Annotated in this window: 42 protein-coding genes, 1 tRNA gene and 1 pseudogene (1 of these 44 running past the window's edge); 18 read left to right on the forward strand and 26 right to left on the reverse strand. The window is 54.3% G+C overall.

The genetic code is table 11. The annotated features are described in order from the left end of the window. Positions 1-231 precede the first annotated feature (231 nt). Positions 232-525 (reverse strand): annotated as a pseudogene (locus H6750_09165) (type II toxin-antitoxin system RelE/ParE family toxin). Further along, positions 522-740, reverse strand: coding sequence for an addiction module protein (locus H6750_09170; GenBank protein ID MCB9774477.1), 219 nt, complete (start codon positions 738-740; stop codon positions 522-524). The pseudogene H6750_09165 and the gene H6750_09170 overlap by 4 nt, the downstream one beginning before the upstream one ends. 85 nt (positions 741-825) lie before the next feature. On the opposite strand from H6750_09170, the gene H6750_09175 reads away from it, so the two are divergent. Beyond that, positions 826-1,041 carry a hypothetical protein gene (locus H6750_09175; protein MCB9774478.1) on the forward strand — a complete coding sequence of 72 codons (216 nt, stop codon included), beginning with the start codon at positions 826-828 and terminating at the stop codon, positions 1,039-1,041. A 173-nt stretch (positions 1,042-1,214) separates the two neighbouring features. Here the strand turns inward: H6750_09175 and H6750_09180 are convergent, their stop codons facing one another. The 16 genes from H6750_09180 to H6750_09255 form a co-directional block, all read right to left on the reverse strand. Then, the gene (locus H6750_09180; protein ID MCB9774479.1) at positions 1,215-1,433 is read right to left on the reverse strand and encodes a DUF2283 domain-containing protein; all 219 of its coding nucleotides are present in this window, start codon (positions 1,431-1,433) and stop codon (positions 1,215-1,217) included. Between the two features lie 1,271 nt (positions 1,434-2,704). Further along, positions 2,705-2,977 (reverse strand): hypothetical protein, encoded by a 273-nt coding sequence (locus tag H6750_09185; protein ID MCB9774480.1) that lies wholly within the window; start codon positions 2,975-2,977, stop codon positions 2,705-2,707. 126 nt (positions 2,978-3,103) lie between these two features. Then, positions 3,104-3,298 (reverse strand): DUF2283 domain-containing protein, encoded by a 195-nt coding sequence (locus H6750_09190; protein ID MCB9774481.1) that lies wholly within the window; start codon positions 3,296-3,298, stop codon positions 3,104-3,106. Then, positions 3,295-3,552 (reverse strand): DUF4258 domain-containing protein, encoded by a 258-nt coding sequence (locus H6750_09195; protein ID MCB9774482.1) that lies wholly within the window; start codon positions 3,550-3,552, stop codon positions 3,295-3,297. The genes H6750_09190 and H6750_09195 overlap by 4 nt, the downstream gene beginning before the upstream one ends. Positions 3,553-3,829: 277 nt before the next feature. Beyond that, positions 3,830-4,099, reverse strand: a complete 270-nt coding sequence (locus tag H6750_09200) for a HEPN domain-containing protein (GenBank protein ID MCB9774483.1) — start codon at positions 4,097-4,099, stop codon at positions 3,830-3,832. Continuing rightward, the gene (locus tag H6750_09205; protein MCB9774484.1) at positions 4,086-4,403 is read right to left on the reverse strand and encodes a nucleotidyltransferase domain-containing protein; all 318 of its coding nucleotides are present in this window, start codon (positions 4,401-4,403) and stop codon (positions 4,086-4,088) included. Before H6750_09205 ends, H6750_09200 begins: the two co-directional genes overlap by 14 nt. A 1,026-nt stretch (positions 4,404-5,429) precedes the next feature. Then, entirely contained in the window at positions 5,430-5,642 is a 213-nt protein-coding gene (locus H6750_09210) for a type II toxin-antitoxin system HicA family toxin (GenBank protein MCB9774485.1), read from the reverse strand. Further along, positions 5,639-5,842, reverse strand: coding sequence for a type II toxin-antitoxin system HicB family antitoxin (locus H6750_09215; GenBank protein MCB9774486.1), 204 nt, complete (start codon positions 5,840-5,842; stop codon positions 5,639-5,641). The genes H6750_09210 and H6750_09215 overlap by 4 nt, the downstream gene beginning before the upstream one ends. A 710-nt stretch (positions 5,843-6,552) precedes the next feature. Then, positions 6,553-9,267, reverse strand: a complete 2,715-nt coding sequence (pepN, locus tag H6750_09220; GenBank protein ID MCB9774487.1) for an aminopeptidase N — start codon at positions 9,265-9,267, stop codon at positions 6,553-6,555. Positions 9,268-10,586: 1,319 nt separating this feature from the next. After that, positions 10,587-10,892, reverse strand: a complete 306-nt coding sequence (locus H6750_09225; protein ID MCB9774488.1) for a type II toxin-antitoxin system RelE/ParE family toxin — start codon at positions 10,890-10,892, stop codon at positions 10,587-10,589. Further along, positions 10,882-11,109, reverse strand: coding sequence for an addiction module protein (locus H6750_09230; protein ID MCB9774489.1), 228 nt, complete (start codon positions 11,107-11,109; stop codon positions 10,882-10,884). The genes H6750_09225 and H6750_09230 overlap by 11 nt, the downstream gene beginning before the upstream one ends. A gap of 1,184 nt (positions 11,110-12,293) precedes the next feature. Continuing rightward, positions 12,294-12,614 carry a HigA family addiction module antidote protein gene (locus tag H6750_09235; GenBank protein MCB9774490.1) on the reverse strand — a complete coding sequence of 107 codons (321 nt, stop codon included), beginning with the start codon at positions 12,612-12,614 and terminating at the stop codon, positions 12,294-12,296. Positions 12,615-12,626: 12 nt separating this feature from the next. Then, a complete protein-coding gene (locus H6750_09240) occupies positions 12,627-12,905 on the reverse strand; it encodes a type II toxin-antitoxin system RelE/ParE family toxin (GenBank protein MCB9774491.1) in 279 nt (92 codons plus the stop codon). A 604-nt stretch (positions 12,906-13,509) separates the two neighbouring features. Further along, positions 13,510-14,559: a trypsin-like peptidase domain-containing protein gene (locus H6750_09245; GenBank protein ID MCB9774492.1), complete on the reverse strand. Its 1,050-nt coding sequence runs from the start codon at positions 14,557-14,559 to the stop codon at positions 13,510-13,512. Positions 14,560-14,716: 157 nt separating this feature from the next. Continuing rightward, a complete protein-coding gene (locus H6750_09250) occupies positions 14,717-15,139 on the reverse strand; it encodes a YjbQ family protein (protein MCB9774493.1) in 423 nt (140 codons plus the stop codon). An 8-nt stretch (positions 15,140-15,147) separates the two neighbouring features. After that, the gene (locus H6750_09255) at positions 15,148-16,113 is read right to left on the reverse strand and encodes a hypothetical protein (protein MCB9774494.1); all 966 of its coding nucleotides are present in this window, start codon (positions 16,111-16,113) and stop codon (positions 15,148-15,150) included. A 413-nt stretch (positions 16,114-16,526) separates the two neighbouring features. On the opposite strand from H6750_09255, the gene H6750_09260 reads away from it, so the two are divergent. Together H6750_09260 and mtnA are read left to right on the forward strand one after the other, a co-directional pair. Continuing rightward, positions 16,527-19,892: an AsmA-like C-terminal domain-containing protein gene (locus tag H6750_09260; GenBank protein ID MCB9774495.1), complete on the forward strand. Its 3,366-nt coding sequence runs from the start codon at positions 16,527-16,529 to the stop codon at positions 19,890-19,892. A 106-nt stretch (positions 19,893-19,998) separates the two neighbouring features. Then, complete coding sequence (mtnA, locus tag H6750_09265; GenBank protein MCB9774496.1) at positions 19,999-21,039, forward strand: S-methyl-5-thioribose-1-phosphate isomerase; 1,041 nt, start codon at positions 19,999-20,001, stop codon at positions 21,037-21,039. Positions 21,040-21,051: 12 nt separating this feature from the next. Here mtnA and H6750_09270 read toward each other — a convergent pair whose 3' ends face one another. The 3 genes from H6750_09270 to H6750_09280 all read right to left on the reverse strand — a co-directional run bounded on the left by H6750_09270 (position 21,052) and on the right by H6750_09280 (position 25,369). Further along, positions 21,052-23,433: a PAS domain S-box protein gene (locus tag H6750_09270; GenBank protein ID MCB9774497.1), complete on the reverse strand. Its 2,382-nt coding sequence runs from the start codon at positions 23,431-23,433 to the stop codon at positions 21,052-21,054. A gap of 56 nt (positions 23,434-23,489) precedes the next feature. Then, a complete protein-coding gene (locus tag H6750_09275; protein MCB9774498.1) occupies positions 23,490-24,491 on the reverse strand; it encodes a response regulator in 1,002 nt (333 codons plus the stop codon). A gap of 227 nt (positions 24,492-24,718) precedes the next feature. Continuing rightward, positions 24,719-25,369: a hypothetical protein gene (locus tag H6750_09280; protein ID MCB9774499.1), complete on the reverse strand. Its 651-nt coding sequence runs from the start codon at positions 25,367-25,369 to the stop codon at positions 24,719-24,721. 303 nt (positions 25,370-25,672) lie between these two features. On the opposite strand from H6750_09280, the gene H6750_09285 reads away from it, so the two are divergent. The 4 genes from H6750_09285 to H6750_09300 all read left to right on the forward strand — a co-directional run bounded on the left by H6750_09285 (position 25,673) and on the right by H6750_09300 (position 28,996). Next, positions 25,673-26,050 carry a hypothetical protein gene (locus H6750_09285; GenBank protein ID MCB9774500.1) on the forward strand — a complete coding sequence of 126 codons (378 nt, stop codon included), beginning with the start codon at positions 25,673-25,675 and terminating at the stop codon, positions 26,048-26,050. 117 nt (positions 26,051-26,167) lie between these two features. After that, on the forward strand, positions 26,168-27,442 hold the full coding sequence (locus H6750_09290) for an FAD-dependent monooxygenase (GenBank protein ID MCB9774501.1): 1,275 nt from the start codon (positions 26,168-26,170) through the stop codon (positions 27,440-27,442). A gap of 58 nt (positions 27,443-27,500) precedes the next feature. Continuing rightward, positions 27,501-28,268, forward strand: coding sequence for a hypothetical protein (locus tag H6750_09295; protein ID MCB9774502.1), 768 nt, complete (start codon positions 27,501-27,503; stop codon positions 28,266-28,268). Next, complete coding sequence (locus H6750_09300) at positions 28,265-28,996, forward strand: TPM domain-containing protein (GenBank protein MCB9774503.1); 732 nt, start codon at positions 28,265-28,267, stop codon at positions 28,994-28,996. Before H6750_09295 ends, H6750_09300 begins: the two co-directional genes overlap by 4 nt. A 212-nt stretch (positions 28,997-29,208) precedes the next feature. On the opposite strand, the gene H6750_09305 is transcribed toward H6750_09300, so the two are convergent. After that, positions 29,209-29,886: a DUF3386 domain-containing protein gene (locus H6750_09305; GenBank protein MCB9774504.1), complete on the reverse strand. Its 678-nt coding sequence runs from the start codon at positions 29,884-29,886 to the stop codon at positions 29,209-29,211. 418 nt (positions 29,887-30,304) lie between these two features. Between H6750_09305 and H6750_09310 the strand changes: the two genes are divergently transcribed. From H6750_09310 to H6750_09330, 5 genes are all read left to right on the forward strand, one after another. Continuing rightward, the gene (locus H6750_09310) at positions 30,305-31,438 is read left to right on the forward strand and encodes a PASTA domain-containing protein (GenBank protein MCB9774505.1); all 1,134 of its coding nucleotides are present in this window, start codon (positions 30,305-30,307) and stop codon (positions 31,436-31,438) included. 81 nt (positions 31,439-31,519) lie between these two features. Next, the gene (locus H6750_09315; GenBank protein ID MCB9774506.1) at positions 31,520-34,963 is read left to right on the forward strand and encodes a PASTA domain-containing protein; all 3,444 of its coding nucleotides are present in this window, start codon (positions 31,520-31,522) and stop codon (positions 34,961-34,963) included. A 162-nt stretch (positions 34,964-35,125) separates the two neighbouring features. Continuing rightward, positions 35,126-38,902 (forward strand): PASTA domain-containing protein, encoded by a 3,777-nt coding sequence (locus tag H6750_09320; protein ID MCB9774507.1) that lies wholly within the window; start codon positions 35,126-35,128, stop codon positions 38,900-38,902. A gap of 298 nt (positions 38,903-39,200) precedes the next feature. After that, a complete protein-coding gene (locus tag H6750_09325) occupies positions 39,201-42,425 on the forward strand; it encodes a PASTA domain-containing protein (protein MCB9774508.1) in 3,225 nt (1,074 codons plus the stop codon). Positions 42,426-42,569: 144 nt separating this feature from the next. Further along, positions 42,570-45,089: a PASTA domain-containing protein gene (locus tag H6750_09330; GenBank protein MCB9774509.1), complete on the forward strand. Its 2,520-nt coding sequence runs from the start codon at positions 42,570-42,572 to the stop codon at positions 45,087-45,089. Positions 45,090-45,186: 97 nt separating this feature from the next. Here the strand turns inward: H6750_09330 and H6750_09335 are convergent, their stop codons facing one another. After that, positions 45,187-48,474, reverse strand: a complete 3,288-nt coding sequence (locus tag H6750_09335) for an SUMF1/EgtB/PvdO family nonheme iron enzyme (protein ID MCB9774510.1) — start codon at positions 48,472-48,474, stop codon at positions 45,187-45,189. 627 nt (positions 48,475-49,101) lie between these two features. On the opposite strand from H6750_09335, the gene H6750_09340 reads away from it, so the two are divergent. Next, a complete protein-coding gene (locus H6750_09340) occupies positions 49,102-50,376 on the forward strand; it encodes a hypothetical protein (GenBank protein ID MCB9774511.1) in 1,275 nt (424 codons plus the stop codon). Positions 50,377-50,452: 76 nt separating this feature from the next. Here the strand turns inward: H6750_09340 and H6750_09345 are convergent, their stop codons facing one another. The 3 genes from H6750_09345 to H6750_09355 all read right to left on the reverse strand — a co-directional run bounded on the left by H6750_09345 (position 50,453) and on the right by H6750_09355 (position 53,120). Then, positions 50,453-51,328 carry a formylglycine-generating enzyme family protein gene (locus tag H6750_09345; GenBank protein ID MCB9774512.1) on the reverse strand — a complete coding sequence of 292 codons (876 nt, stop codon included), beginning with the start codon at positions 51,326-51,328 and terminating at the stop codon, positions 50,453-50,455. A gap of 675 nt (positions 51,329-52,003) precedes the next feature. Next, positions 52,004-52,079 (reverse strand) — tRNA-Thr (locus tag H6750_09350). 87 nt (positions 52,080-52,166) lie between these two features. Continuing rightward, on the reverse strand, positions 52,167-53,120 hold the full coding sequence (locus tag H6750_09355) for an alcohol dehydrogenase catalytic domain-containing protein (GenBank protein ID MCB9774513.1): 954 nt from the start codon (positions 53,118-53,120) through the stop codon (positions 52,167-52,169). Between the two features lie 252 nt (positions 53,121-53,372). Here H6750_09355 and H6750_09360 point away from each other — a divergent pair, with 252 nt between their 5' ends. The 5 genes from H6750_09360 to H6750_09380 form a co-directional block, all read left to right on the forward strand. After that, entirely contained in the window at positions 53,373-53,726 is a 354-nt protein-coding gene (locus tag H6750_09360; protein MCB9774514.1) for a hypothetical protein, read from the forward strand. A gap of 506 nt (positions 53,727-54,232) precedes the next feature. Further along, positions 54,233-55,672 (forward strand): Do family serine endopeptidase, encoded by a 1,440-nt coding sequence (locus H6750_09365; GenBank protein MCB9774515.1) that lies wholly within the window; start codon positions 54,233-54,235, stop codon positions 55,670-55,672. Positions 55,673-55,734: 62 nt separating this feature from the next. Beyond that, a complete protein-coding gene (tatC, locus tag H6750_09370) occupies positions 55,735-56,694 on the forward strand; it encodes a twin-arginine translocase subunit TatC (protein ID MCB9774516.1) in 960 nt (319 codons plus the stop codon). A 21-nt stretch (positions 56,695-56,715) separates the two neighbouring features. Continuing rightward, entirely contained in the window at positions 56,716-57,198 is a 483-nt protein-coding gene (locus tag H6750_09375) for a MogA/MoaB family molybdenum cofactor biosynthesis protein (GenBank protein ID MCB9774517.1), read from the forward strand. A 66-nt stretch (positions 57,199-57,264) separates the two neighbouring features. Beyond that, positions 57,265-57,671, forward strand: the 5' end (the start) of a protein-coding gene (locus H6750_09380; protein MCB9774518.1) for an Mrp/NBP35 family ATP-binding protein. It continues 559 nt past the right edge of the window; only the first 407 of its 966 coding nucleotides appear in the window; the start codon lies at positions 57,265-57,267; its stop codon lies beyond the right edge, outside the window.

A 57,671-nucleotide genomic window follows, 5' to 3' on the forward strand; every position in this document is an offset into this window, starting at 1 on the left:
GCAGGCGTCGGAACAAGATGAAAGCGTATTGAGGCAAACCCACGGAGGGTGGTCCAACTTGCGGAGTTTATCCTGAGCCAGCGCCGAAATGCTCAAACACTGCCCGCTTTTTTACCGGTGCCGGTTGCACTGCTCGGCCATGCCACAAGGCCAGGGGAGGTCTCATGGAAGAATAGGTTACGAAGATGGATGCCCGCTGACGAAGGCGGGAAGGCGAGCCAATCCAGGGTGTTAGGCCAAGGCGGTTTTAATCTTTTGGGGATGTTGACGTAGGTCCAACACCCTTTGCACGATTACGGTGTTTGGATCAGCCATTTTGTCATAAATGGCGTATGGGAATCTTTTGGCCAACAAGCGGTGATATCCAAAAACCTTCTAGTGAATTCCGGCATACAATGCCAAGGAGTCGATGTCTGCAAATATGGCATCAAAGAAATACTCGCCGACTCCTTCTGCTTGGTTTTCATAAAACTGCCGACCTGAATGAAGGTCTTCCAGGGCAGAGCCCAATATCCTGATCTTCATTCAAATCGTTTCCGAAGTTCCTTTTTTGCTTCCTTCCAGTCATGAATGTTCTCCTGTCCCGCCTGGACCCTCTGTTCTGTTTCTTGTAATAACGACTCATGCCATGCCGGAGATTGAAGCGATTGGTCTTCGTTTGACAGGTCTTCCCAAAGGGCTTCCATGATTCGGAGCTTTTCCTCGCGAGACATTTGTTTGATCTCTAGAATGTCTTTCATCGTTTCCTCTCTCTAGCCTTTGGGACAATAAGCGGACGGTCTGGGCTTCATGGGTTTATTGTACTTGAAGGTTTCTCGAGTATCTATGAAGATTTTGTGGGAAATGTGGGTAAGGATTCGGGGACAAAATATTGAGGGGGCTGGATTAGGAAGCCGGGGTTTCGTCCCCGGACGACGAGCCACGTTTGTTTCGGCAAAAGTGGCCAAAACCATTGACGCCCCGTCTGGCCTCATTGAAGAGGAGGGACGCGAACTCTTTGAAGAGCGGCCCAACTCGCTCCGCTCAAACAAGGTTCGCTAGCTGCTGAGAGTGACCTTTCTTTGGGCTAGCCGGCAGGCGTCGGAACATAGGAGGAGAATTTTTCAGAGTTCTATATGAAAAAGGGAAGAGCGCAGCCATGATGGTGATATGGCTTGAAGGGCGAGGTACGGGAAAGTAGATTCCTGCCCCATTTGTGGAAGCCCAAGGGTCTGTTATTCGGCTACGGAATGAATGGAAGCTGGCAGTTTGTTTAAGGTTAATTCCTTGAGATGCACCTTGGAGCTCGCATTATCAATATCAATGCCTACCAGATTGCCTGCAGCGTCATAATCCAGGACAATTCCCTCCGAGACTTCCCGGCTTTCTACGCTGGGATGTTCGGTCAGATCGATGTAGAGTGAATCTGTGTCTGGGTAATAGTTCAATTTCATGGTCTGAATCCTCGATCAGGAAAGGCATTGTGAATGGTCACTTTATCGGCAAGTGTGATGACACGTAACATCCGGCCATCAAGTTCAGCTATCGGTCCCCAAAATCGAAAACGATTTCCTTCTTGAGGTTCGCTCTTGGATGGATTTTCTACCACTTGAATGCACCAGTCTTTTTTGAGATATGGGCGTTTACGTAATACTTCTTTCTCAAAATATTCTGTGAATGTGTAACTCTCCACGCTGCTAACATACTTGGTTTTTCAATGAATGGCTAGTCTTGAGGAGCTCAATTAAGAAAAGTTGTTGAGGGTGGATCTGGGCTGATGAGGGGCGAAAAGCGGGATTCCGGAAAACCATTTTTATTAAGAGAAGGTGGAAAAGGGTGCATGGCGTTGGAATGTCCACGCTCCGGGTTGCTTAAGGCCCGGGTTGAACCACGGTTTCGACGGCAAGGATTTTCTGTGAGTTGGCAGGTGCGTAATGGAGTTTTTCAAACCCGATCACGTGACCGGCTTTATCCTTCATGAGAATGACTTCTTTATTGGTTTCTTCGCAGGTATGCTGAATTTTGTAGGGCCGGGGGTCGGCCTGGGAGGGGAGCGCTGGTTTGGTGCGTCACTTCCTATTTCAGCGCTTTCGGGGTTTCGCCCCCGAGCGACGAGCCACTTTTGTTTCGGCAAAAGTGACCAAAACCATTGACGCCCCGTCTGACTTGAATGAAGAGGAGGGACGCGAACTTTTTGCAGAGCGGCCCAACTCGCATGGCTCAAACAAGGGCCGCTAGATGCGAAGAGCGTCCCTCCTGGGAGCCAGCCGGCAGGCGTCGAATACCTGATCAACAATGTCAGGATAATGGGAAGGTTTTTTGATACCGGGGTTTCGTCCCCGGACGACGAGCTACTTTTGTTTCGGCAAAAGTAGCCAAAACCATGTTGAGGGGCGGCCTGGATGGCTGACGTGTAGGTGGTGGGAAGGCGGGACCTTTTCAGCCGTCAGGTTTCGATGTGCGGGTTTGAGCTGGGCTCAGATCCTTCGCGGAGCCTCAGGATGACAATGCCGGGGAGAATGTGGGATGGAGGAGGGATCTTTGATATCGAAGGTCGGGGATGACTTAGGAGAGCGGACCAACTCGCAGGGCTCAAACAAGGTCCGCGAGATGCGAAGAGCGTCCCTCCCGGGGGCCAGACGGCAGGCGTCGGAACAACAATCCGCCTGTTGATTGGTGCGTCAGCCCGTTTTGCTGGATTGAGGGTGGGGGATGGGTGGATTATTCAATCAGCGGCTCTATCGGGTCTTTTTTTTGTTTGTGCTTTTCGGTGCGGTGCGGTTGTTTTTACCGGTGCCCTTTTTTTCGCTATCGTCCTTTTCTTTGATTGGGTCATGCGATGTTCTTTGACGATATCGACAATTTGGCCATCTCGATACACATAGACTGGCGTGTTGGTGTCAAATCCTAATTGTCTTGCGTTTGCCGCCGCGCGTTCTAATGCCACTCCCACTTTGGCCAGATCCGGATCCTTGATGTTTACCTGTTTATTGGCCATGTATTCCTCCTCCCGCGTCCACATATTCCGGTCTGTCCAATGCATTATCATAGAGAATTGCGGAGGAGGCAGGCTCAGACCTACAGCGATAGCGTTGACGTGACGGTTCATCGCGCGGCGGCCCGACTAGGCCACGGCATATTCCAATGTCCGGGGATTTTCCATCCGCTTCGAGGCGTTTAGGATTTCGAGGCCGACGATATTGCCGTCCTTGTCATAGTCGAGAATGATGCCGGGCTTCTCCTCGTCGCTTTCTTCCACAGGAACAGAACTGAACTCAATGGTCAGCACATCGACTTCCTGGTCGTATTTCACTTTCATGATGCCCTCCAATACTTGGTGATCTTATTAGTGCGGTAGACGGTCACCACCACCGGGGGATTTACTGTGTCGTTGACCATCACCCGCAAGAGATACCGCTTCCCACCCATCTCCACCCGTGACTGATAACACGTGATATTATCCAACGCAGGAACTTTCTGCTCCGGTGCTTGCAAGACCTCTTCCAAAAGAGATTGCGAAAGTCTACGCTTTTCCAGTTCCTCCACCACATGTTTCGAGTAGTGAAAGCTCATCGTGGTGAGTCCCTCTCGGCCCAGGTCGTCATTCCGGCCAAAGAGGAATACAGGCATTCCCGTCTCTCACAGAATTTCCTCCCACAAATCGACCCGGTCCGGATGGCGTTAAGATCAGTTCCACCTTGGAGTCTCGGCTCCACTGTTTTATTGTCTCCTCAGGTCTGATTGCGGACACCATATGCCCATGCCATTCGTCAGACACCAAGCTGTGTTCATCATCTCTTTTCGTGAACTCCTCGACCAAATTGTTTGTGTGTTCCCAAACATGCTTGCACTAATCGCTCATTACCCCGATGCCAATCGTACCATTTTGCTTGCTGGCAAGAACATAGACCGCCGGCAGGGCTACCAAGGCATGGGTTTTCAGAAGATCTCGTCCATGATAGACCAGGAAGCCTTTTAGAACTTTTTCTGCGATCTGTTGCGCGTGGAAGCAGATGGTATCCCAGGGGATCTCACTAGCCGCCAAGTTATTATTGATATTCAATAGGTCATGGTCTGCTTTGTGGAGCCAGGATGCGAAATTTGATTCAGGGTTGTTCATAGAGAACTTTTCCCTCTTTCTCAATGACCGATAAGAGGGTTCCACTCACTCCCCGAAGACGTTGCACTTCTTCTGGTGTGTACACGACCACATCGAGCGGCCATGGCCGGAGGCCAAATGCGGCACTGACTTCGATAGCTCGTTCAGGGGGACGTCGTGATGTCTGCATTTCAATGAACACATCCAGATCACTGTCAGGTCCGGCGTCGCCCCGCGCATGACTTCCAAAAAGAACGATGCGTTTGGGGTGAAAACGCTCGACGATTGTGTGGGTCACCTGTTCCAGTAGCGCGGCGTGCGTCATGCGGCACCTTCATTCGATTGCGGAAAAGATTGGGGAAGTTTTTTTCTGAGAAGCCACGGATAAAACTACTTGTTTCGATTTTCCATTTACCTTTACGAAAATTCCAATACATTGAATCCAATGGTACCCAACCGATGAACTAATGTACATAATTTTATAGAGACGGGGGGGCGTCCCGGTGGCGGAGCGCTGGCTTGGTGCGTCTTTTTCTTTTTGAGGTCATCCGGGGTTTCGTCCCCGGACGACGAGCCACTTTTGTTTCGGCAAAAGTGGCCAAAACCATTGACGCCCCGTCTGGCTTTTTTGGAGGGGAGGGACGCTAACATTTAGAAGAGCGGCCCAACTCGCTCTGCTCAAACAAGGTCCGCAACGGATAAGAGCGTCACTCCCTGGGGCCAGCCGGCAGGCGTCGGAACATAGGAGGAGGAATTTTTAGGTCCCTTGATTAATGAGCGGGGACTGCAGGAAGGATGGTGAGAGGAAGGGTGTTGTCGAGGGTCGGCCCGGGAGCGGAGGGCTTGATTGATGCGTCTTTTCCTATTTCAGAGCTTCCGGGGTTTCGCCCCCGGACGACGAGGCACTTTTGTTTCGGCAAAAGTGACCAAAACCATTGACGCCCCGTCTGGCTTTATTCGAGGGGAGGGACGCGAACTCTTTGAAGAGCGGCCCAACTCGCTCCGCTCAAACACGGGCCCCCAGCTGCGAAGAGCGTCCCTCCCTGGGGGCCAGCCGGCAGGCGTCGGAAGGCAAAACATGAAAACTTCAGGGACTTCATCTGAGAGAGCGGGGGCCGGAGTAATGACGGGGGAGAGAAGGTTGGAGCCGGTGGCACGGCTCGGCCATGCTACCAGGTTTGGGGAATTTAGAGAGAAAGGATGACCAACTCGAAGAGCTCGAACAAGGGCCGCCTGCTGATTTGAGCACCTGCACGTCTGGTCGACCTGCAGGTGGCGGATAGGCTGGCCAGGAGGGAGCTAAATGAGAGATGGGAACTGTGCCTGTTGGAAAATGCGGTGAGTCACCAAGCTAGATAAGGTCCCGAAACCGTTCGGATGAGATTTCGGCGGCGTCCAGGATTTGTTTCAATGTGCCGGGTTTGATGACGTGGTGGCGAGGTATGATGACGATATGTTTATCGTCGGTCATGGAAATGTGTTTACCTTCCCGAAGGACGTAAAATCCTGCACGCTTCAGTGCTCTCACGACGCGCTCATGAGAGACCTGCGGGAGTTTGGTCATACCGTGACTTCGACGGTCCGCAGTTTCTTTAGGCGTTTTAAATCTTCAATACTTGCAAGGTAGGTTTTAATGGCATCTTTGATGTTGTCCAGCGCTTCTTCTTCAGTTTCTCCCTGTGAGACACACCCCTTCAACGTGGGGCAATACACGACATATCCTCCGGCGTCGGGGTCTTGTTCGATGACAATTGGATATTCCATGCTGCCCTCCCAGATGAAATTTTAGTGGCTTTGACGAGAGTATAACAGAAGTCGCATCCCAGGGTATTGCCGCTGAAATTGTCACTGTGCAGATTGGTTATTGATGAAATTGTGGAAATGACCAGACGGGTTGCGGTGAGGGTTTGATCGGGGCCGGGGTTCGTCACCGGACGGCGAGGTCTCCTTCGGCCGGGCTCAGGACAGGCTTTTTGTTTCGGCAAAAGTGGTCAAAACCATTGACACCCCGTCTGGCCTTCTGGAAGAGGAGGGGCGCGAACCCTTTGCAGAGCGGCCCAACTCGCAAGGCTCACACACGGTCCGCTAGATGCGAAGAGCGTCTCTCCCGGTGGGCCAGCCGGCAGGCGTCGGGTTTCGAGGTGCGGGGTTGAGCTGGGCTCAGATCCTTCGCGGAGCCTCAGGATGACAATGCCGGGGAGAATGTGGGAGGGACGGGGGATCTCCGATATCGAAGGTCAGGGATGACCTAGCGAAAGGCGGACCAACTCGCCGGGCTCAGATCCTTGGCAGGCCCTTGTCCTGAGCGAAGTCGAATGGATCAGGATGACAATGCCGGGGATGAGGGAGGTGGAGAAGGGGCTTTGAATGGGATTTGACAAGATTCGGGGGCATTCATTGATGATAGGGCTCGGTTATCTTAGCGCCCTGTCTGTCCTCAACCCGGCTTTTTGGTTTTGTGATGGAGATGGTGTTTATGCGTCAACCTTTCCAGCCCTGATCTGGCTATATGTTTCCTTCCCCAGGTACCGCTCCAGCTTTTCACTGAGATCGGGTGACAGCCGTTCCATGGCGGCGATACGACGGAGTTGGGCCTCCATGTGGGTTTGTAGATCCAATCGGTGCTGCCTGAATTTTTCGAATGCCCCGATCATTCTTGAAGCCACTTGGGGGTTTTTGGCATCCAGTTCCATGAGAAAGTCTGCGACAAAGGCATACCCTGATCCGTCTTCCGCATGAAAGCCTTTGGGGTTGGCCTGCGAGAAGGTCCCATATAACGCCCGCATTCTGTTCGGGGTGGGATGCGAGAAGGCTTCATGTTGTGTGAGGGATTTTACGATCGGTAACACATCATCCGCCTGGGATCTGGCGAGGGCTCCGACCCATTTATCCACGACTAACGCATCATGTTCGAATTGATAGTAGAAATGTTGAGCCACGCCATCCCGATAGGGTTGTGCTTCATCCATATTGATGATGGTATTCAGGGCGGCATAGCGGTCTGTCATATTGTTGGCCTGACTATATTGCCTGAGGGCCACCTTAGCCACTTCCGCATCTCCTGAATGCGATAAATACCCGAGCGCGACATTTTGTAGACTGCGGCGACCGGCATCGGCCCGATCATACGGCTTGCCGGGATGATACGTGGTGTTGTACATCTCGAGGAACTCATCGTGCAGTTGACGCCCGAGCGTTTCCAGGAAGGCCTTCCGAACCGCGATGATGGCATGCGGATCAATGACCTCTCGTTGTGGCGCGATTTCCTGGTAGACGGGCAGACTTAAGGCCAGGCTCTTGAGTTCCCCGTCCATGTCCGCGCGTTGCAGAATCCGACGAAATGAATCCAGCACATCGTCGCCCACGAGGATGTCTTGTCCGTGTTCATAGCGATCCACCTGCGCCATGAGGTTCGTGGTCAGGAATCGGTTTCCGGCCTCCCACTGATTGAATCCGTCCCGGTCATGGACCATGAGATGGCGCAAGTGGTCGTCGGTATACGGCGCCTCCAGATGGACCGGGGCCGAAAAATGGCGGAAGAGCGAAGGGACCGAGCCCGGTGGGACCTGCTCAAAGGTAAAGGTGTGCTTCGCGTGTGTGAGCTCAAGGACGCCCTGCACCACATCCTGCCCGTCAGGACCCACCAGTCCGAATTTCACCGGAATGTGTCTGGGTTGCCCGTTTGACTGATGGGTGATCGTGGGGACCTGCTGCTCGAGCGTGAGTGTGAACATTTTTGTCGTCTGATCATGGGACCAATGGGCTGTGACCGTGGGCCTTCCTGCCTGCGTATACCATAGCATGAACTGGGTGAGGTCCCGACCGGAGGCCTCCTCCATGCAGCGCACCCAGTCTTCAACGGTGACGGCCTGCCCGTCGAACCGTTCAAAATACAAATCAGACGCTTTGCGAAAATCTTCCTTCCCCAATACGGCATGTAACATCCTGTTGAGCTCAGCCCCCTTGTTGTAGACGGTGGCGGTGTAAAAGTTATTGATCGTGACAAACTGATTCGGTCTCGGTGGGTGCGCCATCGGACCGGCATCCTCGGGGAACTGACTCATGCGCAGGATTCTGACGTTGGCAATGCGATTGACCGCTTGTGACCCCATGTCACCGGAAAATTCCTGATCTCGAAAGACGGTCAACCCTTCTTTCAAACATAGCTGAAACCAGTCCCGGCAGGTCACCCGGTTGCCGGTCCAGTTGTGAAAGTATTCATGCGCCACCACCCCTTCCACGCCTTCATAGTCGGCATCGGTGGCCGTATCGGGATGCGCCAACACATACTTCGTGTTGAAGATATTCAGCGATTTGTTTTCCATGGCCCCCATATTGAAATCGTCCACGGCGACAATATTAAACAAGTCGAGATCATATTCACGGCCATACACGTCTTCGTCCCATTTCATGGCTTTTTTCAGCGAGGCCATGGCATGCCCGAGTTTATCGAGGTCTTTGGCCGCGGCATAAATACACAACATGACCTGACGACCACTGGCAGTCACATAGGTATCATCCAGGCAGGCTAAATCCCCTGCGACCAGGGCAAACAAATAACTGGGCTTGGGGAAGGGATCTTCCCACACCGAATAATGCCGCCCGTTTTCGAGTTGTCCCTGATCAATGAGGTTGCCGTTAGACAGCAGGACCGGGGCGGCGATTTGATCCGCAATAATCCTGGTGCTGTAGGTTGCCATATTATCCGGGCGGTCAGGGAAGAAGGTGATCCGCCGGAATCCTTCCGCCTCGCATTGCGTACACCAGTTGCCTCCCGACTTATAGAGGCCTTCAAGTGCCGTGTTCTGTTCTGGATAAATTCTGACGAGCGTTTCTACCGTAAAAGCATCTTGCGCGGGCTGGAGCGAGAGGGATGTGCGGTCCACCACGTAGCCTTCGGCCGGATTGCCTCCCTTCGCGACAGGCTGATTATTCTGCTTGACTTCCAGTACTTCGAGTTCTTCGCCATCGAGAACCAGCGGGTTGGTATGATTCCCGTTTTTTTTTACCTGTAAGACGGCGCGGACCAACGTCTCTCCCTCGCGTAAATCGACCGTCAGGTCCACATGGGTCACCCAGTAATCCGGTTGTTGATAATCTTTTAAGTAGGTCACGGAATTGACTTCAGACACGGCATCATCTCCATTGGGTGGTGAATAAAAACTTTTCAGTTCACTTTTATCTACCATTCGTGAGGCATGGTTGAGAGGAGGATTGAGGAATCCTCATTGACCATCATACATGTTTGCGGCCTCTTTTAGATTATACCCCCAAAGGCCTCGCGCGCGCGCGTCGAAAAGGCTGAGGCATCGCCGCATCCGGAAATTTTGAGGCCATGGATGGGTGTGCAGGAAATTGGCTCGCATGATGAAGTCGTATCGCTCGTCTCGAGGAGGAATCACATCTAACCAGAAATACTGGGCAGACGTTTCACCGCCAACGCTGACATCGGCCATCCGATCTCGAATAGGGCGAGCCACTTCTCAGTGAGACTTCGCTTCATGTTGTAACCTTTTATATGCTCTCCCCTCATACATTGGCACTTTCGAGCGTCCAGTTGGGCATGCCCGCCAGGGCATTGACGTGGCGAACACGTTTTCCCGCCAAAATTTTAAGCCGGGCCGCAGCCCGCAATTTGTAGCTATGGGATGGTGGGATGTGTGGCTTTCAGAGACGCGGACATTTGCTTGATCTGTTCGCCGATGATTTCTCAACCACGATACCGTGTCCCTTTTCTTCGATCAAGGCCAAACAAGGAGCAATGGGCCGTCGCACCCTGCAGGCTAACCCCACATCCATCATAATAGTTCAAAACGGCAGGGAGAGCTTAGGGTGTGAGTAGGTTTTTTGCTGGAAGTTTGGTTAGAGCCGGGATTCGGCCTTGGAGCTTTGCGTTTGTTTGATGCGTCGCTCAGAGCTTCCGGGGTTTCGCCCCCGGGCGACGAGTCCCTTTTGTTTCGGCAAAAGGGACCAAAACCATTGATGCCCCGGCTGGCTTTCTGGGAGGGGAGGGACGCGAACTTTTTGAAGAGCGGCCCAACTCGCGAGGCTCAGACAAGGGCCGCCAGATGCGAAGAGCGTCCCTCCCGGGGGCCAGCCGGCAGGCGTCGGAAGTAAAACAGGAAAGTTTCACGGACCTATGAAAGAGCGGGCATTGAAGTGATGACGGTAGAGCGAAGGTCAGGACCTGTTGCACTGCTCGGCCATGCCACCAAGCCAGGTGAGTCTCTTGAAAGAAGTGGAAGATAGGTCACCGATATCGAATGTCCGGGGTGACCTAAGTATTGCCGCCTTGTGGCGGCATAGCCTCAGAACGGGATACCTTGCTGTACGAACCTTGGGCCAGCCGGCAGGCGTCGGAACATAGGATGAGAATTTTTGAGTTATTTCCATGCAAGAGAGAGGACGAGAGGAGTGCGAGAGACGGATGAATGGTTGATATGGATGGCAGAGCTGAGTAAGTCGAGGCTGTTGAATATAGGGAATAACCCGAGGGAGAGGGGGTACTTTAAAACCTGCGTCGATTCCAATACCCAGGTTTTCGTTTAAGATGCATGACGGCAAAAACTTGAACCGTCCCTGTTTTTACCCTATAGACCACCGCATAAGGAAACCGGTGAAGCAGAAATCTTTTTGTTCCATGCGAATAGGCAGGCCATGCTTCCGGGGTTTCGTGTATTCGAGCGACGGCGTATTGGACTTCTTGGAAAAATACATCTCCTATGCCTGGTGCTTGTTCTTCATACCATGTGTGCGCTTGTTCGAGTTCAGCGAAAGCTTCGGAATGGAAAATAATGCTCTCATCATTTTCCATGGGTTATCCGGCGTTGAACCTCTTCCCAGGGAATGGTAGTGGCTATACCATTGTCCACGTCTGATATGCGTTGTTGAATTTCTTCTTGCCATGCCTGTTCCACCCCGGCTTCCTGGACGGGATCCAGGCTTTGGATCAATTGCTGAGCTACCGCCGCTCGTTCCTGTGCCGTTAATTTGAGTGCTTGTTCCAGTATGGTTTGGGATTGTTGTCGCATATACTTTCTCCTTCGTTCCTTCGTACTTTTTCGAAAATTCATTCTCTCATAGCTTTAGAGATATCCTATCCTACTTAACCCTTTGGAGAAAGGATAGATGGGTCTGGGGAAGTTTGATTTTTGATTATGGAGTTCGTGTATACGGGAGAGCTTGGAGGGAAGGCCCAAGATGAAAGTGTTGCCTGGTTGCGAATGTTGGGGAGGATGTGGGGGGTTTTTTGATTTCCTGGGTTGGCCCGGGAGCGGAGCGGTGGCTTGGTGCGTCTTTTCCTTTTTCAAGTCTTCCGGGGTTTCGCCCCCGGGCGACGAGTCCCTTTTGTTTCGGCAAAAGGGACCAAAACCATTGATGCCCCGGCTGGCTTTCTTGGAGGGGAGAGACGCGAACTTTTTGAAGAGCGGCCCAACTCGCGGGGCTCAGACAAGGGCCGCCAGATGCGAAGAGCGTCCCTCCCTGGGGCCAGCCGGCAGGCGTCGGAAGTAACACACGAAAGCTTCACGGACCAATGAAAGAGCGGGGATTGGAGTAATGACAGCAGAGGGCTTGATTGATGCGTCTCTTCCTTTTTCAAGTCTTCCGGGGTTTCGGCCCCGGGCGACGAGTCCCTTTTTGTTTCGGCAAAAGGGACCAAAACCATTGCCGCCCCGGCTGGCTTTCTGGGAGGGGAGGGACGCCAACCCTGTGAAGAGCGGCCCAACTCGCGGGGCTCAGACAAGGGCCGCCAGATGCGAAGAGCGTCCCTCCCTGGGGCCAGCCGGCAGGCGTCGGAAGTAACACACGAAAGCTTCATGGACCAATGAAAGAGCGGGGATTGGAGTAATGACAGCAGAGGGCTTGATTGATGCGTCTCTTCCTTTTTCAAGTCTTCCGGGGTTTCGGCCCCGGGCGACGAGTCCCTTTTGTTTCGGCAAAAGGGACCAAAACCATTGCCGCCCCGGCTGGCTTTCTGGGGGGGAGGGACGCCAACCCTGTGAAGAGCGGCCCAACTCGCGGGGCTCAGACAAGGGCCGCCAGATGCGAAGAGCGTCCCTCCCGTGGGCCAGCCGGCAGGCGTCGGATTAACGAGCAGCTTGTTGATTGGTGCGTCGGTCAGGGTGGCGGATTTGCAGGTGGAGGGTAGGGGGGACCGCTTTTCTTTTCTGCTGACCACGGAATGAATAGAAGGTGGAGTTGATTTCAGGGTCTCTTAGATTGAAACGAGGGATTCACGGCTTTTCTGGATGTGTTTTTTGATCTTGCTGGACAGGGCCTTTTCGGCCAGGCGCAGCTCATAGGTCTTCTGTAAGTTCATCCAGAATTCAGGTGACGTGTTGAAAAATGTCCCCAGGCGTAACGCGGTGTCGCCGGTGATGCCTCGCTGTCCTTTGAGGATGGCGGTAATCCGGTTGGCTGGTACGCCAAGCGCCTTGGCCAGGGTGTTGGCGTTGAGTGGAGGATTAGAAGGTTGTAAGAACTCTTCCAGGAGTACCTCTCCCGGATGAATCGGGCGCATGTCGTTTTTTACCATATTGCCGTCTCCTTAGTGATAATCGGTGATCTCGACTTCGTAGGGTCCGTCCGGATTCCATACAAAACAAATCCGCCACTGATCATTGATGCGAATACTGTGCTGCCCGGCCCGATCTCCTTTTAATTTTTCAAGGCGATTGGCGGGAGGGGCTAACAGGTCACGTAATTCGGTGGCACTGTCCAACATTGTCAGTTTCCGCTCAGCAATCCTTTTGAAACCCGAAAATTGCTTTATCGCCTTTCCGCCAAAGAACTCTTCGGTGGTTTTATCCTTAAAGCTTTTAATCATTTAATCATATTTATGGGATACGTAAAAAGTAACAATAGTGTCGTTATTTAACCATCGAGCCCGGAACCGGTCAATGCGTTCCCATTCTGTTCCTCTTTTGAGTGGCTCTCTGCTTCTTCAAAACAAGGAGGGAGTTCTCATTTTTCTACATTAAGAAAAAGAGAGGGTGTTGGATGACGACTGTCTGGTGTGATGTCGCTTTGGAACTTAGCGTTTGGTTGATGCGTCGCTCAGAACTTCCGGGGTTTCGCCCCCGGGCGACGAGTCCCTTTTGTTTCGGCAAAAGGGACCAAAACCATTGCCGCCCCGGCTGGCTTTCTGGGAGGGGAGGGACGCCAACCCTGTGAAGAGCGGCCCAACTCGCCGGGCTCAGACACGGGCCGCGAGCTGCGAAGAGCGTCTCTCCTTTGGGCCAGCCGGCAGGCGTCGGGTCAATGGGCCGGCTGTTGATTGGTGCGTTCGTCTGGTTGGCTGGTCGGTAGGTGAGAGGAAGAATGTGAAGATGGGTGCTCGATTATAAATGTCGAGGAGGACTGAGATGAGAAGATGGATGTTTGTTGAGGACCTCCGGAGGTATTGACGCAGGAGGATTCTGGCTGATGGATTATTGGACGGCTTGGAGTTGGAGGGAGAGGGTTTGTTCTTTGCCGCTGCGACGAATGCCGAGTTTGATGCGATCTCCGACATTATGCCGGTCTAATAGTCGGGCGAGGTCGTCATAGGTGCGTATGGCTTCTCCATCAATAGTCGTGATGACATCACCCAGGCGAATCCGTCCGGTTTTGGTTTCTTCTAAGCCTTTCAGGCCCGCCTTGTCGGCCATACTTCCCGGCAGGACTTTGGCGATCACGAGGCCTTTGATTCCCCAGCGGGCGGCGATGGAATCGGGGATGAGGGAGACGCCCAGACCGGGGCGAATGACTTTTCCGTATTGAATGAGTTGGGGGACGACACGTTTGACAATGTCGACCGGCACCGCAAAGCCGATGCCCGCGTAGGCTCCACTGGGACTGACAATCTGGGTGTTGACGCCAATGAGTTCTCCTGCGCTATTGAGGAGGGGTCCACCGGAATTGCCGGGGTTGATGGCCGCATCGGTTTGGATGGCGTTCTCAATCGTGCGGTCGTTCACCGATTTAATTGACCGGCCCAGAGCACTGACGACACCGGTGGTGAGGGTGTGATCCAATCCGAAGGGATTGCCGATGGCCAAGACGCGTTGACCGACGCGAAGGTCCTGGGAGGTGCCGATCTCCAAGGGCATGAGGGTGTCGGTCTTCCCGTTGATCTGGAGCACGGCAAGGTCATGATCAGGGTCGACGCCAACGATGCGCGCGTCACGGGTGGATTGATCGTCCAACACCACTTGTATGGAATCCGCGCCATAGATGACGTGGTAATTGGTGACGATATGTCCCAGGCGGTTCCAGATGAATCCGGATCCCGACCCTTGCGGCACTTCGAAGGTATTGAGCGACCAGATATCCCGACGCACCGCCGTATTGGTGATGTAGACTACCGCCTGCGCGGCTTTTTCAAAGACGGCAATGGTATTGAGTTCTTCCGCACCGAGCGGTTTCTGGGCGACGAGGTGCAGAGACGAGGGCAGGGCCGGAACCGGTCGTGCCGGTTTCGGGACAAACTCCTCTCCCATGGCGATATTCGGCAGGAGCCCTGTGACGAACGCGACGGGAAGAATAAGCTTCTGCCATTCTGCACACCGCCGGTGGATTCGATCGCGGACGGTGATCCGGTCTGAACGGACGGCCTGCGGTGTAGGGTGCAACAGCATACGAAATTTTTTCCCGCGCCTATTCTCCCATGAATTGGACAACCAGATTTCGGGTCCGTGGTCTGGTATCAAAATCGATTAAGACGAGTTGTTGCCAGGTGCCAAGGGTTAAGGCGCCATTTACGAAGGGAATTGTCAGCGAAGGCCCCTGTAACTGACCGCGAAGGTGGGAGTGGCCGTTATCTTCGCCGGCATTCCGCGTATTATGTTCTAACTGCGGATCGGCCGGTATGGCGCGGTCCCAAAAGGTTTTGGTGTCGGCACGAATTCCTGGCTCATCTTCGATGATCATGACCGAAGCCGTCGTATGTTGCACAAAGAGCGTCAGCACTCCACCCTGCAGGCCCGATTCGGCGAGCAGGCCGCGAACCGGCTTTGTGAGGTTTTCGATGGTCGAATTGCCGGTCATGGAAATGTTGAGGTAGTGGGTGATGACGGCCATGGGTCTGCTCAGCACGAGACGGTTTGTAAAAATTGTTGATCGGCGGCTGATAGAGTGCCCCCTCGGGCCTGCCGTAAAATAGTCGTAAAACAGCCTTCCCTGGTGAGACGGCAGATGACATCCATCACCTGCGGACTGATGATCCGCTGAGCGGTGAGTTGACGGAGATAGGCGAAGGCGGCGGGAAAACTTTCTTCTGCGCGCCCGTAATAATCTTTGCCCCGCCGGTGATTGCTATAGGCTTCCAGTTGCTCGCAGGCGACGAGGATTTCCGCGAGTTGGTGGGTCCAGGCGGCGGCGCGTTCGAGTTTTTCCGGATAGTAATAGTACAACATGATGCGTTCCATCCAGGGAGACCAGGGGATGTCTATGGCGGCGATTGCGGTTTTTACCGGGCGGAGATAGGCGCGGAGGCGTCGGGCAAATCCCAATCGCATATCGATGTGATCCTTGACCGCCGGGGTAAGCGGGAGGCCGCGGGCTTGTAAGGCGGCTCGATTTTGTGCGATGAAGGCTTGAGATTCGAGGCCATAGGGGGTGCCGGGATAGCGGGCCCGCCATTCCCGTGGCCTGGTCGGGATCTTCTGTTCCTTTGCCCACGACCAGATCCGTCCGAACAGGACGGGATCAAGTCCGGCCCGCCCCATATCATGGAGCAGACAGGCGGCTTCAAATTGACGAAGGCGGGAGAGTGGATGGCCTAAGGCTGTGGCCACGGCCACACACAGGCGTGCCGTGCGCTGCGCATGCGCCTTGTCATACCCGGGAAGCATGCGATCGGGCCTGGCAGGATGCGGCTGGTCGTACCATTTCAGCAGCGAGACTACTTGCGTACGGGTGAGAACGGTGTGGGTGGACTTCAATGGGGGCCGGGACACGACGGCTAGAATGGTACAATCCTCATGACGAAAAGCGTAAGGATTCTGTAGTGTTGAACAGTGGGGCAGGATATCCCAGGCCTGGGGAGGTGTCAAGAAACCGAAGGCGTTCTCCACATGGGGCTGTTGAAAAAAGCCGCCAGCGGTGTTCTCGCCATTTTCCCGTCCTCACGTACTGGAAGTACGCTCTGCGCGCAAAAATGACCGCGGCCTTGCTGGACGGACCCTTCGGGCAGACTCAGGGCATGCTTTTTTGAACCGCCCCGGGGTCCCTGATAGGAACCGCCTATGCGTCAATATGCCATTGGAAATTATTATTCAACACTCTCCACATGGGACGGGTGGCTGATGAGGGACCGCCCGCCATGGGCTTCGTCCTTGGCGCATTGGAAGTATTCTTACATTTTGCATGGATTTCGGTATGATGCAGGACAAGTTTTCATGATTCCTATCCCTTACATCACACACACAACGATTTGGGTCTCAGCTCATCCGAAGAGGGTACGCTAGTGCGATGGTCCGGCAAACAGATGTTCTGGTGGGGCGCCTTCGGGGCCCTGGCCCTGACCATTGCCTTGATCGTGCTGCCGTTGTTTTTGAATCCGGATTATCTGAAAACTCTGGCGCTGCAACAAATTCAACAGACCTTTGGTTCGCATGTGACCGTGGGGCATACGTCCTTTGCCTTATTTCCCTCTCCGCATTTTTTGGTATCCGACATTGTGGTCCAGGAACAGCCTGAGTCGCATGCGGTGTTTCGGGCGAAGTCCATGAGTTTGGATCTGGGGATCGGGCAGTTGCTCATGAAGAAAATTGTGGTTCGTGAATTTCTGGTGGAGTCTCCCGAGATTGAATTGCGACGTGAGGCCGGGGGGGATTGGCGGTTTTTAAGCTATGCCAGCAATGACTCTTCCATTGCGTCGGCGACGAAATTTCTGGTGCTGGGGAAAATTATGGTGACGGACGGTAAAATTATCGTCATTGATGAGTCGCCTCGTGAAATCGTTCGCGGGTTTGTGATTGAGGATGTGGCCTTCGTCTCTGACACCACTCATGACGGGCCTTCTATGGCGTCATCCTTCGAATTGTCCGGAAAGATCCGGCAGACGCAGGAACTGGCGCCGTTTCACATCCAGGGAGAACTCGAAGCCCGTTGGGCGCCCCCGGCACTCTCCATCGCCAGCGAGCCGGCAGGTTTCGAGCAGATCAGATTCAACGGCAAGGTGAAGGCCGATCATCTGGAGATCCATCAACTGGGAGAGTACCTGCCCAATGGCCAATCTCTGATGGGCATGCCCGGCACGCTTTCGGTCAAATCCCAGGTAACCTGGGTGCAGAATGCGAAAACCTCCCGACTCTCCCTCTCTCATATTAATTTATCCAGTTCGTTTATAGATCTGGATGGTTCCGCCAACACGGAAATGCTGGAAGACGGGCACCAGATGATGGGATTCTCCATGCGCTCCTCGAATGTTGACCTCGCCATGATTCGGCAATACCTGCCCAAGACCTGGATTCCGGACGATCTGCTCCCGATATGGGAGAAAGGCGAATGGGGAGGAGGGCTGAACATTGCCGAGGCTCGTGTGACCGGGTCCACGCGTGAGGATGTGCAGACGTCGGTCACCGGCACGTTTCGATTAACCGACGGATACGTTCGTATTCCCGATTGGCCCACCACCGATCATATCCAGGGGACGGTGGTCGTGGAACCGGATCGCATGCAATTGTCCGGGGTCCAGGGCATCTATGATGGTATTCCCGTTGAAGTGACAGAAGGGGTCTTCTTGTTGAAAGAGTCAGGCCCGTGGGGGGATGTGGGCCTTCAAGGGCCTGTGCCCGCGGAAAAGGTTCGCCAGGTGGTGACGCAGTTGGGAGCGCCATCCGACTTCGGTTTGTTGAATGCCTGGAAGGTCTCGGATGGCGGGGGTCTGCTGCGTCTGCGTTTTGCCGGGAGTTTGTTGGAATCGCCTGGATTGAAATTTCAGTACGGCGAATTTAAACCGGAAGGATTGGTGATTCAGATTCCGGGGCTGCCTCAACCGTTTACCCAGGGCCACGGGACCATTACCTTTTCCCGTGAGAGTACCGTGTTGGAAGGTCTACAAGGCAACGTGGGCGCCTATCCGTTGGCGCTGAATGGGACTATTGCGTACAAGGGGACCCCTCGCTTTGAGCCCCTCACCATCCAGGGCGGGTTTGCCGGCGAGGACCTCATCCCCGTTTCCAGGAAAGGGGCGGCTTCACCAGGGATGCGGCTCACCGGTCCGCTTCAGGCTTCGGTCACTCTCACGGGGCCGATCCGTCATCCCAAACTGAAAGGGTGGATTGACGGGCGAGAGGCCTTCATGGATGTGCCGTCTCTTTTACAGAAGCAGGCGGGTCAGGAGGGACGCCTTGAGTTTGATGGCCAGTTCCATCCCGGAAGCCGTGTGCATTTTGAACGCGTGGAACTGATCATGCTCCCGCTTCGTCTTCGCGGACAGGGGACCATCCGGTATCGCTCGGAGGTCAGATGGGCATGGGAAGCGCGGTTTGATTCCGGTCCGGTGTATTTGGGCGTGCTGCCGGAGGGGATTCGTGTCTTGGGAGATCTCGTCCAGTCCGGCATTCTCGAGGTGCAATTGAAAGGCAGCGGGCGCGGAACCGATTGGACCCAATGGAATACCAAAGGTTGGGTGGCGTTGACCGAAGGCGTGGTGGCCCTTCGCGGGGTCAGCGATCCCATTTCGAATTTGTTTATTCGATTGAAAGTGGATGAGGATCAGCTTGATTTGAAACGCATGGAGTTTCGCCTGAAGGATAGTGAAGCCGTCATCACCGGTTTTATGAAAAACTGGAAGACCACACCGATCGCCAGTGTCATGTTTGACTCGCCGCAATTTGATATTGATTTGCTGATTCCTAAAGAAGGACGATCGGCTATCCGGGATGGGATCGAGTGGTTGGCGGCGCATGGTTCCCTGGAGGGTTCCGTGCATATCGAACGCCCGACCTACCAGACGCTTTCCGGAAAAAAATTATCGGCCGTGCTGAAGATTCATGACAACCTGGTCTCCGTGGATAAAGTCCAATCGATGGTGGCGGACCATGGGACCATCGGGGGGCGGTTTTTTGTCCATCTCCCGGAGGGTCGGCCGGCCGCCATGCGCGCGTCATTTCAAGCGAAGGATTTGCCTTTTGAACAGATCTTGAGTCTTTTTGGCGAAGAGCGACGGTTGATTACCGGCAGCCTGTCGGTGCGTGGCATGCTTCAGGGGCATGGGCGGGATGACCGGGGCATCATTCCCACTCTCAACGGCAGTATCAAAATTTCACTCGGCGAGGGCTATATCCGAAAAGGGACGATCTTTCCGCGCATTCTCGCGCTCTTGAATTTACCCCAGGTCCTTCGGGGAAAAGTGGATCTTGAAGAGACCGGATTTCCATTTACGACCGTGAGCAGTAAGTTGACCGTAGAAGACGGTGTGTTTTCCACAAAAGATTTGTTGATCCAGAGTCCCATCATGAAGGTTTCTGCCGCAGGCATGTATGATTGGAAGCAGGACCGGCTTGAAGGGATTTCCGCCGTCAGTCCTTTCGGGGCCTATTCGGATCTCTTGAAAAATATTCCTCTCTTTGGACGAATTTTTACGGGAGATCGGAAAGGTCTCGCCACGGCGATGTTTTCGATTGACGGACCATTGGGTGATCCGGAGGTCAAGTATCTGCCCATGGAATCCGTGAAAACCGGCCTGACCGGTCTAGCACAGTTGGCGTTTGATATCTTAAAAAATACGTTGACCCTGCCTTATGATTTATTGAATGGCTCTCAGGAGGATGCGGGTTCCGCTCTTCCGGACGCTGGACGATCCGGCGTGCCCGGTCCTTTATAAGTTTTTGGTCTGTGCCGACGGATGTGCCGGGAGGGACATTCAGAGAAGGCGGGAGGGCCATGCATCCATTGAGGCGGCTTGAACATATTGCGTGAAAGGATTGAGAATGATACCCACAGTTGAATGGAAAAATAATCATGTCGTGATTCTGGATCAACGTGCCCTTCCCGGAGACGTGCGGTTTCTTGATTGTGCGGAGTATCAGGAAGTGGCCGAAGCCATTCGGAATTTGAGCGTCCGTGGCGCGCCCGCCATCGGGGTGACGGCGGCGCTGGGCATCGCCTTAGGGGCCAGGCAATATGCCGCAACTCACTCTGAGGGATTTTCCGCCTATATGGAGGAGGTGTGCCGCACGCTGGCTGCCACGCGCCCGACCGCCGTCAATTTGTTCTGGGCTGTTGACCGGATGACACGCGTGATGATGGATATCTCCACGTCATCGATTCAAGATATCCAGAAACGATTACAGGAAGAAGCTTTGGCGATTTTGGAGGAGGATCTTCGGGTCAACCGGGCCATCGGCAGGTTTGGCGCCGCCATCATTCATGATGGAGACCATATTCTCACGCATTGTAATGCCGGAGCCTTGGCGACGGCCGGATATGGGACGGCATTAGGGGTGGTCCGGGCCGCCTGGGAGCAGGGCAAACAGATTCGGGTTTTTGCCGATGAGACACGCCCGGTCCTTCAGGGTGCACGTCTAACGGCCTGGGAGCTTCAGCAGGATGGTATTCCCGTGACGGTGATTACGGATAATGCAGCCGGGGCCCTGATGCGGAAGGGCAAAATCCACTGTTGCGTCGTGGGGGCTGACCGGATTGCGGCCAATGGCGATGTGGCCAATAAGATCGGCACATATTCTGTGGCGGTCTTAGCGCATGCCCATGAAATCCCGTTTTATGTGGCCGCACCTTCATCAACCATTGATATGCAGACAGCAGATGGGAACGGGATTCCCATTGAAGAGCGGAGCCCGTCGGAAGTGATCAGCTTGCACAGTGGTCGGATGATTGCTCCACACGGTGTGGACGTCTGGAATCCGGCGTTTGACGTGACCCCGGCCGACCTGATTGCGGGTATTATTACGGAACAGGGTATCATCCCCCCACAAGCCCTAGCCCAACATTTTTCCTCGCCATCTTCCTGATCGAATGATCTGTCAGACGATCTGAGTTAGGACTTTTGACAGATCGAGAAGATTGTACGGTTTGGTAATAAAGCCTGAGAAGCCGAATTGGCTGGCATGGGCCATGACCGGGTCGTTGGAATACCCGCTGGAGACAATGACCTTCGCATCAGGATCATGGTCCTTGATCAGGCGCAATGTCTCCTTGCCTCCCACTCCTCCGGGTATGGTGAGATCGAGGATGGTGGCCAAATACGGGTGACCATTCTGAATGGCTTGAGTATAGAGCGCTACGGCTTTCAATCCATCGTCGGCAAAGTCCACCTCGAATCCCAGGTGCTCGAGCATCTTCCCTAACACATCCTGGATGTCTTCTTCATCATCCATGACCAAAATTCTTCCAGTGCCCTGCACGAGGCTTTCGGGTGTTTCGTCGTTTTTGGCGGACATGGAGGTTGAGGCAGGGAGATAGAGGGTGAAGCAGGTGCCCTTGCCGAGTGCAGAGGTGACGGCTACATGCCCTCCATGCCGTTTCATGATGGAATAGGTCGTGGCCAGGCCCAGGCCGCTCCCTTTTTGTTTGGTCGTAAAGTAGGGATCGAAGATTTTTTGAAGATGATCGTCAGGGATGCCGATGCCCTGGTCCGCGACGGACACACAGACATATTTGCCGGGTTTGAGGGGAAGCACGTTCTGTGGGGCTACTAGACAATTGTTGGCGACGACACTGATGGTGCCACCATCCGGCATGGCCTGGTCGCTATTTATCACGAGATTTTGAATCACCTGACTGATTTGTCCTTCATCGACTTCGATCGCCCAGAGGTCGTCGGGGAGGTGCGTGGTGCACCGGACGGCCGAACCTCGTAAGGCGAATTGCACCGTGTCGGTTATAATGGAGGCCACAGAGGTCGTGCTTTTGACCGGGGCGCCGCCTTTGGCAAAGGTCAGCAGTTGTTTGGTGAGATCCCGCGCCCGCAAACAGGCTTTTTCCGCAGCCTCCAGTCGTTCAATGACTTTTTCGCCCTGAGGTGGCGACTGTTTTGCGGTCACCATTTTGGCCAGGCCGATATTGGCAAACACGGACGTGAGAATATTATTGAAATCATGCGCAATACCGCCGGCCAGTAAGCCGACCGACTCAAGTTTAGTGGCCCGGAGTCGTTCATCTTCCAGACGTTTCCATTCCGTGATATCTCGGGTCACAATCACGCCGACGATCGTCCCGACGGTGGTCCGGAAAGGGTGAATGTGACTTTCAAACCATCGCCATTCGGATTGTTTGGTTTGCAACCGGCAGACCATATCTATTTCCTGCAGTGTCTTGAGATGAGAATGAAACGACTCGGATAACGGTCCCCGTTCTTCGGGATGGATAAAGTCAAAGAAGTTTTTTCCTAGTATGTCGGCTGTCTCATAGCCCAGGACTTTTTGACAATTCGGGGTGACGTACTGGCATTCACCCGTCGCGGTAGTTTCGATGATCAAATCATAGGCATGTTCGACGATGGCCCGGTAGCGCTGCTCACTATCCCGCAAGGCATCTTCCGCTTTTTTCCGTTGCAGTTCACCCGCCGCCCTGGCAGCAAACAGTTGAATGATGGATTGCGCCACATGAATGTTGCGAATAGCCACCGGGCTAAAGACCAGCAGGATCCCGATAATTTGTCCTGTCCGGCCACGGAGGGCCGTTCCCAAATAACTGATGATCGACCAGGAACCGAGCGGGGAGTCCGGAGGAAAAAGCGGGGAGTCCAAATTGTCCCCATGACATCCTTTGACTTTCAAAAGTTGCTCGAAAATCGCGGAAGGCGGCGTCCACGGCATATTTTCCCCGAAAGTCCCATTGGACCAAATGGCGACCGTGTGGGTCTGCGGCCGGGCCGGGGATTCCAATTCTGCCAAAATGGCATAGGGCACGTTCAGGGCCTGGCAGAGATCTCTCACCAAAAACCGCAAAAACGCCATGCTGCCGGGAGCCGGATCGCTTTGGGCAATTTTCCGCAACGCTTCATCAATCCGCTTGCGTTCGGTAATATCTTTGACCACCGAAATGGCACCCCATTGAATGCCCAGGGAGTCGAAGAGGGGATAGCAGGAGACGAGGAAATCCCCGGGCATCGTCGGGAACTGTGTTTCCACCACCGCAGATAATGCCCCTGCTAACACCGTTTCCCAGGGCGGAGGATTTTTGGGAATGGTGCTTCCATAGTAGGGTATGCGGTAATGATGTCCCACTAACGGGCCGATTTGGGGTTGGACCTGGTCCCGAATGGCTCGATTGGTCCAGACAATCGTTCCTGAACTGTCTAAAATCATGACATGATCCGTCAGGGCATCAAACGCCTGCTCCCATTTCTCGACGGATTGCACCGGGCTGATTGGTTTTGGAGTCTTTTGACGGTTCTTAGTCATGGTGTCTTACGGGGGCCGGCATACGGTGGCTCATGTGTCTCCCGCCTGCAGTCTGGCTACCAGACGACTTTGGCGAACAATTCGGCCAGATTCGGATCAACACTCTTTCCCGCTTCCTCCCGGATTTTTTCCCGGGCTTCCGGCACGGGCATCGCTGTTTGAGACCCATAGCCGGTCACGAAGTGGTCGAAAATATTGGCCAGGCCGACAATGCGTGCCGATAAGGGAATGTGTTCTCCGATCAATCCATCCGGATAGCCGGATCCATCATAGTGTTCATGGTGATGGCGGATGATCTGTTCGACGCATGGGTGAAATGGGAGACCCTTTACCATCTTCCCTCCGATGGTGGGGTGGCATTTGAGAAGTTCCTGGTCCTGTTCTGTCGGGGAATGCAACCCGGCAATGAGGTGATCATGCAGACCGATTTTCCCGATGTCATGGAGATAGGCCCCGAGCTGGATGGCCGTCTGCTCCTCCGGGGTTAACTGGAGATGTTCAATGAGCAGCGCGGCATAAAAATTTACCCGGCTGCCATGTTGACCCAGTTCAGGATGTTTGGCGGCCAGCAGCGTTTTAATATTGGCCAGGGCGGATTCGACATCGATCCCGGACGCCCAAAGGTTTCCAAACGCCTGAAGCGCGGCTTGCAGGGAGGAATAGCGGCGGCGGCGCTCGAGGGTGTTATTGATGGTGGCGAGCAACTCGGACACATTAAACGGTTTGAGGATATAGGCGGCCACCCCATGGCGGATGGCTTCAATGGCAGATTGGAGTGTGCCATAGCCGGTGATGATGATGACATCGACATCTTTCCCGTCTTTTCGAATCTGGGAAAGGAGTTCGTTTCCCGACTGATCAGGGAGTTTTAAATCGAGGGTGACAAGATCAATGGGGTGAGTTTTGAGAATTTGATGCGCGATTTCCGCCCGATCAACCGTAAAGAGATTGAAATAGGGAGATAGAATGACCTTTAGCGCCTCGCGCGGGCCTTCCTCGTCCTCCACAATTAAAATATTCGCCTGAGGGACAGAGGGTCCGGTACCGGTAGTTTCCATCAACGACTCCTTTTCCAAGTGAAGCGACCCATGAAGACAGTAAAAAAAAATAAATAGTCCATGAGACCTTGAACGTTCGCTTCTGAGGATGAAGTCGGAGACCGTACCTTCTCCGTCGAGGCTTGCATGAGGTTTAGTAGCGATTCACCTCCTGAAGGTTAAAAGGGTTCGTATTCCGCTGCCTGTGCAGCGGAGAGGACGGGAGATAGAACAACAGAGCCGTCATCTTATAATTTATCTGATTTTAATTGAAATGCCCGATCTTTGACTGTCAGATCCAGGAATAATTGATTGAACAAGTCTTTGGCGACATGATTGGTGAGCACCTCGACATCTTTAGGATCGAATGTGACCACGCTGTCGGTTCCATTCGCACCGAGCACCATCCGGACGGTGCTGCCATCCACCGCATTTTTCGCTTCAAAGGCCACACGTATTTTAACCTCAATATCCGTAAAGCCGAATCCGGTTTTTGCATTCGCCTCCATGACCAAGATATCGCCTGTCAGAATGACATCGGCCGGTGCACTTCCTGCGGGGGGTTCAGCACCGGTCGCCCGCGAGGCCTGCCATTTTTCCTGTTGGAGGTATTCCAGGGCCAGATCCGCCATGCCTTCGCCGAGATTCCCATTCCAGGCATTAAAATGCGTCGCACCTCCCCAAAAATGTGTGCGGGAACCCAGACGAGTTTTCTGCGCCCGTTTATCCTGAAACGGTTCAACCACAATGGTCAGATCTTCGTGATGGTTGGGGGTAGCCTTCATCGTGGACGGGAAGGCATGGGGATTAAAATTCACTGTCTGCCCTGCCCCCTGACATCCGGCGACTCCCAGGCTGACAATGCACATCATGATAAACCAGTTGGCTTGTGTCTTCACTCGTGGAACCTCCATGTATAGAAAGTGGATATCAGATGATCGTCTATGCTGTGACGGGAGAGGGATGTTGCTGCCGATACCCTATTCAGTCCGGGCCACCCATCCATCCTAAGTTTCGACAGCGTAAGAATAATAAACCTGCAGGATTTAATCTAGTCTTGCCTTGAATTTCCGTGATGAGCCTGCGCGAATAATTCCGGCACACAACCGCCTGAGGATGATGGCATGATCTGTCTTGACATTGTCGTAAAGCGCTTGACACTATCATACCTGGTTTGATTGTTAATCCAAAGGAAATTTTTCATGTGGAAGCATAATTTTTTGTTTCGAGCTGAAGGGGCGGTGCCCCTGGAGCAAACCGAAAACGAGTTGTTTCATGACACGAACCCGGCACTGGATAGTTCGGGCTTACAAATGGATAAATATATTTCCGTCTGGCTCCAAGGGGATGGCGATGAGACCAAGCCACTGGTCTATACGACGGTGTATGTTCGAACGGCCACGTTAGATCCGGAAAAAGGGGTTGGATTCCTTCAACCCCTTCAAGGACGGACCCACCAAATCAAAAGTATGTTGTCCCCCGAACAGAAATCGTATCTTCGGCAATGGTTGTCGAGTACCTATCCACCAGCCTGGGAAGAGGCTGACGATCACTTTCAGTCCATTTTCTCCGAAACCTGATCTCCCCATTCCCGCCGGAGCATGGTCGGTTTCTGAGATCGGCATAGGTGAATTTCAGCTTCTCGCTCGCCCGGGTGGTCCGGTCGGCGGCAAATGTTTATTGCTAGGGTCTTAGTCATGGATTTACAGACACAGGTTCTGATCATCGGCGCCGGCGGCGGGGGAGCGGTCCTGGGACTTCTCTTAGCCCGAAAAGGGATTGCCAATATCGTTTTGGAGCAGGCTGCGGGTCCCCCGCAGGGGCTGCGGGGAGAAATTCTCCAACCCAATGGGCAGGAAATCCTTCAGCGCCTTGGGTTATTAGACCAGTTGCCGGTTCATGCCTATAAACCCGTCAGATTCTTTCATTTCCGTCGAAGCGGAGGAACGCGGCTCTGTACGATTGACTATGCGATGTTGCCCCCGCCCTTTAACCGGGCTTTGGTGATGTGGCCTCATGTCGTGCATCACACTATTCTCGACGCGCTGAAACGGGAGAATCCATTGGGACTTCGCTATGGGGCACGTTTTCGTTCTCTGCTCCGGAATGGCACACGTATCACAGGTGTCAAAGCAGATATTGAGGGCAACCAGGTTACGATCGGTGCTCAGGTGGTGGTTGGGGCAGATGGACCGTTTTCGGAGGTTCGGGAAGCGCTCGGCATACCCACGGTGCTGCATCGGTATCTCGACAGTTATCTGGTGGCCATGTTGGAATCACCCACATCATTGGAGGAAGCGCAGTACTATGTGGGGAAAAAATCTATTCTGGGAATTTTCCCCGCCGCCGGTCAAAAGGTTTATGCCTTTTATATGGTTTCGTCGGATTCCCTGAACCAGGTTAAAGCCGATGGGGTATCGGCCCTTCGAGAAAAATGGAAAACCATTGCCCCGGAACTTGCCACGGTCTTTGATTCCTTTCAGGATTGGAATCAGACGGCCTATATGGGAACCGGACGGGTCCGGGCGAAAACCTGGGTTCAGGATGGAGCGGTGGTCATGGGTGATGCCGCCCATGGGATGAATCCGCATGCCTCCCAGGGACGGATGCAAGCGATGGTAGACGCGGTTACCCTCGCGGAGGTTCTTGATGATTGTCATCGGACGGGAAACTGGTCGGCATCGAATCTTAGGGCATTTGAATCACAACGGCGTCCTCAGGTCACCATGCTGCAACGTCTGGCTGATGAAGAGGTCTTTTTTTGGAATACCGGAAATCCTCTCCTGGGGATGTTGCGGGACCGCGTCTTCACAACGATGGATAAAAATCCGCGTTTGCAATATCAAGTGTTGACGGCCACAGCCGGGCTGCGGACCACCTCACCCTTTGGTTGGATGGATCGGTTTCAAGCGGCGGGCTTGTTGCCGGATCCCAGAGCCCATCAGATTCCCGATCATGCACGGTCTGCGTAATTAACGTTGGAGTCCATCTTCGTCGCTCATCCTTTTTCCAATATTTGGCTCGTATCCTATGCCGACATCACTATTGCCGTCACTCGAACTTCCCGAAGACCTGAGGGAAACACTCGAACAATATGTAAAAGAGCTTCAGAAGGATTGGGGGGCTGATTTAGAGAGCCTTCTTCTGTATGGCAGCGCGGCTCGGGGGGATTTTATTGCCGGCCGATCCAATTTTAATTTTTTGGTGCTGGTCCGGGCACTATCGGTGAGCGGGCTCCAGCGTGCAGGACAATTACATCGCAAATGGGGGAAGCATCAAATCGTCGCGCCTCTGGTGATGACGCAGGAGGAATTGTCCCAAACCCGTACTCTGTTCCCATTGGAATATTTTCAAATGCAAGAGCATCATGTGCGCTTGGCCGGCAAAGACCCGTTCGGCGCAGGGCACATTGATCGTCCACAATTGGGATGGCAATGTGAGCATGAACTCCTGGCGAATGTGTTCCGGATGCGGCAACGATTTGTTGAAGGGGAAGGACGACCCGAGGCCATCCGGGCTTTGCTTATGCTTTCCATTACCTCCGTTCTCCCATGTGTGCGGGGTATTCTGCGGGTCCTGGGTCATCCCTCAAAGGGAAAAGATGTGCAGATTCTTGAATGTCTTCCCCATGCCCTGCAGTTTGACCCCACGGTCCTCGTCGAAGTCCTGCAGATGAAGCGAGGCCTGAATAGTCCGGGTTCTCTTGAATGGTCCAAGGTGTATGAGCGGTATCTTCAGTCTGTGGAGGGTTTGTTGAAACAGGTTCAGGCGGTTCGTCAGGAGAGCGGAGTAGGATGATGCCCACCAGAAGGCTTGTCGGTCCGCTCATTCTGGTGGTTGTGTTGGCTTTTTCTGCCGTCTCAATGGGGATGACTCCCCAGGAACAAAACCTCCCAACCCCGTTGGGGTATGTGAGTGATTATGCCCACCTGCTCGATGAGGAATGGCACAAACAAATTCGATCCGTGTGCAAAGATCTTGAATCGTCTTCCGGTGTGGAAATGCTGGTGGTGACCCTCCCGAGCATCAGCCCTCTTTCCCATGCCCAGGAGTATGCCTCCCGTCTCTATGAAGCCTGGCGGATTGGAACGGCGCAACAGGAGCGTGGCATCCTGTTACTGGTGGCGGTCAAAGAACGCCAAGCGGTGGTGGTGGTGGGGAAGAACCTTTTGTCGGTCGTGACTCCCCAACAATTGGATGAGATTTCTCTTAAGCATTTGCGTCCAATGTTCCGCTCTGGAGAGTATGGGATCAATATCTACCGGTCTGCCGTATCCCTTTCCACGCTGGCCGCACGGGCTCCTATTCAGAAGGACAAACCCAAGCCTCAGCGATCGGCCGCTTTTTGGATGAATATCGCGGTGGTGGTGCTAATGGTTTACGCGCTCTGGCGGTTCACCCGTCCTGAACGGCGACATCCGTTTTCCCGTTGGAAAAGGGGAGAATATTGGGGAACCGGTCAGGGGGGATTTGGCGGAAACTTTGGAGGATTTGGGGGAGGAACGGGAGGTCAGGGCTTACGTTGAAGAAGCTGGACTGGACCGAGCGACCTCTTTTTTCCTTACGCATCGTGAAATGTGTGGGGAAGATATTTGTGGTACGGTTTTCCTGCCCTGCCTTTCCAGAATGTCCACCCGTTCCATAACCCTTTTTATTTCGAGAGTAGGGATGGGAAGATCCATCGCTATAAGCAATCCATAAACCCCAGGCCGACTTCATGTTGGCCCGGGGTTCTGTTTTATGACAGCATTTTGTGATTTTCAAACGTGAGGGATCGCACGACGATTTCCCCGTTTTCATAAGAAATGATGCGTCGGGTGGCTGGAAGGTCTGAGTTGCCTATTCTGATATGGGTATCCGAAAAACTGTCGACATTTTTCAGTGACCGGTCTTTTGGAGAAAAATAATAGACCGTATATCGTGTGGTGAGATAATGCCCATCCTGGGTGACTGCACTCTCTTCCACGTTGATGGTAAAAGCCGCCTGCGGCATATTTCGATTGATTTGGGTAATGCGGTTGTCTTTCACCCGGTACCATGAACCCATTCCGTCTCCATGAATGGTGATCCGTTGACCTAAAGGGTGCTGTTCTTCTCCTCCTAACGTCAGGGTATGTTTCCCGTCTGATTCCTGAAACGTTCTAGGCCCCCGATGGACGGCAATCATTCCAATCTGGTTTTGGGCCCACGTTTGTAATTCGGTATCATCGATACCCACCGTCACTTCCCGCGGCCCTTTTACGGTCACCGTCCCTTTGGTTTCTTTTCCGTTCACATTAATACGCAGGTCGGCCTGAAAGCCTTTAAAGTCCGGTTGCCACCGTGCGGTTTTAGCAAAGGCGGCTTGGAGCAGCTCGCGGGCTTTTGGATCATCCTGGACTTCGGTGGTTGGTTGCTCTGCTGTATTCTTTTCCATGTCGTAGGCTCCTTTTCCTGTCATGTCGGGTATGTGATCAGACTGATAGAGCGAATACTGCTGCTCATTATAAGGATCTCAGGAGAGGGGGACAACCGTTCAGATGGCGCGAGGTCACGAGGACTCTTGAAGTCCTCAGTCTCATTGACTGTACGGGAAATTTTGCCGGCTCCACCATTAAACTTTTCAAAAACCCTCTGTCAGAAACTAATCTTTGTTAAAGGTTTAACTCGTTAGCCAGATGCCTATAAAATCATAAAAAGGGGGAAACAAAGGTACATTGAAAAGAGAGTGGTGTTCGGCTAGGCTGCTTCCATAATTTTTTATCTGAGGGAAGATTTCCCGGCAAAGATGTCCGTGTTTTCCATCCCTCTGACAGAGATGTTTCGCTTGCTTCCACCCCCAAGAGGCATTGCGCATGTACGCCGAAGAGCAACAGTTTAAGGATGTCCGGAAACTTAAACGAACCGGTCAGGTCCATGGTTGGCTGATACAATTTTTTAAGGTCATGGTCTTGGTGGGTTTGTTGTTCCCCACCTTCGCGTTGCCAACAGTATGGGCCGAAGTTGTCCCCGATGTGGTGGGAAGCCCGCAGGCGTCTGCTGAGGGGGCCATTACTGCGGCGGGTTTGGCAGTGGGGACCATCACGACCAGCAGTCATGCCACGGTGCCATCGGGGAATGTCATCAGTCAATCGCCGGGGGCGGGGACGAGCGTGGCGGCGGGCAGTGCGGTGAACCTGGTGGTGTCGACGGGGCCGGCGCCGGTCACGGTGCCGGATGTGGTGGGGAGCCCGCAGGCGTCTGCTGAGGGGGCCATTACCGCGGCGGGCTTGGCAGTGGGGACCATCACGACCAGCAGTCATGCCACGGTGCCGTCGGGGAATGTCATCAGTCAATCGCCGGGGGCGGGGACGAGTGTGGCGGCGGGCAGTGCGGTGAACCTGGTGGTGTCGACGGGGCCGGCGCCGGTCACGGTGCCGGATGTGGTGGGGAGCCCGCAGGCGTCTGCTGAGGGGGCCATTACCGCGGCGGGCTTGGCAGTGGGGATCATCACGACCAGCAATCATGCCACGGTGCCGTCGGGGAATGTCATCAGTCAATCGCCGGGGGCGGGGACGAGCGTGGCGGCGGGCAGTGCGGTGAACCTGGTGGTGTCGACGGGGCCGGCGCCGGTCACGGTGCCGGATGTGGTGGGGAGCCCGCAGGCGTCTGCTGAGGGGGGCCATTACCGCGGCGGGCTTGGCAGTGGGGACCATCACGACCAGCAGTCATGCCACGGTGCCGTCGGGGAATGTCATCAGTCAATCGCCGGGGGCGGGGACGAGCGTGGCGGCGGGCAGTGCGGTGAACCTGGTGGTGTCGACGGGGCCGGCGCCGGTCACGGTGCCGGATGTGGTGGGGAGCCCGCAGGCGTCGCTGAGGGGCCATTACCGCGGCGGGCTTGGCAGTGGGGACCATCACGACCAGCAGTCATGCCACGGTGCCGTCGGGGAATGTCATCAGTCAATCGCCGGGGGCGGGGACGAGTGTGGCGGCAGGCAGTGCGGTGAACCTGGTGGTGTCGACGGGGCCGGCGCCGGTCACGGTGCCGAATGTGGTGGGGAGCCCGCAATGCGGGCTCACTGCAGCAAATGTCATCAGTCAACGGGGCGGTGCATGCCTCGGTGACCAGCAGTCATGCCACGGTGCCGTCGGGGAATGTCATCAGTCAATCGCCGGGGGCGGGGACGAGTGTGGCGGCGGGCAGTGCGGTGAACCTGGTGGTGTCGACGGGGCCGGCGCCGGTCACGGTGCCGAATGTGGTGGGGAGCCCGCAGGCCACTGCGCAAACCACGCTTACCAATGCGGGCCTCAAGGTGGGGACCATCACGACCAGCAGTCATGCCACGGTGCCGTCGGGGAATGTCATCAGTCAATCGCCGGGGGCGGGGACGAGTGTGGCGGCGGGCAGTGCGGTGAACCTGGTGGTGTCGACGGGGACCGGCGCCGGTCACGGTGCCGAATGTGGTGGGGAGCCCGCAGGCCACTGCGCAAAACGCACGCTTACCAATGCGGGCCTCAAGGTAGGGACCATCACGACCAGCAGTCATGCCACGGTGCCGTCGGGGAATGTCATCAGTCAATCGCCGGGGGCGGGGACGAGTGTGGCGGCGGGCAGTGCGGTGAACCTGGTGGTGTCGACGGGGCCGGCGCCGGTCACGGTGCCGAATGTGGTGGGGAGCCCGCAGGCCACTGCGCAAAGCACGCTTACCAATGCGGGCCTCAAGGTGGGGACCATCACGACCAGCAGTCATGCCACGGTGCCGTCGGGCCGGGTCATCAGTCAATCGCCGGGGGCGGGGACGAGTGTGGCGGCGGGCAGTGCGGTGAACCTGGTGGTGTCGACGGGGCCGGCGCCGGTCACGGTGCCGAATGTGGTGGGGAGCCCGCAGGCCACTGCGCAAACCACGCTTACCAATGCGGGCCTCAAGGTAGGGACCATCACGACCAGCAGTCATGCCACGGTGCCGTCGGGCCGGGTCATCAGTCAATCGCCGGGGGCGGGGACGAGTGTGGCGGCGGGCAGTGCGGTGAACCTGGTGGTGTCGACGGGGCCGGCGCCGGTCACGGTGCCGAATGTGGTGGGGAGCCCGCAGGCCACTGCGCAAAGCACGCTTACCAATGCGGGCCTCAAGGTGGGGACCATCACGACCAGCAGTCATGCCACGGTGCCGTCGGGCCGGGTCATCAGTCAATCGCCGGGGGCGGGGACGAGTGCGGCGGCGGGCAGTGCGGTGAACCTGGTGGTGTCGACGGGACCGGCGGTGCCGAATGTTGTAGGCCTAACCCAGGCCGCGGCGCAAACCGCGATTACCACGGCAGGATTGAGGTTGGGCACGGTGACCTCAAGCAACAGTCAGACAGTCTCTATTGGCAGAGTCATCAGTCAAAATCCCCAGCCAGGGAGCAAGGTGGCGGCGGGTAGTGCCGTGAACCTTGTCGTATCCCTTGGAGCCGCCGTGCCGAATGTGGTGGGTTTGACCCAGGCCGCAGCCCAAACCGCTATAACCAGTGCGGGTTTGACGGTGGGGACGGTGGCCACAGTGAATAGTCCGACCGTGGAGATTGGTGCGGTAATCAGTCAAACCCCGTCAGCTGGGGACAATGTAGCTCCAGGCAGTGCCGTGGACCTGATCGTATCTCTTGGGGCCGCCGTGCCGAATGTGGTGGGCTTGTCGCAGAATGATGCTCAAAAGGCTTTGGCTGCGGCCGGCCTGACAGTGGGGGTGGTGACGACGAGCATTAGTCCCACAGTGCCAATTGGCGACGTCATTAGTCAAAAGCCGGGAGCAGGGACCAATGTGGCTCCGGGCGATTCAGTAGCCTTGGTTATTTCGTCAGGACCGCCGGTTTTTCTTATGGGGGTGCAAAATGATCCCAGGACCGGACCCCTGGTGAATAGCCTTTACCGCCTTCGCACTGATGGAGTCGTAACTAAAATTGGAGATCTGACGCACCGTACCCATGGCTTGGCCTATGTCGGGACTACGTTGTATTCGGTTGAGGAACTGTCTCTTTCTCCCCGACCTGGAGCTTCGCCGAATTTGTATCGGTTGAATCCGGAAAGCGGGGCTACTCTGGCCACGATCCCTCTGTCCTTGTCGACAGGCGAATCGTTAGAGGGCGGGCGGGGGTTAGCCACGGAACCCGGGACCAATCTGCTCTGGGGGTTGCTTGTGGCGACGTCCGAAGTAAATAGTGCCAGGCGTTTAGTCACGATTAATCCGACGACGGGAATGGCTACACAAAAGGCCAAACTGTTTGGAAACTTTATGGACCTGGCCTTTGATGCTTCCGGGTCGCTCTATGCGATTACGGACAATCGATCGGTGCCTGGCGGAGCGAAGGTGTTTCCGGCCCGGATTTATACGGTGAATAAATCGACAGGGGCCACCACGGAATTTCTGGATGTCTCGGCCGGTGCCGTGGCGGGACAACCGAATTTTCGAGAAAGTGAAACGATTGGGATAGGGGCTTCTTCCGACCTATTGTATCATCTTTCCGGTCAGCATAAGGTGACCTCAGGATTTACAAAGAATATTCTGTTCGAAACGATTCATCGGTCCACAAAAGTCAGAACGGCGGTGCCTCTCACAGGGCCGGATTTTTTTGTGACGACCGCCTTGACCATGGTGCCGCCTACGAGTCCTCCGGCATTGGGAGATCTGGATGCCTCGGGCACGGCTGATCTTATCTGGCGCAACCAGAGTGATGGCAGCACCGCGATCTGGTTGATGAATGGCGCGTCGATCGCCGCCTCCGGCTTCCCGGGCGGGGTACCGAAAGTTTGGCAGATCGCGGGCGTGGGCGATGTCAACGGCGATGGCAGGGCGGATGTTATCTGGCGTAATACCACAGGCACCGTGGCCGTGTGGCTGATGAACGGAGTGGCGGTCACGGCCGTGGGCTTTCCCGGAAGTACGTCGACGTCGTTTGAGATTGCAGGCGTGGGCGATGTGAACGGCGATGGAAAAGCCGACCTTGTCTGGCGTAACATCACTGATGGCAGTACCGCAATTTGGTTAATGAACGGGACCACCATTGCCGCCTCCGGCTTTCCCGGGGGCGTGCCCCTTTCCTGGCAAATCGAGGGGGTGGGCGATGTCAATGGGGATGGTCGAGCGGATGTCATTTGGCGCAATGGCACGAGCGGGGGAGTGGCTATGTGGCTGATGAACGGGTCATCAGTGACCGAGGTAGGCTTTGTCGGAGTAGCCCCAACCGCTTTTGATATGGCGGGGGTTGGCGATGTGAACGGCGATGGAAAGGCGGACTTGATCTGGCGCAACCAGAGTAATGGCAGTACGGCAATTTGGTTAATGAATGGGACCACCATTACCAAAGCCGGCTTCCCGGGGGGCGTGCCCGTTGCGTGGCAAATTTCTCAAGTCGGCGACGTAAATGGAGATGGTAATGCCGATGTCATCTGGCGCAATGATACAAGTGCCATCGTGGCGGTCTGGTTGATGAACGGGTTATCGATCTCGACCGTAGGTTTTCCGGGTTCGGCTCCCTCCGATTGGGAAATTCAGTAGCATAGTTCTTTTGAGCTGATTGGCCTTCCAAGGTCATCGAACAAGAGCACATCAATTTTCTGTATTTGTCACTTTTAACTTACATTTTATTTCTCTTATGCGCATAATCAGGTATCTTTCCGCCACGTAATTTATTTCACGACCGGGTCCCCAAGGGATGTGATGAAGGTTCAGCACCTGAACGGGTTGAATCTACCCCACCAGAAGTTGCAAAGAGGTCGCAAGTCGATCTTTTTGTGGATGGTGGTATTCGTAAGCCTCGTCTTCCTCAACTTTATTTTTCCAGCGACAGCAAGAGCCGTGGAAGTTCCTGATTTTATCGGGAGCCCACAGGCCACAGCAGAGTCAGAGATTATAAACATCGGTCTCACTGTGGGCGATGTGACGGCAGCCATTGATGGTGGGGTGCCCATTGGCAACGTCATCAACCAGGATCCGGCAGCTGGGATCAATGTGGTGCCGGGCAGTCCGGTGGACCTCGTGATTTCCGGTGTGGCGGTGCCTAATGTGGTGGGGGTCATACAGGGCAATGCCCAAACCGCTATTACCAATGCGGGTCTCACCGTGGGGACGGTGACGACCGCAAATAGTGCGACCGTCCCTATTGGAAACGTCATTAGTCAGGCTCCGGCAGCGGGGACCCCTGTTTTTCAGGGTAATGCGGTGGCCTTTGTGGTGTCTGTGGGTGTCGCCGTGCCAAATGTCGTGGGATTGCCTCAAGGCACGGCCCAATCGGCGATTACCAGTGCCAACCTTGCGGTGGGCACGGTGACGATGGCGAACAATACGACCGTGGCCATTGGAAATGTCATCAGTCAGAACCCGGCGGCGGGTACCAATGTCGCGGCGGGCAGTGCCGTAGCCTTGGTGGTGTCCCTGGGCGCGTCGGTGCCGAATGTGGTGGGGATCACACAGGGCAATGCTCAAACCGCCATTACCAATGCGGGTCTCACCGTGGGGACGGTGACGTCCGCGAATAGTGCGAGCGTGTCTATTGGAAACGTCATCAGTCAGAATCCGGCGGCGGGAACCAATGTGGAGCCTGGTAGTACCGTGGCTTTTGTGGTGTCTTTGGGAACCGCGGTGCCGAACGTGGTGGGTTTGACCCAGTCGGCCGCGCAAACGGCGATTACCAATGCCGGTTTGACGGTAGGGGCCATTACAACAGCCAGTCATCCATCGGTGCCGACTGGGAATGTTATCAGTCAGAACCCAGGGGCCGGAAGCAATGTGGCGCCAGGCAGTGCCGTGGCCTTTGTGGTGTCCCTGGGGCCGGCGGTGCCGAATGTGGTGGGTTTGACCCAGTCGGCCGCGCAAACGGCGATTACCAATGCCGGGCTGACACTGGGCGCGGTGACCTCGGCCAATAGTCAGTCGGTGCCCATTGGGAGGGTCATTAGTCAAACTCCTGCACCAGGAACCAGTGTCACAGCAGGCAGTGCGGTGAACATTGTTGTCTCCCTGGGTACTGCTGTGCCGAACGTCGTGGGTTTGACGCAAGCTGCCGCCCAGACGGCAATTACGAATGTCGGGTTAACAGTCGGGGCGGTGACCACTTCCGCTAGTGCGACGGTCTCCGCGGGAAATGTCATCAGTCAAAATCCGACAGCTGGAAACAATGTGGCACCAGGCAGTGCCGTGGCGTTAGTGGTGTCCCTGGGGCCGGTGGTGCCGAATGTGGTCGGTTTGACCCAGTCGGCCGCGCAATCCGCGATAACCACGGCCGGTTTGACAGTGGGCACCGTAACGACTGCCACAAGTGCGACGGTGCCCATTGGGAGAGTTATTAGTCAAACTCCTGCGTCAGGCACCAGTGTCACAGCGGGCAGCAAGGTGAACATTGTGGTCTCCCTGGGCGCCGCAGTCCCGAATGTCGTGGGTTTGACCCAGGCCGCGGCGCAAGCCGCAATTACCGCGGCGGGATTGACGGTAGGAACGGTGACCACCGCCACGAGTCCAACCGTGGCAATTGGTGCGGTCATCAGTCAAAATCCGACAGCTGGAAACAATGTGGCGCCTGGCAGTGCGGTGGCCCTGGTGGTATCGCTAGGGGCTCAGGTACCCGATGTCGTGGGCTTGACGCAAAGTGTCGCTCACACGGCTTTGATCTCGGCTGGCCTTACTGTAGGGACGGTGACAGCGGTTTTTAGCGACACCGTTCCTCTTGGAACCGTAATTAGTCAAAATCCGCCGGCGGGGACAAATGTGGCGCCTGGCAGTGGAGTGGCCCTGGAGATTTCCTCCGGACCGCCGGCTTTTCTTATGGGGGTGCAAAATGATCCCAAAACCGGGCCGCTGGTGAATAGTCTCTACCGAATTCGCACCGATGGGGTGGTGACCAAAATCGCAGATCTGACGCACCGTACCCATGGCTTGGCCTTTGTCGGGTCCAACCTGTATTCCGTGGAAGAACTGACGCTTGCCCAACAGGCTGGGACGCCGCCAAAGATGTATCGGCTTGATCCCGACACCGGGGCTACGCTGGAGGCGATCTCTCTCTCGCTGTCCACGAGCGAATCGTTAGAGGGCGGACGAGGGCTGTCCACGGAGCCTGGAACCAATCAGTTGTGGGGGTTGCTCGTGGTGACATCCGAAGTGAACAATGCCCGCCGGCTAGTGACGATTAATCCGACCACGGGTCTGGCCACGCAAAAGGCCAAACTGTTTGGAAACTTTATGGATCTGGCCTTTGATGCCGCCGGGACGCTGTATGTGATCACGGATAACCGACCCGTATCCGGCGGGACTGTGGCTCCCGCCCGAATTTATACGGTGAATAAGACGACGGGGGCCACCACGGAATTTCTGGATGTCTCGGCCGGCGCCGTGGCGGGACAACCGAATTTTCGAGAAAGTGAAACGATTGGGGTGGGGACTTCATCTGATCTGTTGTATCACCTTTCGGGGCAGCATAAGGTGACGTCCGGATTTACTAAAAATATTCTGTTTGAAGCGATCAATCTGAACAATAAAGCCAGAAACGCAATTTCGATCACGGGTCCGGACTTTTTTGTAACGACGGCCTTGACGTTGGTGCCACCCATGAGTCCAAATCTTCCGGCCCTAGCGGATCTGGATGCGTCCGGTACGACCGACCTGGTTTGGCGGCATACGACTGATGGCAGCACCGCGATCTGGTTGATGAACGGATCGAGAATCGCGGCCTCTGGTTTTCCAGGCGGGGTGCCGCTGGCCTGGCAGATTGCGGGCGTGGGCGATCTGAACGGCGATGGCAAGGCGGATGTCATTTGGCGCAATGCCACCGGCACGTTGGCCGTGTGGTTGATGAACGGGGTGTCGGTGACGTCCGTGGGCTTTCCGGGCAGTACGTCAACGGCGTTTGAGGTTGCGGGCGTGGGCGATGTGAATGGCGATGGCAAAGCCGACCTGGTCTGGCGCAACCAGACTGATGGCAGCACGGCCATCTGGTTAATGAACGGGACCACCATTGCCGGCTCCGGCTTTCCTGGCGGGTTGTCTTTGGCCTGGAAAATTGCGGGCGTGGGCGATCTGAACGGCGATGGCAAAGCGGATGTCATCTGGCGCAATACCGCCGGTACCGTAGCAGTGTGGTTGATGAACGGGTTAAGTATCACGGGGGTCGGCTTTCCGGGCAGTGCCTCGACGGCGTTTGAGGTTGCGGGCGTGGGCGATGTGAATGGGGATGGCAAAGCCGACCTGGTCTGGCGCAACCAGACTGATGGCAGCACGGCCATCTGGTTAATGAATGGGACCACGATTGCTACCCCCGGTTTTCCTGGCGGAGTTCCCTTGGCGTGGAAAATTTCTCAAGTCGGTGATGTGAATGGGGATGGCAAGGCGGATGTCATTTGGCGCAATGGCCCGAATGGCACGGTGGCCGTCTGGCTGATGAACGGATTGGCAATTTCGGCGGTGGGTTTCCCCGGTTCGGCTTCTTCAGTCTGGGAGATTCAGTAAATAATTCCGGTTGGATGGGGACTACCAGGCTCATCTGCTAAGGATGGAACGCGCCAACACTCTCATGTTATACTCGGCTTTATTTTTTCCGTGTTCCTGATCAGAAATCTTTCGCCCATCTGATTAACAACACGACCAAACCCTCCCCCATTGCAGAGATAACGAAGCACTTTTCTTTCATTTCACCGCAAAACGCAACGGCAATCCATGGGTCAGGCGCGTAGGTTGGGGGTGTAACCAGGTGAGCCTGGGGCGCCGTGGACTGGGCAGCTGATTCTTGCTGAATGGAGTCAACGATATGAATCTTATGAAAGTTCTGCACCAGAACAAATCGATGTTGAATTTTACCTGTCAGAAATTGCAAAGAGATCATGCCTCGATCCTTTTGCCGTTCGGCTTTCTTGTGAGCCTGCTCTTTCTTATCTATGGCCTACCTGTAACGGCAGGTGCCGTAGAGGTCCCCGATGTGGTCGGAAGCCCACAAGCCACAGCAGAGGCCACTATTATTAGCTCGGGCCTTTCTGTGGGGGGCGTGACGCCGGTCAATAGCCCCACGGTGCCCGTCGGCGCAGTGATTAGTCAAGATCCGGCGGCCGGAATCAATGTGGTATCGGGCAGTCCGGTGGATCTGGCGATATCTGGAGCGACGGTGCCAAACGTGGTGGGGTTAGCGCAGACGGCCGCCCAAACCGCCATTGCGGCAGCCGGTCTCACGGTAGGGACAGGGACGACAGCCAATAGTGCCACGGTGCCCATCGGCCATGTTATCAGCCAAACTCCCGCAGCAGGTGCCAATGTGTTGCCGGGGAATACCGTCACCCTCGTGATCTCCCTGGGTACCGCGGTGCCGGATCTGGTGGGATTGACCCAAGCCGCGGCGGAAACTGCCATTACGGCAGCCGGTCTCACGGTTGGGGCAGGGACGACAGCCAATAGTGCCACGGTGCCGGCGGGCACGGTTATCAGTCAAACGCCGGTTGCAGGAAGTAATGTGCCTCCGGGTAGTGCGGTAGCTCTTGAGGTGTCCCTTGGGGCGAAGGTGCCCAATGTGGTCGGCTTGACGCAGGCCGCGGCGGAAGCAGCCATTACCAGTTCGGGTTTGACCGTGGGGACCGTGACAACGGCTAACAGTACAACGGTGCCGGCCGGCACGGTCATCAGTCAATCACCGGCGGCTGGAACCAATGTGGCTCCAGCGACTGCTGTGACACTGGTGGTGTCCTCGGGGGTGGAGGTGCCGAATGTGGTGGGATTGACGCAAGCGGCGGCGCAAACGGAGATTACCTCAGCCAGCCTGACTGTGGGCACGGTAACATCGGCCAATAGTTCCAGTGTGGCTGTGGGCAAAGTTATAAGTCAGAATCCGGCAGCAGGGGCGAAAGTGGAAGCAGGAAGTGCGGTAGCCTTGGTAGTGTCCCTTGGGGCAAAGGTCCCTAATGTTGTCGGGAGTTCGAAAGGTAGTGCGCAAACAGCGCTGACCACGGCAGGGCTGAAAGTTGGGACGGTGACATCGGCCAACAGTCAAACGGTGGCTATCGGGAACGTTATCAGTCAAAATCCGACAGCGGGGTCGAATGTGGCCCCAGGCAGTGCAGTTGCTCTGGTGGTATCGGTGGGAACGGCCGTGCCCAATGTGGTCAATAAATCGCAGGCTGCGGCACAAGCGGCCATTGCCGGTGTAGGCTTGACGGTGGGGAATGTGACGTCAGTTTTTAGCGACACCGTGGCTTCCGGAAATGTGATCAGTCAAAACCCCACAGCGGGGACGAATGTTTCACCAGGTAGTGGCGTCGGTTTGGTCATATCCTCCGGTCCACCGGTTCTACTCATGGGAGTGCAAAATGATCCCAAGACCGGGCCGCTGGTGAATAGCCTCTATCGACTTCGTACCGATGGGGTGGTGTCCAAAATTGGAGATCTCACGCACCGCACACATGGCTTGGCTTATGTCGGGTCCAACTTGTATTCCGTAGAAGAGCTGACGCTTGCCAAACAAGCGGGGACTCCGCCGAATTTGTATCGGCTCAATCCCAGCACCGGGGCCACGCTGGCCACGATCCGCCTGTCCTTATCGACCGGAGAATCCTTAGAAGGAGGGCGAGGTCTGGCCACGGAGCCCGGAACCAACCAACTGTGGGGGTTACTCGTGGTGACTTCCGAGGTGAATACTCTCCGTCGGCTAGTCACGATCAATCCGACGACCGGCGTCGCCACGCAAAAGGCGAAACTGTTTGGAAACTTCATGGATCTGGCGTTTGATGCGGCCGGGACGCTTTATGCCATCACGGATAACCGACCCGTATCCGGTGGGGCTGTGGCTCCGGCCAGGATTTATACGGTGAATAAAACGACGGGGGCCACGACGGAATTTCTGGATGTCTCGGCCGGCGCCGTAGCGGGGCAACCGAATTTCCGCGAGAGTGAAACCATAGGGGTAGGGTCGTCCTCGGACCTCCTGTATCATCTCTCCGGGCAACATAAAGTAACCTCTGGATTTACCAAGAATATTTTGTTTGAACAGATTCATCGAACCACGAAGGCCAGAAAAGCCATTGCCCTCTCGGGCCCGGACTTTTTTGTCACGACGGCCTTGACGTTGGTGCCTCCCACGAATACGACTACGGGTACAGGTACTCCGGCTTTGGCCGATCTGGACGCGTCCGGCACGACTGACCTGATCTGGCAAAACACCCAAGATGGCAGCACGGCCATCTGGTTGATGAATGGAACGACGATCGCAGCTACAGGGTTCCCGGGCGGGGTGCCCGCGGCCTGGCGGATTGCGGGTGTGGGCGATGTGAATGGAGACGGCAAGGGGGATGTCATCTGGCGCAATAGTACAAGTGGCACCGTAGCCGTGTGGCTGATGAATGGCGTGTCGGTGACGTCCGTGGGTTTTCCCGGAAGCGCGTCGACGGCGTTTGAAATTTCCGGCGTGGGCGATGTCAACGGCGATGGGAAAGCCGACCTGGTCTGGCGCAACAGGACTGATGGCAGTACCGCCATCTGGCTGATGAACGGAACGAAAATCGCTGCTCCTGGTTTTCCGGGCGGGGTGCCGGTAGGCTGGCAAATCGCGGGTGTGGGCGATGTGAATGGGGATAGTAAGGCGGATGTTATCTGGCGCAATGGTGGGAGCGGCACCGTGGCGGTGTGGCTGATGAACGGATTAGGTATCACGGGTGTGGGCTTTCCCGGCAGTGCGTCGACGGCATTTGAGATTGCAGGCGTGGGCGATGTGAACGGGGATGGCAAAGCCGATCTGGTCTGGCGCCATACGACTGACGGCAGTACCGCCATCTGGATGATGAATGGGACCACCATTGCTGCGCCCGGTTTTCCTGGCGGGGTGCCCTTAGCATGGCAGATTTCTCAAGTCGGGGATATCAATGGCGATGGCAGATCGGATGTTATCTGGCGCAATGGACGGAGCGGGACCGTGGCCGTCTGGTTGATGAATGGGGCATCGATTTCAAGCGTGGGTTTCCCTGGCTCTGCCCCCTCAGACTGGGAGATTCAGTAGGCATTGGTTACGGCATACCCACTCCTGCCACCATATAAAGCAGGAGTGCCGTTCAAAAAAGGGATCGCTGGGGCCAGAGTATGGATTCGAACCCTTGTTTTGTCATATGGTTCCGCAATTGTTGCTGAATGGAGCATACACGACATGGACGCAATGAAAGTTCAGCATCAGCAGATCTTGAATCGCCCACATCAGGGAACCCGTCAGGCCCTCAACTTCCTGGTTTTACAGCTACTCGTCCTAGGAAGTCTTCTCCTTCTGACCTGTGCCTTCCCTGGGACGGCAAGAGCTGTCGAAGTCCCCAATGTCGTGGGCAGCCCACAGGCTGCGGCGGAGGCAGATATTATCAAGGCAAAGTTGAAGGTGGGAAAGATAACCTCGGCGAATATTGTCACCGTCCTGCCCGGTACTGTCATCATTCAAGACCCGGCAGCAGGAATTAATGTCGTCCGAGGGACGAAGGTTGATCTGGTGGTATCTGGCGTGTCAGTCCCCAACGTCGTCGGTCGAAAGCAAGCTGACGCCCAACAGGATCTGGTCAAAGCAGGATTAATCGTCGGGAGGGTCACAACGGCCAGTAGCGCGACTGTGTCGGCAGGCAAGGTCATCAGTCAAAACCCCACGGCCGGAATCAGTGTGGCATTTGGAAGTCCGGTAGACCTGGTCGTATCACTCGGCAGCACAGTCCCGAATGTAGTGGGCATGACGCAGGCAGTTGCTCAATCGGCGATTACCACGGCTGGTTTGACCGTCGGTGCAGTGACGACGGCCAATAGTGCGACTGTGGCGGCAGGCAAGGTTATTAGTCAAAATCCGGTAGCCGGAAAAAAGGTAGCAGCGGGAAGTGCTGTGGCCCTGGTCGTGTCCCGAGGAACACAAGTTCCGAATGTAGTTGGTCGCACGCAAGCCGACGCCCAAAAAGCGCTGACTTCCGCCGGCCTAACCGTGGGAACGGTGACCATGGCCAATAGCGCCACGGTAGCGGCCGGGAGAGTGATAAATCAAAACCCGGGGGCCGGTACCACTGTGAACCCTGGAAGTGCGGTTGCTTTGGTGGTATCGCTGGGAACAACCGTGCCCGATGTCGTGGGCTTGACGCAGAGTAGCGCCCAGACGGCTCTGATCGAAGCGGGCTTAACGGTGGGGAGCATAACGACCGCCAACAGCGAAACGGTGCCTAGCGGCACCGTCATCAATCAAACGCCCGTGGCTGGAATAAAGGTCACTCCAGGCAGTGCGGTGGCCCTCGTCATTTCCTCCGGACCGCCGGTTTTTCTTATGGGCGTACAAAATGATCCCAGAATCGGACCGCTTGTGAACAGCCTCTACCGACTTCGCACTGATGGAGTCGTAACCAAAATTGCGGATCTGAACCACCGTACCCATGGTCTGGCCTTTGTGGGGTCTACGCTGTATTCCGTGGAAGAGCTGACGCTTTCGCAACAGGCGGGAGCCCGGCCAAATCTGTATCGGCTCAATCCCGATACTGGAGCCACCCTGGCCACGATCCCACTGTCCTTATCGACGGGTGAATCCTTAGAGGGGGGACGGGGGTTGGCCACAGAGCCTGGGACCGGTCAGCTCTGGGGCTTGCTTGTGGTGAGGTCTGAAGTAAACAGTGCCCGCCGGTTAGTGACGATTAATCCCAAGACCGGTGTGGCTACCCAAAAGGCCAAACTTCTGGGGAATTTCATGGACCTGGCGTTTGATGCGGCCGGGATCCTCTATGCGATCACGGACAATCGACCCGTGCCAGGGGTGGCAACGGTGTTTCCGGCCCGGATTTATACGGTGAATACGACGACGGGAGCGACGACGGAATTCCTGGATGTCTCAGCCGGCGCCGTGGCCGGACAACCAAATTTCCGGGAAAGTGAAACCATAGGGGTAGGATCGTCGACGGACCTTCTGTATCATTTTTCCGGTCAGAATAAGGTGACCTCAGGATTTACCAAGAATATGCTGTTTGAAACGATCCATGTGAACAACAAAACCAGAACCGCGATTGCGCTTACGGGCCCGGACTTTTTTGTGACGACAGCCTTGGCGTTGGTCCCACTCAAGACCGCGCCAGCCTTGGGAGATCTTGATGCCAATGGCAAAGCTGATCTGGTTTGGCGAAACAATTCTAATGGCAACACCGCCATCTGGTTGATGGATGGAACGACGATTGCGGCCTCAGGCTTTCCGGGTGGAGTGCCGGTGGCCTGGCAAATCGCGGGGGTGGGCGATGTGAACGGGGATAACAAGGCCGATGTTATTTGGCGCAACGGCACCAGTGGGGGAGTGGCCGTGTGGCTGATGGACGGATTGTCGGCGACGGCCGTTGGTTTTCCTGGAAGCGCCTCTACGGCTTTTGAGATCACGGGTGTGGGCGATGTGAATGGCGACCGGAAGGCAGATCTGATTTGGCGCAATACGATTGACGGCAGTACGGCAATCTGGTTGATGAACGGGACCACCATTGCCGCCTCAGGGTTCCCGGGCGGGGTGCCGGCCGTCTGGCAAATGTCAGAGGCGCGTGATGTGAACGGGGATGGCAGGGCGGATGTCATTTGGCGTAATAGCCGGAATGGGACGGTAGCGGTGTGGCTGATGGATGGATTGAGGATTTCCACCGTGGGATTCCCAGGATCCACCTCCACAGATTGGGAGATTCAATAGTTCCTGTTGGCTGAGGGGAGCGCTTGGGGGCGACAGCGGTCCAAGAAGCCATTCCGGGAGGGACTGTTGATTGAGATCAGGGCATGGATTGAAGAAATTACTGAGAGGATTTTGCGCAACGCATGCCAATGTAGGGACTTCTCGTTTCAGGATTTTCTCGCGCCCGATAGGTTGACCGGGCAAAAATCGAACTCACACTCCAGGATCCTCCACGATGCACTTTCATGGTGCCGGAGTCTGCTCCGTTGGGATTGTGGATGAGCCTCGGTTGGTTCTCGTATGGCGTATACCAATCGAAGACCCACTCGGATACATTTCCAGCCATGTCATGAACGCCAAATGAACTCACTCCATTCGGGAATGTGCCAACTTCTAACGGGCCGGCTTTTCCACGATCCAAAGCGGTTTGCATCCATTCACCCCATTTTGCCATTGATGAAAAGTTTTTGCCTGCCCAATAACTCGCCGTATTGGTTCGTTGAGGATCCCACAAGTTCCCCCACGGATAGGCATAATCTTGAGGCCCCCGAGCAGCGTGTTCCCATTCCGCCTCGGTAGGAAGGCGTTTGCCAGCCCAGGTGCAGTAGGCCGTCGCGTCATACCAGGTCACTCCGAGGACCGGATGATCGGGTTTGTGAAATCGTTCATTTTCCCAGAACGCAGGTGCTGCCCGACCTGTCGATTCAAGAAATGCACGATATTGGCGGTAGCTGACCTCGTATTGATCAATGTAATAGGCTTTAAGATTCACCTGTCGTTGAGGAATCTCTGCTTGGAAGGCATTGAACTGGACTCCCTCAAAGTCTTTCAGAAGGCCGGAAATCTGATCCTCAGTGCTTCCCATCCTAAATTCTCCTGCGGGAATTAAGATCATGGGGACGTCATCATTTCCTGACAAAGCGGACTGAACAGCGCCAGGTAAATCCTGTTGATGAAGCCGTGCTTCAAGGATGGGTTCCGGTTGAGATGCGTTCGGTTGACCGGTGGCCTCTGGCTGTGAGCCAGGGTCATTCTGAAACATATTCTTAAAAAATCCGAAAAACCCTGAACTCTCGTTCGAGGGTGGTTCAATCTCCGAGGGGGAAGGGGGAGAAGGCGTGAAGGAGGAAATGGTGCCAGGCGATGACGAACTTTCAGGAGAAGGCTCTGCCGGATCACTTCCACCATTCGGGCCAAGATGTGGTTGCGCAAGTCTTGCCTCTAGTTCCTTGCGCTCCCGTTCTGCGGCGACTCGCCGTCGCTCCTCTTCCAAATCAGCCAGGCGCCGCGCTTCCGCGGCTTGCCGGCGTTGTTCCTCTTCCGCCGCCAGTCTGGCTTTTTCGGCTTTCATCGCCGCCTCTTGCTTCAGGCGTGCGACTTGTTCCCGCTCTTCCTCAAGGGCTGCGAGTCGGGCCTTTTCGGCTTTCATCGCGGCCTCTTGCCTTATACGAGCCTGTTCCTCAGCCACTCGGCGGGCTTCAGCCAGTTGAGTCTGGCGGGTGAGTTCCTGTTTGGCCAGGGCTTCCTTGCGGCGTTGTTCCTCAGCCTCCATGCGGGCCTGCTCCTCGGCCGCTCGGCGGGCTTCAGCCAGTTGGGTTTGGCGGGTGAGTTCCTGTTTGGCCAGGGCTTCCTTGCGGCGTTGTTCCTCAGCCTCTATGCGGGCCTGTTCCTCGGCCATTCGGCGAGCTTCAGCCAGTTGAGTTTGGCGGGTGAGTTCCCGTTCCGCCAGGAGTTGTTTGCGTTTTTGCTCCTCTGCCGCGAGACGGGCCTTTTCGGCCTCCACTCGTCGCCGTTCTTCTTCAGCCACCATTCGCTGGGCTATGGCCAATTGTGTTTGAAATTCCCGTTCTTGTTGTGCCAAGAGCTGTTTGCGGCGTTCTTCCTCGGCAGCCAGCTTGGCTTGTTGAGCTTTTAACGCGGCTTGTTGTTGCGCTAAGAGGGCTTCTTGTTCCTGGCGGGCCTGTTCCGCGGCAACCCGCCGCCGTTCCTCCTCCGCAGCCAGGCGCTGGGCTTCGGCCAGTTGCGCTAAGGCCAGTTGGCGTTGCTTTTCTTCGGCGGCCAGGCGGGCTTGCTCGGCTTTTAATGCGGCTTGTTGTTGCGCTAAGAGGGCTTCTTGTTCCTGGCGGGCCTGTTCCGCGGCAACCCGTCGGCGTTCCTCCTCCGCAGCCAGGCGCTGGGCTTCGGCCAGTTGTGCTTGCAGATCCTTTTCCCGCTGACGTTGCTCCTTTAAAGATTGGAGAGCTTGCAACTCAAACTTTTCCCGCTCTGCCTCTAACGCGGCAGCTTCTTCTTCCACCGTTTTTTGTGCATTAGCCTGCTCGCTTTTTCCCGATGGAACGTTGTTGAAGACATCCAGGGGATTTCCAAAACTCTTTAAGAGTCCGACAATGGTCTCGACGGTTCCAGCTGCAGGATTGCTCGCCTTTCCTTGACCATTGGGGGTTTTCGCGACTTGAGGGTTGGAGGAAAATTTTTCGGGAATAAAGACAAATTCTCCCTTATCCGCACTCAATCCCCACATTTCCGGTCGTTGCACATGTTTATGAGTTAGAGCAGCTGATTGCACGTGTTCATCGAGAAAGGCGAAGAGTTCGGATGCGGGAATGATCCCATCGCCGTTCAGGTCACCCTTTCCCTTTCCAATGCCTTCCAGAAGATAATAAGTAAACACGCTATGTTTCCATTTCGGTCCGGCCAAGGCTTGTTGCCCGGTTCCTCCTGCGGTAATCAATTGGCGTGCAGGTTCACTGGCAATCATCTTCAGATAATTACTGGTCATGGGGGGAAACGAACGCTGACTGCGACCGGCAATGCCTCCGTAACATATGTCAATGAGAAATAAGACCTGTTTTGCCGGAAGGGATTCGGACAGTTCACGAAGAAGGTCCACACTGATTGCAGTGTCCGCAAGAAGGCCAGGTTCGGTATCGACGGGCATCATATAACCCACGGGTTGTTGCTTTCCCTTGCCGGGTGTTTCCCCGATATGCCCCGCAAAAAAGATGAGCACTCGATCATTTTTTTGTACTTGTGCGACAAGGTTTTGCCGTAACTCTTGAAGGATCGCTTTTTTCGTGGCTTGGGTGTTGTAGAGTGATGTGACGGTAAATCCTTGACGCCCGAGCATGCGGGCCACCGATTTTGCATCATCGACTGCGTAGGCCAGACCGGCGAGATTTAGGTATTTATCAATCCCTATGATGACGGCCCAGGATTTCCCCTGGGTTTCCGCGATATATTGGGCAGGAACTTTTCCGTTTACGGTACTACTGGAAGTATCTGCGTATGTCTGTATTGGAAGGAGCCACACGGTCAAACTGCATAACAAAAAAGAAAGCAGCAAGATGCCGGGAGAATGAAGAGATCCTTTTCTCAAGATGGGATGAAGAAGAATGCGATCGAACACCGTTCACGGGCTCCTGTAGCGCAACTCGATTTTACTCATGAAAATTCCCGGTAGAAAATAAGCAACGGCCATTTTCTTGATGCATCGGAATGTCCTCTTTGGTCTTTTTCTTTCGTTTGGTTCGGTCCTAGCTGCACGGCAACGAGTAAAAGAACGTGTAATAGGCATGCGCTGATCTCTTGCAACGGCCGTTCTTGGGACCAGTTTACTGGGTCTGGCCACGAAGATGCCATTGTTGGCCTTGTACACGACTTGAAAAATAACAGACCGTTCTCTTCCTGAAGCCGGTCGGGCATTTCCCCAAATTGCGGGTACTACGGCTGGGTAGGGGCTAGTTGTAGCGGTCCCTCTGGAAAAAATGGATTGACTTCATGGGGAAGAGTTTATAGGATCGCCTGGTTTTCTCTACGTCAGCATCGCATTTTTTGGATATGATTCCATCTTATAGCCACTTAAACTGAAGAAGGGCATGATGCACACCCTTCTTCTGGACCTGTGGTGTTGAGCGTACCATCCCCCAAACCCATAGTTAAAGTCGATAATTGCGTTTAGACCATCGCGCCAACCCCGTTGTTCGGAAATTTTTGGGAAACCCTTTTGTTTATTCCAATTATATGAGGAAAAATAATGACTTATTGGCTCATGCAGAACTTGGTATGTAGGCGAATTGAGCGGTTGGCCTGTTTCCTAGTGTTGGCAATGCTCCTCCTCAGTCAATCTGTCACTCAAGGCAAAGAACTAAAAAATGTGATTCCTGATCTTTATGGGGGAAATGGGTTTCAAACAGATCCTAATTTTGCAGGTAATCGGTCCAATGATTTTGGCAATGCGGTATTTAATTCCTTTAATGAACTGACCAATGGCATTGGGGCTCAAACAGGCCAATTTGCCGTAAACTCTACCGTGGCAGCCTACCGGTTTGATGTCGAGCGGGGAGTTCCTGTTGAAGTCACCAAAAGCCTCGGTCCGCTCTTTGCGGAACGGGCCGACACGCTTGGAAAAGGACGATTTGATTTCCAGGTCGTCTGGTCAAACGCCAATTACAAAAAATTTAATGGGAAGGATCTGTCTTCCCTCAGTGCCGATGTCCCTCCCACGGCCGGGCCCGGAACTCCGCCGAATGCGCCGGGGTTGGATGAACTATTGCAAGTTGATCTGGACGTCAAAGTGATTACCAATTTTGTGGGGTTTTTTGCTACGTACGGCATCACGGATAATTGGGACGTCAATCTTCTGGTTCCTCTCATCAATAACAAGATCAAGGCCAAAGCGAAGGCAACCATGCTTGATGCAAACGGGGTCCCTTGTACTCAAGGTGGAAATTGCAGTGGTATATATGTGATCAATGGAACGGCACCCGGCACGGGAGACCCTTCAAAAGACAGTTCTTCGGCGGATAAAACCGGAATCGGGGATGTTGTCCTCCGAACCAAATATAACATGCTGAAGAACCATGAAATCTTGCCTGATTTGGGCGTCCGGGGGGATGTTTCTTTTCCCACCGGAAATGAGGATAACTTCATGGGAGTCGGAGAATTCAAATTTCAGGGATTGGCTGTGGCTTCTAAATACTATTCGTCCCCGATCGGCATGATTGGTCCCCATGTGAATACGGGTTTCGTGCTCGTCAACAACAAATCCGATCTGAATCTTTTTACCTATGTAGCAGGCTTTGATCTGGCACCTATTCCCGTCTTTGCTTTCTCTCTTGACCTTCTGGGCCGCCACGAATTGGACGATAAGGATAACAGTGGGAAGGACATCGTCGATTTGGCTCCCGGCCTAAAATGGGCCCCTCTTCCCAACACTCTGGTTCAAGCAGCCGTCCAGCTCCCCCTCAATAAAGATGAAGGACTTCGTCCTGACGCGGTCTGGACGTTAGGCCTTGGAGGAACTTTCTAGGTCGCCGATACACATTTGGATGATCATGGCAGGAAGTCGGTGGCAAGAGAATACAAAAATGGGAAGGCTGCCTATGCTATGGGATATCCTGCGCGAGACGAAACCCGATTTGGATGCTCCGCGAATCGGCGCTGTACCCGTTACGAGACGAAGAACGCAAAGACATTGGAGCGTTAGTCCAGCCACCTCCGCGCCTCACCCGTGTTCCGCACATCCCATTGTTTGCCTCTAACCACGCCGACCCATTCGTTGGGGCATGCTGATAGTCGTCGTGCCAGCAATCCTGGACCCACTCCCATACATTGCCACTCAGGTCATGAAGGCCAAGGCTGTTGGCTTGTCGGGTTCCAACTGGCTGAGTTCTTCCATTGCTGTTTGCGTTGAACCAGGCATATGTCGCAAGTTGTTCTTGTTCTGAGGTTCCCGCCCAAATTTGGCCTTTTCCCATATTTCTGGCTGCATATTCCCACTCAGACTCTGTGGGGAGTCGAAAGCGATAACCGGTTTCCTGTGATAACCACGATGCATAGTCCATGGCGTCTTTCCACGAGACATTGATGACCGGATGCCCTTCCCGGCCCCATCCCTCATCTCCCGGAAGCGGCCGTCCCGTCGATATGGCGAACCGGTCATATTCTTCGAAGGTGACCTCGAATCGCCCAAGAGCAAATTTTTTGATATGAACCTTTCTTAGCGGATGTTCGCTTGAGGTATTCTCTTCCAGACTATTTCCCTGTTGAAAAGTCCCGGCAGGAATTGAGACCATTTCGGGATCCAGATGAATGCTCAGAACCGGAGCGACGACTCTCAGGATGGCCATTTTAAAAGCCTTATTCTCCCCCGCCAACCATGTGCCCAACCCACCTAATAGAACTAGAACGACCCCTATGACCCCTGCTCGTTTTATCCATCGTTTCTGACGCTTTGCGAGCTGATACTGTTTTTTCAGCATGGACACGGTTTCTGCATGTGAAGATTCCGGCGAATTCAGACTGGGTGTTCGGGCCTTGGACGAAGGCTTACCAGGAGCCGATTGTCGTCTAAGGTTGTCAGGCTTTGTGTGATCAGCCAGGGGTGTAGGGGTGGATTTTTCCGCGGGCAGGGTTGTTTGCTTATCGTCGTTCATTGTGTGCGCAATCTGACCATGCACAAATGAAAAGGGATGGGTGGCCAGTTGGGAATATTCCTAATCCTTCTCTGACTTCTGGTCCTGTTTGAGAATCTAATATTCTCGCCTCATGACGGAATGGGACCTCCCGCAATTCCCTGCAGGACCGGGCTATCGTCATGTCATGCCATTTTAACAGATAACTTCCTGAACAAAAGCCGTTTTTCTTAATGCAAAAATTCAATAAGCATTACACAAGGGGTGGTGACCGTGAATCTGACAATCGGTTGAACCCGTAGCATTTTGGAGGAAATGCGGCCTTGTATCACGACGTTGAAGGCTCAGGGCGTGAAAGATTACTGCTGCTCTCTAAGAATATTTTTGAACATAGAGGTCAGGGGGAACACGGTGGAAGGGTTGAAGGGAACGATTGAACTGATTACAGAGCGGTCCGTGACGTCTTCCCTGATAGCCTAACGTGGGCGCTGCTGCCAAAATTTGGCAGTCACATATGTTGTGTGGAGCTGGCGAGAGGAATTGAACCTCCGACCTGCGGTTTACAAAACCGCTGCTCTACCGATTGAGCTACGCCAGCTCGGCGAATTTACTGTCCATCATACCAAAGGATGAAGCATTCAACCAGCATTGGATACAAAAAATATTGTTGCCACCCCGCCTTGATTTAGGTCATTTGCAGCAGGACTTTGCGTACGCCAGGTTGCGCGGCTTTTTCCATGGCCAGAACCCCATCCAGAAGTGGATAGCGGGCATGGATAAGCGGATCGACCCGGATGTGCTTCGATGCTAAGAGGCGGATGGCCGGAGGGAACGGGCCACAACGAGATCCAATTAAGGATATTTCCTGAATGACAAAAGTCGCCATATTTAAAGACACGTCTCCATGATACGTGGATTTAAGCACAAGGGTACCTCTGGGTCGAATCAATTGGATGGCCGTGGAAAGTCCTTCGGGGCTTCCAGTGGCTTCCACAATCATATCTGCACCTTGAGGAATAGCAGATGGATGCGAGGTCACCTTGATGCCCATCTGGGTGAGCCAGGTGTCATGGTCTGAATGACGGCCCAATAGCGTAACGGCACATCCTGAAAGCACAAGAATTTGTGCGCACAGTACCCCCAATTTCCCATCTCCGATGACGACCACCCGGTCGGTTGGTTTGATCGAGACTAACTGGGGAATTTCACAGGCTGCGGCTAAGGGCTCGATAAAGACGGCCTGATCATCGGAAATGGAGTCAGGCACGACAAAAAGGTTTTCAACCGGCAGAGTAAGATAATCCGCAAAGGCCCCATCCCGGCCCTGGATGCCTAATGTGGTGCGATGAGGGCAATGCGTGGGATGGCCGTTGGCACAGGTTTCACAAGTGCGACAGGCGGCATTGATCTCTCCGACGACTCGTTTTCCAATCAATTCTGTATCGGGGGCCTCATCGACTATCCCAACAAACTCATGCCCCAAAACCCCTTGAAAGGCCATATACCCTTTGAGTAGCTGAAGATCGGTCGAACAGATTCCAGCTTGGATAACCCTGATTCTAGCTTCCCCATGTGGACGCGGGGGTAGGGGTAAGTCGGTTTGAAGTTGAAGCTTTTGATGAAGAACAAGTCCCCGCATATGGCTCCTTTATGAAAAACCCTAGGAAAAACCCTAAGAGGTGCCTGATAGACCATAGCAAAAATGCTGTCAAGGTTCAGCAATGTCTGTAAATATTCAGTAAGACAATTTTCCTCAGTAAGGGTATCTCTATCTCCGGCATATTGCGGAAACTCTTCCATTCACATTAGGAAAGGTTTTGGGACTTTGGTCGATAACATGATGGTATATGGATGGCTGCGAGAAGCCCATTGAGGCAAAGGAGATGTCATAATGATTGCCGGTATGGCCTCTGCTCTTTCTGGAATTCAAGCCGGGGAAAGAATGCTCAGCATTGGCGCGCATAATATTGCCAATGCCCAAACGGAAAGTTTTAAACGAACCCGTGCTCTTTTAGAAGAATCGTCAGCTGGTGGTGGAGTGAGAGTTACTTTGCAAACAGATGAACGCCCCGGTCCCCAACTTCTCTCCAGTAATAACTTGTTCAGTCTTCGCGAAGGATCTAATGTGGATCTCAGTGAAGAAATAATTTCCAATTTGCAAGCGGTGAATCTCATAGAGGCCAATATGGCCGGCATGAGAATTCAGGGGAAAGTTTTGGGCTCCCTCTTGGATATTACCGAGTAAGTCCTGCCTGACTGTAATCAATCTTCATTCGATCCCAACTTTTTTGCTCCGGCTGAATCTTTCCTGCAGTAATTTTATGGGCTTTTCGCTCCGCGGAGCGAGGCCTTCTTGTGTCTTCATCAATCCAAATAGCCGGTTCTGAAGACGTTTATGTCCTCCGCGAATATTTTTCATTCTTTGAACAAAAGTCTTGACAAGAAGGACGAGGCAATGCTGGGCACACGTCCGTGGCGGTGGTAGTAAAAAACTAGGGATTTGACTTTGAACGTGGGAAAACAATTATTGTAGAATCAAAAGGTTATACGAAGTGAGGCGATTTGTCTTGGGGAATTTCTTGAGAACGCCAAGTGTTTTGAGATAGAAATTTTCCTATTCACTCCGTTTCTATTAAATTTTTTGAACAGGAGATCGGGATGATGCACATGTCACGGTTGTTTGCTGGCACTGCCAGACCGTTTCGAATTGCCCCTCCATGGGGGTTCCTTTTCCTCTTTGTAGGACTGGGGATGGTCGGTGGATTTTGGGGAAACGGGTGGTTTGTTCCCGCCCAGACGCAAGCGGCTATACCCGGAGCGTTTATTGAGGGTTTTTCAGAAATTGTTGAAAAAGTAGGACCGGCGGTTGTCAACGTGGCGGTGACTGGTGGGGGTGGACCATCTAGAGGCCTACCTCCCGGACCGTTTGGTGGGCCTCCTGGCGGAGGACCCCCTGGTGGTGGTCCCGGAGGACCTCCCGGTGGTGGTCCCGGCGGCCCTCCAGGAATGAGTGCCGGGTCCGGAGTGATTATTGATTCTCGGGGGTATATTCTGACAAATAACCACGTCGTGGAAGATGCAAGTGACATCAAGGTGTCTTTTCATGATGGACGAGAGATGTCCGCAACTGTTGTCGGGACTGATCCGAAAACCGATCTGGCGGTCATTAAAGTCAAAGTTGACAATGGCCCACTCCCTTCAGTGGCCTGGGGAGAATATGAATCCCTTCGTGTTGGGGATGTGGTACTAGCTCTTGGAAGCCCCTTCGGGTTGCGCAATACCGTGTCTCTGGGAATTATCAGTGCCCTTGGTCGGGGTAGTGTCGGAATTACGGAATATGAAGACTTCATTCAAACGGATGCGGCGATTAACCCGGGAAATTCCGGTGGAGCCCTGGTGAATATGAAAGGGGAGCTTATCGGGATCAACACGGCCATTTTCTCCAGGACGGGTGGTTCCGAAGGTGTGGGATTTGCGATCGCAGTCAGTATTGCGAAGGATATTGCCGCAAGCCTGATCGAAACCGGGAAGGTAGTTAGAGGATGGATGGGAGTGGCCATTCAGGAATTAACGCCTGCGTTAGCACAATCATTCCAATTACCTGAAGGTCGACAGGGCGGGGTATTAATCAGTGAAGTACATGAAGACGGTCCTTCCGCGAAGGCCGGACTTCAACGGGGTGATGTCATCCTTGAATACGGCGGAGAAGCTGTCAAGGACGTCAATCACCTTCGTAACATTGTTGCCCGAACAAAGGTCGGAAAGAAAAAAGAAATTAAAGTATTGCGGGAAGGCAAAGAGACCATGCTGACCTTGGAACTGGGAGAACGGCCATCCGATCAAGCACTGGCCAAGACTGGGCCGGTGGAAGAAGAGAAAGCTCCGGCTATGGCCAAACTGGATAACGTATTGTCGGGAATGACCGTCGCGGCGATTAGCGGGGAAAGCCGGAGTGAATTCAATATTCCTGAACAAATCAAAGGTGTAGTCGTCTCGAAAGTCGAATCGGGCAGCGCCGTTGAGGCTGCGGGTATTCAAGTTGGTGACGTCATTCAAGAAGTGAGTCGCCAAAGCGTGAAAACCATTGACGACTTCAAGCAGATTGCGTCAAAAATTGCCAAAGATGAGTTAGCCGTTTTGTTAGTCAACCGGCGCGGCAATAATCTGTTTATTGCAGTGAATCCACAATAAGAAATGTAAGCACTGAGGGGGGCGACCGAGCCCCCCTCTGATTTTTGTGGCGCAGGACTCGCATGGCTAAACAAAGCAAAATTGGCTCCTGGTTTGAAGAGAAAGTCTTTAAGCCACTGGAAGACAAAAAAATGCCCGTCATGGAGCATTTGCAGGAGTTCCAATGGCGACTCACACGTGCCGTCATTGTTATGGCCTGTGTTTTTGTCGGGACATTTTTTTATGCAGATACGCTTGTGACCTGGCTACGGATCCCTCTGCAAAATTATTTCATTTTAGATTCATGGGAATGGATGCCATCGGATTTGCCAAAAATTCCTTTCGTCTTCCTCTCTCCGGCTGAAGCCTTATGGCAAAATGTGAAAGTGGCCGGGTTATGTGCAGTTGTCTTGTCGACCCCTCACTGGTTGTGGGAAGTCTGGCAATTTGTCCTTCCAGGATTACATGCCCAGGAAAGACGGTTTGTCGGACCTTTCACCGCCATTAGCACGGTGGCCTTTTATTTGGGATTGACCTTCTGTTTTTTTGTCGTGTTGCCCTTCGCGTTACATTTTTTGATTTCATATGGGTTGGCATCGGGGTTTATTGCACAAATTTCTATTGCCAATTATGTGGGTTTTATCCTGTGGTTCATGTTGGTCTTTGGACTGATTTTTGAGGTTCCCCTGGCGTTGACCTTGATGGCTAAATTAGGATGGGTGGATGCTCCGATATTGCGAAAATACAGGAAATGGGCCTTTCTGGGATCCTTTCTTTTCGCGGCTATTCTGACGCCCACGCCTGATCCATTCAACCAATGTATTATGGCCATCCCCATGTATTTCTTTTATGAAGTGGGTATTATCAGTGCCCAAGTCTTTGGCAGGAAAAAAACTCCAGAAAGTGGGGATGCTGGGGCACCCGCCCCGGTCTCTGGCCCGCCGGCAGTCCGGCGTCCTCCATTAGCCCCGCAACCAGTGGGAGCCGGGTCTGGTGGGGATGAGGAATATGTTGACGTTCCTGACTCAGGTCCGCGGCAATAGGAAACCCCTGAGAAGCATTCGATGATACGTGTGGCTGTGGTATTGATCAGCAGCAAAATTCAATCAGGCCAAAAACCTGATGAGAATCGAACACCTTTGGAAAGGGTCTTGACGAATCACCAATTGACCCTTTTATCCTATGATGTCGTGGCGGATGATCGTCAGGCCATTTCCAGCCAATTGAACACAATCTGTGAGACGACTGCGCCTCATATTATTTTGACTCTTGGGGGAACGGGTGTGCGACCAACAGATTGGGCGCCAGAGGCAACCAGAGATGTGATTGAAAAAGAGATACCCGGCATCGGAGAAGCCATGAGAGCTGAAAGTCTTAAAAAAGTCAAGACCGCCATGCTCTCACGCGGAACGGCTGGAATTAAGGGGACCACGCTCATTATGAATCTGCCCGGAAGCATAAACGGCGTGCAGGAAAATTTGAAAATGGTCCTACCGCTTTTAGAGCATATGGTGGAGAAAATGGGCAGTATGGCCACGTCGTCATGACATATGCGTGTGGCCGAATTTTTATTATCCAAACTATCATCGTAGTGGATGTATGTGGAGGGATTCATGGCAACTGAACTGAATATGATTCAACCATCCTCGAGTTCGAGTGGGGATGTCTGTACCTATATGTGGGCGTGTGCCATTTGTGATGAAACCGAAACCTGTCAAAAGGACCGCGAAGGACATAGTCGCTGGCTGGTCGCAAAGCGCATGGAGCGCATTGATTACAAAATATTGGTCATGAGCAATAAGGGCGGGGTTGGAAAAAGCACGATGACCACCAATCTTGCCATTAGTTTGGCCCTTAAAGGGTATGAAGTGGGAATATGCGATATGGATATTCATGGCCCGAATATTCCAAAAATGGTGGGAGCCGAAGGGCAGAAACTTAAAATCAGTACAGGTGGCGGAATTATTCCCCATCAAGCCTATAATCTAAAAATCGCCTCAATGTCTTTTCTTTTGCAAAA

This window comes from Nitrospiraceae bacterium (assembly GCA_020632595.1).
Lineage (GTDB): Bacteria > Nitrospirota > Nitrospiria > Nitrospirales > UBA8639 > Nitrospira_E.

Bases quoted from the DNA above. Each gene is read 5' to 3' on its own strand.
- H6750_09170 (MCB9774477.1), bottom strand. From the start codon at position 740: ATGAAAGACATTCTAGAGATCAAACAAATGTCTCGCGAGGAAAAGCTC.
- H6750_09175 (MCB9774478.1), top strand. From the start codon at position 826: ATGAAGATTTTGTGGGAAATGTGGGTAAGGATTCGGGGACAAAATATT.
- H6750_09180 (MCB9774479.1), bottom strand. From the start codon at position 1,433: ATGAAATTGAACTATTACCCAGACACAGATTCACTCTACATCGATCTG.
- H6750_09185 (MCB9774480.1), bottom strand. From the start codon at position 2,977: ATGGCCAATAAACAGGTAAACATCAAGGATCCGGATCTGGCCAAAGTG.
- H6750_09190 (MCB9774481.1), bottom strand. From the start codon at position 3,298: ATGAAAGTGAAATACGACCAGGAAGTCGATGTGCTGACCATTGAGTTC.
- H6750_09195 (MCB9774482.1), bottom strand. From the start codon at position 3,552: ATGAGCTTTCACTACTCGAAACATGTGGTGGAGGAACTGGAAAAGCGT.
- H6750_09200 (MCB9774483.1), bottom strand. From the start codon at position 4,099: ATGAACAACCCTGAATCAAATTTCGCATCCTGGCTCCACAAAGCAGAC.
- H6750_09205 (MCB9774484.1), bottom strand. From the start codon at position 4,403: ATGACGCACGCCGCGCTACTGGAACAGGTGACCCACACAATCGTCGAG.
- H6750_09210 (MCB9774485.1), bottom strand. From the start codon at position 5,642: ATGACCAAACTCCCGCAGGTCTCTCATGAGCGCGTCGTGAGAGCACTG.
- H6750_09215 (MCB9774486.1), bottom strand. From the start codon at position 5,842: ATGGAATATCCAATTGTCATCGAACAAGACCCCGACGCCGGAGGATAT.
- pepN (MCB9774487.1), bottom strand. From the start codon at position 9,267: ATGGTAGATAAAAGTGAACTGAAAAGTTTTTATTCACCACCCAATGGA.
- H6750_09225 (MCB9774488.1), bottom strand. From the start codon at position 10,892: ATGGAAAATGATGAGAGCATTATTTTCCATTCCGAAGCTTTCGCTGAA.
- H6750_09230 (MCB9774489.1), bottom strand. From the start codon at position 11,109: ATGCGACAACAATCCCAAACCATACTGGAACAAGCACTCAAATTAACG.
- H6750_09235 (MCB9774490.1), bottom strand. From the start codon at position 12,614: ATGGTAAAAAACGACATGCGCCCGATTCATCCGGGAGAGGTACTCCTG.
- H6750_09240 (MCB9774491.1), bottom strand. From the start codon at position 12,905: ATGATTAAAAGCTTTAAGGATAAAACCACCGAAGAGTTCTTTGGCGGA.
- H6750_09245 (MCB9774492.1), bottom strand. From the start codon at position 14,559: ATGGGAGAGGAGTTTGTCCCGAAACCGGCACGACCGGTTCCGGCCCTG.
- H6750_09250 (MCB9774493.1), bottom strand. From the start codon at position 15,139: ATGGCCGTCATCACCCACTACCTCAACATTTCCATGACCGGCAATTCG.
- mtnA (MCB9774496.1), top strand. From the start codon at position 19,999: ATGATACCCACAGTTGAATGGAAAAATAATCATGTCGTGATTCTGGAT.
- H6750_09270 (MCB9774497.1), bottom strand. From the start codon at position 23,433: ATGACTAAGAACCGTCAAAAGACTCCAAAACCAATCAGCCCGGTGCAA.
- H6750_09275 (MCB9774498.1), bottom strand. From the start codon at position 24,491: ATGGAAACTACCGGTACCGGACCCTCTGTCCCTCAGGCGAATATTTTA.
- H6750_09285 (MCB9774500.1), top strand. From the start codon at position 25,673: ATGTGGAAGCATAATTTTTTGTTTCGAGCTGAAGGGGCGGTGCCCCTG.
- H6750_09290 (MCB9774501.1), top strand. From the start codon at position 26,168: ATGGATTTACAGACACAGGTTCTGATCATCGGCGCCGGCGGCGGGGGA.
- H6750_09295 (MCB9774502.1), top strand. From the start codon at position 27,501: ATGCCGACATCACTATTGCCGTCACTCGAACTTCCCGAAGACCTGAGG.
- H6750_09300 (MCB9774503.1), top strand. From the start codon at position 28,265: ATGATGCCCACCAGAAGGCTTGTCGGTCCGCTCATTCTGGTGGTTGTG.
- H6750_09305 (MCB9774504.1), bottom strand. From the start codon at position 29,886: ATGGAAAAGAATACAGCAGAGCAACCAACCACCGAAGTCCAGGATGAT.
- H6750_09310 (MCB9774505.1), top strand. From the start codon at position 30,305: ATGTACGCCGAAGAGCAACAGTTTAAGGATGTCCGGAAACTTAAACGA.
- H6750_09315 (MCB9774506.1), top strand. From the start codon at position 31,520: ATGTCATCAGTCAACGGGGCGGTGCATGCCTCGGTGACCAGCAGTCAT.
- H6750_09320 (MCB9774507.1), top strand. From the start codon at position 35,126: ATGAAGGTTCAGCACCTGAACGGGTTGAATCTACCCCACCAGAAGTTG.
- H6750_09325 (MCB9774508.1), top strand. From the start codon at position 39,201: ATGAATCTTATGAAAGTTCTGCACCAGAACAAATCGATGTTGAATTTT.
- H6750_09330 (MCB9774509.1), top strand. From the start codon at position 42,570: ATGGACGCAATGAAAGTTCAGCATCAGCAGATCTTGAATCGCCCACAT.
- H6750_09340 (MCB9774511.1), top strand. From the start codon at position 49,102: ATGACTTATTGGCTCATGCAGAACTTGGTATGTAGGCGAATTGAGCGG.
- H6750_09345 (MCB9774512.1), bottom strand. From the start codon at position 51,328: ATGCTGAAAAAACAGTATCAGCTCGCAAAGCGTCAGAAACGATGGATA.
- H6750_09355 (MCB9774513.1), bottom strand. From the start codon at position 53,120: ATGCGGGGACTTGTTCTTCATCAAAAGCTTCAACTTCAAACCGACTTA.
- H6750_09360 (MCB9774514.1), top strand. From the start codon at position 53,373: ATGATTGCCGGTATGGCCTCTGCTCTTTCTGGAATTCAAGCCGGGGAA.
- H6750_09365 (MCB9774515.1), top strand. From the start codon at position 54,233: ATGGTCGGTGGATTTTGGGGAAACGGGTGGTTTGTTCCCGCCCAGACG.
- tatC (MCB9774516.1), top strand. From the start codon at position 55,735: ATGGCTAAACAAAGCAAAATTGGCTCCTGGTTTGAAGAGAAAGTCTTT.
- H6750_09375 (MCB9774517.1), top strand. From the start codon at position 56,716: ATGATACGTGTGGCTGTGGTATTGATCAGCAGCAAAATTCAATCAGGC.